The following is a 56,233-nucleotide window of genomic DNA, read 5'->3' as shown; positions in this document are numbered from 1 at the left end:
GGCGACCTCGCCGTCGACGAGCAGGGCGTGCGGCACGACGCCGTTGCGCCGGTTCATCCGGCGGCGGTTCACGTCGTCGACGACGCGGGTGCGGTCGGCGTGCGAGCGCAGCACGTTGTCGAAGTCGGGCAGGAACCGGACCGGGGCCGGCGTGTCGGCGGGCGGACGGGGCGCGTCGGGCAGGTCGAACAGCTCGCGGCCGGACTCGTCGCGGAAGACCCGCAGCTCGGGCCGCAGCTCGTCGACCACCTCGCGCAACCGGGTCAGCCCGGACCAGGTCTGCACGTCGAGCACCGACGCTGGGCCGAACGCCGCGAGGTAGCGCAGCACGAACCGCGCCGGCGCGGTCGAGCCCTCCACCGAGCGGCCCAGCCACGACTCCACCGTCGTCAGCCGGGTCTGGCCGCTGCGTCCCCAGAGCGCCCGCGGCGGCACCTGCACCAGCACCAGCAGGTTGCGCGCGGCGTGCGCCAGATGGGACGGGCCCACGTCGGGCCAGCGCGGCGCGAGCAGCCGGCCCAGCTCGGCGACCGTACGGGGTTCCTCGTCCAGGAACGAGCGCGCGGCCTCGCGCACCGCGTCGAGGTCGACGCCAACCAGCGCCTTGGCGTGCTCGGTGTTGGTGCTCAGGTCGGCGAGGTAGATCGGCTGGATCCAGGGCCGCAAGGCCAGTGCGTCGGCGGCGGTGAGCAGGTGGATGGTGCCGCGCTGTGCCGCGATGCGCACCAGTGACCGGTCGAGCAGCGGCTCGCAGAGCGCGGCGGGCACGAAGCCGCGTAGCCGGGACCAGAGCTGGTAGTACGGCGAGAACGGCTGCTGCGCCTGCAACCCGGCCAGGTGCTCGACGGTGTCGAGCACCGGCCGGTCGGCGCGGTCGAGGAGGAGCTGCCGCGCCAGGGTGGCCCGGCCCAGCTCTCGCCGCGTCAGGACGTCGGTCATGCGGCCACTCTCTCGCGGAGCACCGACAAGGTCCCGCCCCACGTCACCGCAGCTCGCGGAAGAACCCGCGCAGGTCCTCGACGAGCACGTCGGGCACCTGGTGCGCGGAGTAGTGCCCGCCGCTGCCGTAGGTGTGCCACTGGACGATGTTCGCGTGGTCGCGCTCGGCGAAGCGGCGCATCGAGATGAAGTCGTCCTTGAATCCGGCCAGGCCGAGCGGCACGGTCGTCGGCTGCGTCGGCGCCTCGTCGCGGTTGCCCTCGTAGTAGAACCGCGCGGACGACGCCGCGGTGTTCGTCAGCCAGTAGATGGTGACGTTGGTGAGGATGAAGTCGTCGCTCACGGCGCCGTCGCCGAACAGCTGCGAGCTCCAGGCGAGCTGGCCGGCGGGGGAGTCGGCGAGGGCGTGCGCGAGCGTCTGCGGCTGGCTGGCCTGCAACTGGTTGAAGGCGCCCAGCTTCTCCCAGAACCACGTCAGGTGCGCGAGCCCGGCCTGGTCCTGCTCGGACAAGCCTTCCGTCTCCGCCGGGTCACCGGAGGGGAAGGAGAAGATCTGCGTGACGTGGACGCCGGCGACGTGGTCCGGGTCGGTCCGGCCGACCTCCGGCGAGATGAGCGATCCGCCGTCGTTGCCGTGCAGGCCGTAGCGCTCGTACCCGAGCCGCCGCATCAGCTCCGCCCAGGCCCGGGCGATCCGCTGCTTGCCCCAGCCAGCCTGGGTGGTGGGCCCGGAGAACCCGAAGCCCGGGATGGACGGGATGACCAGGTGGAACGCGGCCGCCGGGTCGCCGCCGTGCGCGCGCGGGTCCGACAGCGGGCCGATGACGTCCAGGAACTCCACGATCGAGCCCGGCCAGCCGTGCGTGAGCAGCAGCGCGAAGGCGTCGGGCTCGGGGGAGCGCACGTGCAGGAAGTGGACGTTCTGGCCGTCGATCTCGGTGGTGAACTGCGGGTACGCGTTGAGCTTCTCCTCCCACTCGCGCCAGTCGTACTCGTCGCGCCAGCGTTTCACCAGCCGCTGCACGAAGCCGACGGGAACGCCGTGGTCCCAGCCGGCGCCGGGCAGCTCTTGCGTGAACCGGGTGCGGGCGAGTCGCTCGCGCAGGTCGTCGAGGTCGGCCTGCGGTACGTCGATGGTGAACGGGGTGAGGTCCGCCGTGTTCGTCATAACCGTGACGCTACGCGTCTATGCGGAAGACTTCGTTCCGCATTGCATGGCAGACTTCGGGGATGTTGGAGACCTCGGCGCGGCTGCTGCGCCTGTTGTCGTTGTTGCAGGTCCGGCGGTCGTGGACGGGGCCGGAGCTGGCCGAGCGGCTCGCCGTCAGCACCCGGACCGTCCGCAATGACATCGACAAGCTGCGCTCGCTCGGGTACCCGGTTCAGGCCGCGCCCGGCGCCACCGGCGGATACCGGCTCGGTGCCGGCGCGGAGCTCCCGCCGCTGCTGCTCGACGACGACGAAGCGGTCGCGGTCGCCGTCGGGTTGCGCGGAGCCGCCGCGGGCGCCGTCGACGGGATCGAGGAGACGTCGGTGCGTGCGCTTGCCAAGCTCGAGCAGGTGCTGCCTTCGCGCCTGCGCCGGCGGGTCGACGCGTTGCGGCTGGCCACCGTCACCGTCCCGTACGACGCGCCCGCGCCGCTCGTCGACGCCGGGCTGCTGGCGACGCTGTCGCTGGCCTGCCGCGACCGGGAGCGGGTCCGCTTCGGCTACCGCGCCCACGACGACGGCGTGAGCCTGCGGGCCGCCGAGCCGTTGCGGCTGGTGCGCTGGGGTCGCCGCTGGTACCTCGTCGCCTGGGACGTCGACCGCGTGGACTGGCGGACCTTCCGGGTCGACCGCATCTCGGACTGCACCCCGCTGGGCGCCCGGTTCGAGCCGCGCGAGCCGCCCGCGGAGGACCTGGCCGCCTACGTGTCCCGCCGGGCCTCGGCGGCGGCGTGGCGCCACCACGCCCGGGTCCGGCTGCACGCTCCGGCGGAGCGGATGGCCGCGCACCTGCCGGTGGCGGCCGGGTCGGTGGCACCCGACGGCGACGACACCTGCGTCCTGGAGACCGGTGCGGACTCCCTGGACACGCTCGCGGTGCGACTCGGCTCGACCGGCGTCGAGTTCGACGTCCTGTCGCCACCCGAGCTCGTCGACCACATCGCGGACCTGGCCAGACGATACATGCGCGCCGTCGCCGGCTCGCGCCCTGACCCACCCCGGCGTTGATCGTAAAGTAATCGCGGAATCCATCCGACATTTCGCCCGGCGACTCCGCGGAAACTCCACGATCAACCGAGCGTGGGAGAGGGCCGCCGAGGTCCTCAGGTTCGTCATGGAGAATCGACGGGGTGACGACGACCCTCTACCGCCACGGCCGCATCCACAGCCCCGCCGACCCGTTCGCCACCGCGATGCTGGTGGTCGACGACACCGTCGCCTGGGTGGGTGCCGAAGGCGCGGCGGAGGTGCACGTCGACTCCGCGGCGGAGGTCGTCGACCTCGAGGACGCGCTCGTCGCACCGGCCTTCGTCGACGCCCACGTGCACCTGACCGAGACCGGGCTGGCCCGCGACGGCCTCGACGTCGCCGGTGTGGAGAGCCTGACGGCCCTGCTGGACCGGGTCGCGGAACGGGCCAGGCAGCGTCCGGGCGAGGCGATCCTTGGCTTCGGCTGGGAGGAGGACGCCTGGCCGGAGCGACGCGCGCCGTCGCCGGCGGAGCTGGACCGGGCCGCGTCCGGAGCGGTCGTGTACCTCGCCCGCCGCGACGTCCACACTGCCGCCGTGTCTACCGCACTGCTGGCCGGCGACCCGTCCGTGAAGGCCGCCGACGGGTACGACGACGGCCTGGTGCGGCGCGACGCCCATCGCCGGGCCCGGCGGACCGCCCGGTCCGCCGTCGCCGCCGACCGGCTCCAGGCGCTGCGCGTCGACTCGCTGCGCCATGCGGCAGCGGTGGGCATCGGCGCCGTCCACGAGATGGGCACGCCGCAGATCAGCGACGCCGCGGACTTCGCGGCCGTGCGGGCGCTGGGCTCCGACCCCGGCCTGCCGGACGTCATCGGCTACTGGGGCGCGCTCGGCGCGGGGGAGGCACAGGCACTCGGCGCGGTCGGTGCTGCCGGCGACCTCAACCTCGACGGTTCGATCGGCTCCCGCAGCGCCAGGCTGACCTCACCCTATGCCGACGCGCCGGGCGAACGCGGCCGGCTCGACCTGGACGTGGACGCCGCGACCGAGCACGTGGTCGCGTGCACGCGGGCGGGCATCCAGGCCGGTTTCCACTGCATCGGCGACGAAGCCATCAAGGTCGCGGTCCAGGCGCTCTCGGCCGCGGCGGCACAGTGCGGGCTGGCGGCCGTCGTCGGCTCCCGGCACCGACTGGAGCACGTCGAGATGGTCGACGACGGTGTCATGGCCGAGCTCGCCCGGCTGGGCGTCGTCGCCAGCGTGCAGCCCGCGTTCGACCAGCTGTGGGGCGGCGACTCGGGGCTCTACGTCGACAGGCTGGGACCGGAGCGGGGCGTGTCGCTGAACCCGTTCGCGTCCATGGCGCGCGCCGGGGTGCTGCTCGCCTTCGGGTCCGACTCCCCGGTGACCCCGCTGGCCGGCTGGGAGACCGTCCGCGCCGCCGCCTACCACCGGACGCCGTCGGAGCGGCTCAGTGCTCGGGCGGCGTTCTCTGCGGCCACCCGCGGCGGCTGGCGGGCGGCGCGCGTCGAGGACGCCGGGGTGCTGGCGCCGGGGATGCGCGCGACGTTCGCGATCTGGGAGGTGCCGGGCGAGCTCGTGGTCCAGGCACCGGACGAGCGGATCGCGGCCTGGTCCACCGACCCGCGCGCCGGCGTGCCAGGGCTGCCCGATCTATCGCCGGGCGCCGGCCTGCCGCGCTGTCTCCGGACGGTCGTTCGCGGCCGGACCGTCTACACCGGGTGAGGCGCTTCAGCGCCGACCGGCCCTGCTTCTCGTAGGCTGGGAGTGTCGTGACACGTCCCCCGGACAGGGGAGGATCCATGAAGATCGACAACGAGTTCACGGTCGGGATGCCGGTCGACCGCGCCTGGACGGTCCTGACCGACCTCGAGGGCATCGCCCCGTGTATGCCCGGCGCCCAGCTCACCGGGGTCGACGGCGACGTCTACTCGGGCCGGGTCAAGGTCAAGGTCGGGCCGATCGTCGCCGAGTACGCGGGCACCGCCCGGTTCTTGTCACGGGACGAGGCCACGCACCGCGCCGTCATCAGCGCCTCTGGCCGCGACGCGCGGGGCGCCGGCACCGCGTCTGCCGAGATCCTCGCCCAGCTGCGCGAGGACGGGCCGCGCACCGTCGTGAACGTCGATACCGACCTGCGCATCAGCGGTCGGATCGCCCAGCTCGGGCACGGCATGATCAAGGAGGTCTCCACCAAACTGCTCGGCCAGTTCGTGGACTGCCTGGAAGCCAAGCTCACGACGACGGTGGCAGCCGGCGCCGCCGCGGTGGGAGCAGTGGGAGCAGTGGGAGCATCCGAGCCGGAGCCGGGCTCGCCCGGACCGCCGAGCCGGGAACCGGAGACGCCCGAGCCCGACGTCGAGCCGGGCTCGCCCGGACCGCCCAGCCGGGAACCGGAGACGCCCGAGCCCGACGTCGAGCCGGCCTCGCCCGGACCGCCCAGCCGGGAACCGGAAGCACCCGAGCCCGACGTCGAGCCGGCCTCGCCCGGACCGCCTGGACCGGCCGGAGCGGCCGGTCGGTCGGTGGGCTCGGATGAGGCGGAACCGCTTGATCTCATGGGCCTCGCCGGCGGCTCGATCGCGAAGCGGGTCATCCCGGTGGTCCTGGCGATCATCGTCGTGGTGGGCGTGGTCGCATATCTCGCCGTCGACTGACCGCGCGACGACGGCGTCCGGCATCCGGACGCACCGACCATTTCGCGCGCCGCAGACCGCCGACACGCCGGCGCGACCATCGATTTCGAGATCGACTTTCGTCGCCGTCCGCGCTCCTGACCAGCGCGGACACCGCGTTTTCGCAGGTCGACAGCGAGCTTGACACCTTGGGGACTCGTGCAGCAAAGTCGCCACAGTCCACCAGCGGACGAAACCGCTCGGGTCGACGGCCCGGGCGGGCGTTGTGAGAGGGGTCGAGGGGCGGTCTCGAGCACCATCCGAGGCCGGGCATCCTTCGTGAGCCAGGCCCTCACTCGCATGACCCGCCTGTGCGTCACCCGTTGCGGCACGGGGTGAGACGAGGTCGGGCCCGGCCCGCCCAGTAGACAACGGTCCGCGAGCCGCATCCAGCGGCGCCCGCGGCCCGGTCCGAAGGGTGGGGCCGGGCTGCGTCCTTTGTCACATTGCTGGGCGTCGTTCCACTCCCGGGCACTCTGTCCTCGGGACGCACGTTGTACCGTCGCGCGATCAGCATCACACTTGGTCAGGTGGGACCGCACCACCACCGGGCGGTCGCGAAGCGAGCTGGACGTCGGACGGAGCACGACACGTGAGTCACTTCGGGCGCTACGCGGGAGCGTTGCTCCTGGGCGGTGCGCTGATCGGCGCCTTCCCTCCGTACGACCTGTGGTTCGTGGCGATCCTGGTGCCAGCCGCGTTCGCGCTTTTGGTGCGCGGGCAGTCCATGAAGCGCTCGGCGCTGATGGGCTACCTGTTCGGCGCCGGGTTCTTCGTGCCGCTGCTGGACTGGACCGGCCTCGAGGTCGGTCCGGTGCCGTGGCTCATCCTGGCCCTGTTCGAGGCGTTGTTCTTCATCCCGCTGGCCATGGGTCTTACGCTGGTGCAGCGGCTACCCGGGTGGCCGGTCTGGACCGCGGCGATCTGGGTGGCCGACGAGGCCATGCGCGGCCGCATCCCGTACGGCGGATTCACCTGGGGCAAGTTGGCGTTCTCACAGGCGGACAGCCCGATGCTGAGCCTGGCGTCGCTCGGCGGCTCGCCGGGGCTGTCCTTCGCGGTGGCGCTGACCGGCGGCCTGCTGGCGTGGGTCGTCGTCGAACGGCGCCTGTGGTTGCGGGTCGCCGCCGTCGCCGTCGCCGTCGGCGTCGTCGTGGCGCCACTGCTCGTCCAGCCGATGGAGAGCGACGGCGACACCCTCACCGTCGCCATCGTGCAGGGGAACGTGCCGTCGGAAGGGCTGGACTACAACAACCGCGCCCGCGCCATCACCAACAACCACGTCGAGGCCACCGAGCGCCTGGCCGCCGACATCGAGGCCGGCCGGGTGGAGCGGCCCGACGTCGTGCTGTGGCCGGAGAACTCCTCCGACATCAGCCCCTACCACGACGCCGAGACCTACCGGGCCATCGACGAAGCGGTCCGGGCCGTGGGCGTGCCGGTGCTGGTCAGTGCCATCGTCCCGACCGAGGACGAGCGCAACGTGCGCAACACCTCGATCCTCTGGGACCCCGAGACCGGCCCCGGTGACACCTACGTCAAGCGCCACCCGATGCCGTTCGGTGAGTACATCCCGTTCCGGAGCATCGCCGAGCGCATCACCGAAGCGGTGGCACAGCAGCCCCGCGACCACCTGCCCGGCGAGTCCGTCGGCATCTTCCAGATCGGCGACGCGGTCATCGGCAACGTCATCTGCTTCGAGGTCGCCTTCGACGGCGTCGTGCGCGACGCCGTCCGCGAGGGCGGGCAGTTCCTCTCGGTGCAGACCAACAACGCCACGTTCGGCCGCACCGAGATGACCGAGCAGCAGCTCGCCCAGTCGCGCGTGCGGGCGTTCGAGCACGGCCGGACGGTGCTGGTCTCCGCCCTGGCCGGCGTGAGCGCCGTCGTCGCGCCGAACGGTGAGGTCCTCGACCGCGCCGAGCTCTTCACCCAGGACGTCATCGTCACCGAGGTGCCGCTGGCCGGCGGCACCACTCTCGCGACGACCCTCGGCGCCTGGCCGGAGTGGGCGCTGACGGCCATGGCCCTGGGCGTCGTCGCCTTCGTCATCGTCAGTGAGCGCCGAGCCAGCCGCCGCGGCGACGGCGCCGGCACACCCGACGAGCCGCGGCCCACGGTGGAGGCGGGTGTGTCGTGACCTCGGTGCTGGTGGTCATTCCGACGTACAACGAGGCACTCACGATCGCCAAGGCGATCGACCGCACCCGCAGCGCCGTGCCGCACGCGCACGTCCTGGTCGTCGACGACGCCTCTCCAGACGGCACTGGCGCCATCGTCGACGAGATCGCCGAGCTGGACGACCACGTGCACGTCCTGCACCGGGCCGGCAAGCAGGGCCTCGGCGCGGCGTACGTCGCCGGCTTCGGCTGGGGTCTGGGCCGCGACTACGAGCTCTTGGTCGAGATGGACGCCGACGGCTCGCACCAGCCGGAGGAGCTGCCGCGGCTGCTGCACGCCGCCGAACAGGCCGACCTCGTGCTCGGCTCGCGCTACGTGCCCGGCGGCCGGGTGGTGAACTGGCCGTGGCGGCGCGAGGCGCTGTCGCGGCTGGGCAACACCTACACCCGGCTGGCGCTGGGCACCACGTTGCGCGACGCCACGGGCGGCTTCCGGGTGTTCCGCGGCGACGCGTTGCGCCAGCTCGACGTCGACACCGTTGCGTCGCAAGGCTACTGCTTCCAGGTCGACCTCGCCTGGCGGGCGGTCCGGGCCGGGCTGCGGGTGATCGAGGTTCCCATCACGTTCGTCGAAAGGGAGCAGGGAGAGTCGAAGATGGACGGCACGATCGTGCGCGAGGCGTTCCTGCGGCTCACCCAGTGGGGAGCCGCGCACCGGGTGCGCCAGCTGCGAGCGCTCGTCGGCAGGCGTAACGGTGGACAACCATGAGGCGTTTCGGTCCGTTCGTCGTCGGCGTCGTCGAGTTCGTCGCGCTGGTCATCGTCGCCGGTTGGATCGGCCTGGGCTGGGCGCTGCTGTTGCTGCTGGCCACCAGCGTGCTGGGCCTCGCGCTGCTGCGCATCGAGGGCCTGCGCGCCTGGGCGTCGCTGCGCCAGGCCGCCGCGGACGGCCGTTTCGACGGCGACGACGACGAGGCGGCGGCCCACCGGTCGACCCGGATGGCCGACACCGGCGTGCGGGTGCTGTCCGGCGTGCTGCTGGTCATCCCCGGCTTCGTCACCGACCTGGTCGGCCTCGTCCTGCTGATCCCACCGATCCGCCGCAGCATGGGCCGGCGCCTGTCGGCGGCGGCGTTCCGCACCTTCCCCGGGCGGCGCCCCGCTACTGGTAGTCAAGCGGGGCCCGGTGGTCAGGCCGGTCCCGGCGGCGTCCAGCACGGCGTCGTCATCGAGGGCGAGATCGTCGACTCCGACGGTGTCCGCGACCGCCGCGACTCCACCTGAGCCGGGGTCGCCCGTCGGGCGGTTGCTTTCGGCGGAGCTGCGGCGCATCACCAGGATCACCCGCGCGTCACCAGGCGTGCAGGCATGGTGCGACACGAGATCTCGTGCTGAACGTGATCATTCGGGGCCGGCGGCGGTGCAAACGCGGAACCGCACCCGGCCCAGGGCGGGCCGGGTGCGGTTCCGGTGTCGTGCTGGTGGTGGCGGCGCGAGCGTCGCCGGGGTCAGGCGGTCTTCTTACGGCCGCGCGACCGCTCGGCCAGGTGGGCGGCGCCGGGGATGAGGCCGGACCGGAGCAGCTCCAGCCGCTCGTCGAGCAGCGCCTCGAGGTCCTCGATGGACCGGCGCTCGAGCAGCATGTCCCAGTGGGTGCGCGCGGGCTTGGCCGGCGCCTCATCCGGGCGGTCGGTGGCCACGCGCAGGGACTCCGCCCCGCACCGGGGGCAGTCCCACAGCGGCGGGATCTCAGCCTCGGTGGAGAACGTCATCTCGAAGCGGTGGCCGGAGGTGCAGCTGTAAGCGACCGTCTGGCGCTCGGCGAACTCGACGCCGCGCTCGTCCTCGTAGCTCGTGGCGCCTAGGCGCGAGCCGCGCAGGGTAGAACGCTCGGACATGTGTGAAACCCTTCCGGGGCGGTTGCCCCTGGGACGAGACGTCGGCTTACCTCACCGTCGTGCCGCGATCTGTCGCAACACAACGACATGATGACAACGGACGGCCGGAGAGTAATGTTCCGCGTTCCTTGTGATAATGCAATCTGGGCCACGTGATGTTACTCACCGACGCCCGATCACGGACCGCGGCACCTCGTTCCCGGCGGCGACTATCCCGGCACGCAGGTCCACCCGCGACAGCACGACCAGCCCGGCGATGAAGAACGTGACCAGGACCAACACCGACCATCTGTAGGAGTCTGTCAGCTGGAACGCCAGCCCGAACGCCAGTGTTCCGAACCAGCTCGTGCCGCGTTCGGCCGCCTGGTAGAGGCTGAAGTACTCCGCCTCCTTGCCGCGGGGGATGAGCAGGCTGAACAGCGAGCGTGAAAGCGCCTGGCTGCCGCCGAGCACGAACCCGATGGCGACGGCCAGCACGATGAACGGCAGCGCCTCGTTCTCGGGCAGGTAGAAGCTGGCCGCGACCACGACGGTCCACATCACCAGGCTGGTCATGACGATGTTCTTGGCGCCGAACCGTCCGGCGAGCCGCCCGAGCAGCAGCGCCCCACCGAAGGCGACGAACTGCACGATGAGGATCGCGACGATGAGGACGTCCTCACCCAGGCCCAGCTCGCGGTTGCCGTAGATGGAGGACGCGGAGATGACCGTCTGGACGCCGTCGTTGTAGAGCATGTACGCCACCAGGAACAGCAGCGTTTGTGGGTAGCCGCGGGCATGGCGCAGCGTCTCGCGCAGCTGCCCGAAGGCCCGCCGGGCCGGGCTGCCGCCGATGCGCTCGACCCCGGTGGGTGGCCGGTCGCGCAGGCCACGGAAGGGCACGATGGTCCAGAACGCCCACCACAGGCCGGCCGAGAGCAGGCTGATGCGCACCGTGTCCGACCGGCTCAAGCCGAACGGCTCCAACGTCACCAGCGCGAGGTTGAGGGCGAGCAGCAGGCCACCGCCGAGGTACCCGAGCGCCCAGCCGCGGCTGGACACTCGGTCGCGGTCCTCCTCGTGGGCGATCTGCACGAGGATGGCGTCGTAGACGACCATCGAACAGCCGAGGCAGATCGCGGCCACGATGAGCAGGAACACGCCCAGACCCCAGTTGGAGCCGGCGACGAAGACCATCGAGGACGCGGCGGCGGCGCCGGTCCAGGCGAAGCCGGCCATCATGTGCCGCTTGCGCGACGTCCGGTCGGCGATCGCGCCCACGATGGGCAGCACGATGGCCGAGAGGATGGTCGCGAACGTCACCGTGTACGCGGCCACCGAGCCGGCGGCGATCGGGACGCTCAGCACGGACAGGTCGCCGTGGCAGGGATCGTCGGTGGTGCCGGCCTCGCCGCAGGCGGCGGTCTCGGCGACGGCCGTCAGGTACGGGCCGAACAACACCGTCGCCGTCGTGGTCACGAACGCCGAGTTGGCCCAGTCGTAGAAGTACCACGCGCGGTGCTCCCGGGCCCGTTGCGTGGGATCGGCCAGCGGGCCGGACGGGACGAGAGCGGCGGTCACGGGCGGACGTTATCGGGTGAGGGGTGCACGTGACCAGACGACACGAGGTGGGAGACTGGCGCCTGCCGCCGGAGGGGGCGCGGCGATGAACGTGAGACGACGAAAGGACGACGGTGGCTGTTCGCGAGATCCGGCTGTACGGAGACCCGGTGCTGCGCACGGTGGCGGACCCGGTCAAGGAGTTCGGCGAGACCAGCCGCGCCCTGGCGCAGGACCTGCTGGACACGCTGGACCTGCCGGGCCGCGCCGGAGTGGCCGCGCCACAGATCGGGGTTCCGCTGCGGGCGTTCTCCTACGACCTGGAGGGCCAGCGCGGCGTGGTGTTCAACCCGGTCCTGGTGGCCACCGAGGGCGACCAGGACGGCGAGGAGGGCTGCCTGTCGGTGCCGGGCCTGTGGTACCCGACGCACCGCGCCAGCTTCGCGGCGGTGGAGGGCCAGGACGCCGACGGCGAGGCGGTGCGGGTCGAGGGCGAGGGCGAGCTGGCCCGCTGCCTGCAGCACGAGGTGGACCACCTGGAGGGCATCGTCTACATCCACCGGCTGGAGCCATCGACCCGGCGCGGAGCGATGCGGGCTATCCGCCGCAGCGCCTGGTTCGCGTCGTGACGGAGGCAGCGTCACGACGACGCGGCGGGGTGCCATTGCGACCGTGACTCCAGGACGTCGCGGAGCAGGTCCGCGCGGTCGGTGATGATGCCGTCGACGCCGAGGTCGAGCAGGCGCCGCATCTGGTCCGGGTCGTTCACCGTCCAGACGTGCACCTGACGCCCGGCCGCGTGTGCGGCGCGCAGCATTGCCGTCGTCACCACCTCGACGCCGCGGAAGCGCACCGGCACCTGCAGGCAGTCGACGCCGCGCAGCAGCGCGCGGGCGAACGCGCCCGCCCCGGGGGTCGTGGCCGCGGCACGGAACGCCGTCATGAGCGGGATGCCCGGCGACGTCGCCACCGGCGCGGCCACCCGGCGCAGCACCGCGCGGCGCCGGGCGTCGGAGAACGACGCGACGCAGACCCGGTCGTGTGCGCGGGTGCGGTCGATCGCGCGGGCCAGCGGCCCGACCGCGGACGGCGACTTCACGTCGAGGTTGACCCGCAGCCGCGGCCACGCCCCCAGCAGGTCCTCGAGCGCGGGCACCGGCTCGACCCCGCCGATCAGAGCCTGCCGTACCTGCGACCACGGCAGCGACGACACCGCGCCGGTGCGGTCGGTGACCCGGTCGAGGGTGTGGTCGTGCAGGGCGACGGCGACGCCGTCGGCCGTGGCGTGCACGTCGGTCTCGATGTAGGCGTACCCGAGTTCGACCGCCGCGGCGAAGGCGGCCATGCTGTTCTCGAGGCCGTCCGGCGAGAACCCGCGGTGCGCCAGCGCGAGCGGGCCGGGATGGTCGAGGTACGGATGCATGCTGGCCACCAGGCCAGGCTACGGGTGACGGGAGACCTGCGGTGACACAGGACGGGCGGCTGCGTGAGGTCCTGCTGCGGTGGCAGGCCGGCTGGGTGACGGTGCGCGACTACCGGTCCGCGCCCGACGGTGACACCGTCGCCGTCCGCATCGGGCTGCCCGACCGGTTCGTCGAGACCATCGTCCTGTCGACCGACCCGGAGCTGTACGCCGGGCTCGCCGACCGCGTCGCCGGGCCGAGCCGCTGGCTCACCGCCCCGACCACCGACCCCGAGCGCACCGCGGCCACCGCTACCGCCGCCGGGTTCACGGTGCACGACCCGGAGTGGCTGATGTCGCGCCCGCTGGCCGGCCATCCCGCACCCGAACCGCCCGCCGGGTACGACGTCGCGCTCAGCGGCCGTGATTCGGTCCTGGTGGCGGAGGTCGTCACCGACGACGGTGTGGCCGACGGGTTGGCGGCCAAGGGTCACCTGGCTATCAGCGGCGACGCGGGCCAGGACGCCGTCGCCGACCGCATCTTCACCCTGCCGCGGCACCGGCGCCGTGGCCTGGGCAGCGTGGTCATGGGCGCGCTGACCGCGGCGGCGGCGCAACGCGGGGCGCGGACCGGCCTGCTGGTCGCGTCGGGCGAGGGGCGCCGGCTCTACGAACGGCTGGGCTGGCGGGTCGAGACGGAGATGGTGGTGGCGCACTGGACCGGTGACGCGGACCCACTAGAGTGATGCCCGTCGCGACTGGCGCAACCGGCCCGCACACGGGCCAGGGGTGGAACCGACCACCGGGGAGCGGACGGCCGAGGCACCGCGCGCCTGGGTGTCCCGGACACACCGACACATCGAGAGGATGTGGCTCTCGCCATGACCACCACGAACGCCCGCGCCGCGCTGCACGCCGCCGACCCCGAGCTGGCCGGCCTCATCGACGCCGAGGAGCGGCGCCAGCGCGAGACGCTCAAGCTCATCCCGTCCGAGAACTACGTGTCCGCCGCGGTCCTCGAAGCCTCCGGCACGGTGCTGACCAACAAGTACTCCGAGGGCTACCCGGGCCGGCGCTACTACGAGGGCCAGCAGGTCATCGACCAGATCGAGACGCTGGCGGTGGAGCGGGCGAAGGCGCTGTTCGGCGCCGACCACGCGAACGTCCAGCCGTACTCGGGGTCGCCGGCCAACCTCGCCGTCTACCTGGCCACGGCCAGCCCGGGCGACACCGTCATGGGCATGTCGTTGCCGATGGGCGGGCACCTCACTCACGGCTGGAAGGTCTCGGCCACCGGCACCTGGTTCCGCGCCGTCCAGTACGACGTGCGCCGCGACACCGGCCGCATCGACCTCGACGAGGTCCGCGAGCTGGCGCTGGCCGAGCGGCCCAAGCTGATCTTCTGTGGCGGGACGGCGATCCCGCGCACCATCGACTTCGCCGGCTTCGCCGCGATCGCACACGAGGTCGGCGCGGTGCTCGTGGCCGACATCGCGCACATCGCCGGGCTGGTCGTCGGCGGCGCGCACCCGACCCCCGTCGGGCACGCCGACATCGTCACGACGACGACGCACAAGACGCTGCGGGGCCCGCGCGGAGCGATGATCCTCACCACCGAGGAGTACGCCAAGCCCGTCGACAAGGCCGTGTTCCCCGGCCTGCAGGGCGGCCCGCACAACCACACCACCGCAGGCATCGCCGTCGCTCTGGGCGAGGCCGCCCAGCCGGCGTTCAAGGACTACGCCCATCAGGTGGTGGCCAATGCCGCCACACTCGCCGACGAGCTGCTGGCCCGCGGTTTCGACCTGGTCTCCGGTGGCACTGACAACCACCTCATCCTCATCGACCTGACGTCGAAGGGCGTGGCGGGCAAGCCGGCGGCGAAGGCGCTGGACCGCGCCGGCGTGGAGACCAACTACAACACCGTCCCGTTCGACCCGCGCAAGCCCTTCGACCCGTCGGGTCTGCGCATCGGCACTCCGGCGCTGACCAGCCGGGGCATGGGCGATGCCGAGATGCGCGAGGTCGGCCGCTGGATGGACGAGGTCGTCACCGCGGCCGCCGGCGACGACGAGGACGCGCTGGAGGCCGTGATCGCCCGGGTCCGCGGCGAGGTGACGGAGCTGACCGGCCGGTTCGCAACGCCCGGCCTGACGCGCCCATGATCATCAACGATTTCCGGTGTGATAGCACCCGAAATCGTTGATGATCACGGCCGCGGGGCGGGATCCAGGCGGAATCCGACACCGCGGGTGGCGTGGATGTGCACCGTCGCGCCGGCGGAGCGCAGCTTCGCACGTAGCCGCTTGATCACCGACTGCAGCGCGGCCGGGCCGGCGAAGTACTTGCCCTCCCACGCCCGCTCGTGCAGCTGGCGGTAGGTCCAGACCCGGCCGGGCTGGCCTGCCAGGCAGCCCAGCACCTTGAGCTCGTACGGCGTGAGCGCGAGCGCCTGCCCGCGCCAGCTGGCTTCGTGGTGGGCGAGGTCGACCCGCAGCCCTGCGGCCCGGACGACCTCGTCGGCCGGGACGACGGCGGTTCGCACGTCCTCGGCCCGGCCGCCGGTAAGGTCGGCGTCGAGCCGGCGCAGGAAGGTGCTCGCGCTGTCGGCGTCGGGGGCGAGCACGAGGATGCCGCTGCCGTCGAACTGCCCGGCCAGCCGGGCCCGCTCGGCGGGGGAGTCGCTGATGCAGACGACGACCGGTGCGCCGGCGCCCGCGGGTGTCTCGGCCGTCATGGCGGGCCGCCCCGGCCCAGCGGCGAGGAGCGCTCCCACAGGGTCTGAAACAGGAACCCCAGCGCGCCCGCGAGCTCGCGGCTGCGCACGATGATGGCGACGACGCCGCTGACGCCCGGCGTGAACAGCGGCATGACGACGGTGTGCGAGTCGAACACGGCGAACTTCATGGGCAGCTCGCCGTCGTAGACGCGCGCCTGCTCGCCGGCCTCGACCCAGGCGTCGATGTTGCGGGCGATCGAGGCGTTGCCCATGACGGCGCGGTCGTAGACGGCGCGGGCCCGCACGCCGCGGCCCAGGGCGTCCAGCTCGGCCTGGTTGGTGCCGCCCAGTTGCACCGGCTCGCGGACCACGAAGTCGACGGTGTGCTCGGCGGCCGCGTGCAGCCGGTCGAAGCGTTCGCCGACGAGCTTGGGCGTGCGGAGGATCTCGACGATCTCCCCGTCGCTGCCGGCGTTGTCCTGGAAGAGCTTCATGAGGTCCGGCAGCGCGGTCTCGACCCGTTTTTCGCGCTCGCGCAGTTCGTCGCGGCCTCTGGCGAGCAGGCCCGCGAGGGCCCGGTCCGGCGCGGCCGGCTGGTATCGGCTGTTGTAGCCGGCGCCGGCATCGACGAGGCCCTTGTCGACCAGCGAGCGCAGGATCAGGTACACGCTGCTGCGCGAGGTGCCGGTGAGGTCGGCGATGGTGCCGGCGGCCAGCGGCGACTGCTCGAGCAGGCACAGGTAGACCCGCGCCTCGGTCTTGGACAGGCCCAGGTCTTCGAGCAGGGTCTCGGTCTGCACGTCGTCATGGTCCACGCCCGGCCCGGCCGCGTCAAACACGTCGTACAAGGTTTGGACGACATCCTCCAGTTGCCTGCGAACTGCCCCGATCCTGGTCCGGAAGTTGCCGATATCGACGCTTATGGTCACTGCCACTGTCAGCGCGACAGCCGGCGGCGATCCCGCCGGGAAGCGCCGTTGGAGGACACGCGATGGGCATGCGGGCAGGATCGGACTGGGGCAGGCGGGCGGCCGGCGGGGCAGCGGCGATCCTGCTGGCGGCGGTCGTGATGGTGACGCCGGCGACGGCGGGATCGTCGGCGCCGGCGTCCTCCCCGGTGACACAACCGGTGACGCCACCGGTGACTGAATCGGTGCCGCCGTCGGACACGCCGGAGGAGAAGATCGAGCCGTCCTTGCAGAGGACGCTCGACGCGGAGCAGACCGCGCCGCTGTGGGTGCGGTTCACCGACCAGGCGGACCTGGCCGCGGCCAGCGCGATCGACGACTGGGCCGAACGCGGCACCGCCGTCGCGGCGGCGCTCAAGGCGACCGCGGAGACCAGCCAGGCCGAGGTCCGCGCCCAGTTGGACGCCGCCGGCGTCACGTACGAGGCGTTCTGGGCGACCAACGCGATCCGGATCGAGGACGGCACGGCGGAGCTGGCGGCGCAGCTGTCCGCCCGGCCGGAGGTCGACTCCCTGCACGCGACCCAGAGCTACGAGCTGCCTGAGACCGAACCGGTGGACGCGCCGAGCACCCTGGCCGCCGGCGAGGTCGAGTGGGGCGTCGCCAACGTCCGCGCCGACGACGTGTGGGAGCAGTACGGCGTCACCGGCGAGGGGATCACCGTCGCGACCATCGACTCCGGCGCGCTGCTCGACCACCCGGCGCTGGTGGACCACTACCGCGGCGCGAACGCCGACGGCACCTTCGACCACGACCACAACTGGTTCGACGCCAGCGGCCTGTGCGCCGGTGCGCCCTGTGACGACCACGGCCACGGCAGCCACGTGACCGGCATCATCGTGGGAGCCGACGGCGATGCGGACCGGATCGGCGTGGCACCGGGCGCCACCTGGATCGCGGCCAACGGCTGCTGCACCGACGCCGGGCTGATCGCGTCGGGCCAGTGGATGCTCGAGCCCACCGACCTGAACGGGCAGAACCCCGACCCCAGCCGCCGCCCGCACGTCATCAACAACTCCTGGGGCAGCTTGGTGCCCTCGAACGACCCGTTCATGGAGGACATCAGCCTGGCCTGGGAGGCCGCGGGCATCTTCGCGACGTGGGCGAACGGCAACGAGGGCCCGCGCTGCCAGACCTCCGGATCGCCGGGCAGCCGCATCGTCAACTACTCCGTCGGCGCGTACGACGTCGACGACGTCGTCTACTCCGACTCCAGCCGCGGTGCCGGCCAGGACGGGGAGATCAAGCCGAACATCGCCGCGCCCGGCGTCGCGGTCCGCTCGGCCTGGAAGGACGGCGGCTACGAACTGCTGAGCGGCACGTCCATGGCCGCACCGCATGTCAGCGGCGCGGTGGCGCTGATGTGGTCGGCCGCGCCGGCGCTCGTCGGCGACGTCGAGGCCACGAGGGACCTGCTGGACGGGTCCGCGGTGGACACGCCGAACGACGAGTGCGGCGGTGCCGCCGGCGACCACGGCGACGACAACAACGTCTTCGGCGAGGGCCGCCTCGACGCGCTGGCCCTGCTGGACTCCGCGCCGGTCGGTGACACCGGCACCCTGGTGACGACGGTGACCGACGCGGCGAGCGGCGACCCGATCCCGGGCGCCCGCATAGCCATCGACGGCCCGGTCGACCGGGAGCGCGTCACCGGCGACGACGGCACCTACACCGTGCCGCTGCGAGTCGGGGACTACCAGGTGACGGCGACCGCGTTCGGCTATGTCGGGGGGACGGCGGAGGTGAGCGTCGCCCAGGACGAGACGGCCGAGCTCGTGGTGGCACTGGAGCGGCAGGAGACCGTGACGCTGAGCGGCCGGGTCGTCGACGGCTCCGGCCAGGGTTGGCCGTTGTACGCCCGGGTCACCGTCGACGGCATGCCCGGCGGAACCGTGTACACCGACCCCGAGGACGGCGCCTACAGCATCGAAGTCCCGGTCGGTGCCACGTACGAGCTGTCTATCGAGCCCGAGTACGACGGCTACCAGGCCGGGGCCGCGACGGTCACCGTCGGCGACGACGACCTGGCCGAGGACGTCGAGCTGGAGCGGGTCACCGACCGCTGCACCACGCCGGGCTACGGCTACAGCTACACCGGAGCCGGCACCGACTTCGACCACGGCCTGCCGGAGGGCTGGACCGTCACCGACGACAACGGCAGCGGACACACCTGGTCCTTCGACGACCCGTACGACCTGAGCAACCTCACCGGCGGCACGGAAGGCTGGGCCAGCGCGCAGAGCCCCGGTGGCGCGCTCTACATCGACACGACGCTGACCACACCGGTCTTGGACCTCAGTGACGACGACGCGCCGGTGATCGGGTTCCGGCAGGCGCTGATGCAGCTGGGCGACGTGGCTGACGTGGACCTCAGCGTCGACGGCGGCCGGACCTGGGAGACGGTGCTGAACCAGACCCGCGTGAACACCAAGGGCGCGGCCGACGTGAGCATCCCGGTGCCGCAGGCCGCCGGCCAGTCCGAGGTCGTCGTCCGGTTCCACTACCACAACGCCCGGTACAGCTCGTACTTCTGGCAGCTCGACGACGTGTACGTCGGCAGCCGCAGCTGTGACCCGGTCGAAGGCGGCCTGGTGATCGGGAACGTCACCGACGCCAACACCGGCGAACCCGTGAACGGCGCGCGGCTGGCGGCACGGGCCGCGCCCCTGGACGGTGTCGAGTCGATCGCGACGCCGGACGATCCGGGCCTTGACGACGGGTTCTACGCACTGTTCATGTCCGGTGACGGCGACCAGGAGCTCGGGTTCGAGGGGGACCGGTACGCCGCCGGCACCGCGACGCTCACCGTCGGCGACGGTGACGTCACCGGTCACGACATCGAGCTGGCGGCCGGGCGGTTGGAGGTCGACGGCGACCCGTCGGCGACGCTCGAGCTCGGCGAGTTCGCGGAGCAGACCGTGACGCTGAGCAACACCGGCACCGCACCGCTGACCGTGGACCTCACCGAGCGCCGGGGGAGCAGCGAGATCCTGCGCCCGGACGGCACCACGGCGACCCAGGAGGAGATCGCGGCCAGCGCCGGAGCGCCGGTGCGGCGGGTCGAGGGCGAGGCGTCGCCGCTGGGCTTCGACCCGGCGTCGGACACCGTCGCCGCCGACGATGTCGCGGACCAGCCGGCCGACGGGCCCTGGACAGATCTCACCGACTACCCGATCCCGGTGCAGGACAATGCCGTCGGCGAGGTCGGCGGCCGCATCTACTCCGTCGGCGGCATCGGCGGCGTGGGTCAGCTGGACTGGGTCAGTGCCGGCTGGGTGTACGACCCGGCCACCCAGGTGTGGGAGCCCATCGCGGACCTGCCCGAGGCCCGCGAAGCCGCCGTGGGCGCCGGCATCGGTGACCTGTTCTATGTCACCGGCGGCAACGCGAACGACCAGCGGACGAGGAACACCACCTGGGCCTACGACCCGCACACCGACCGGTGGACCGAGCTCACCCCGTCGCCCAGAGGGTTCTACGGAGCCGGTGCCGCGGTGCTCGACGGCCAGCTCTACGTCGTCGGCGGCTGCGACCCCCAGAACTGCGGCCGCAGCGACGCGTTCCGCTACGATCCGGCGACGGATACCTGGACGACGCTGGCGGACTACCCGATCAACACGTCCCGGCAAGCGTGCGCGGGGATCGACGGCCGGGTGGTCTGCGCGGGCGGCATGACCCGCGCCGGCACCATCACCAACCACACCTATGCCTACGACCCGGCCACCGACACCTGGACCCGGGTGGCGGACCTGCCGACAGCACGGTGGGGCAGCGCCTACACCGGCGCCTCGGGCGAGCTGATCGTCGCCGGCGGCTATGACGGCAGCGCCATCACGAACGAGAGCTTCGCCTACGATCCCGTCGCAGACGTGTGGCTGGACATGCCGGCCACGAGCAACGTGCTGTACCGCAGCGGCAGCGCGTGTGGGCTGAACCGGGTCGGCGGGTCGAACCGGACCGGATTCAACCCCGTGACCACGGTCGACCAGCTGCCCACCTACGGCGATTGCCAGCCGGCGGACGTGTCGTGGCTGTCGGTCTCGTCGCCGTCGGTCGAGCTGGATCCGGGGGAGCAGGTCGAGGTGACGGTGCGGGTCGAGGCGACCGTCGGCCAGCCGGGCACGTACCGCGGCGGCGTCTGGGTGCGCGAGGACACACCGTACGCCGTCGCCCCGGTCGAGGTCACGATGGACGTCGAGGTGCCTCGCCGCTGGGGCGCGCTCGCCGGCACCGTGACCACCGTGACCTGCGACGGTGCCGACGCCGGCGCGCTGCCGGGCGCGACGGTGCTCGTCGACGGACGCAGCCTGGAGGTCGAGCTGACCGCGGACCGCAACGGCTACGTTCAGCGCTGGGTGGATCGCGCCGAGATGCCGCTCACCGTCACCGTCTCGGCCGATGGGTACGAGACCTGGTCGCAGCGGGTCCGGCCGCCCGGCGACGGGCCGTCCGTCGTGGACGTGGCCTTGCGCCCCGACACCTGCTAAGGGCCGAACAGGGCGACGTGAAGCTTCCTTGGCCAGTCGCTGGTGGTGTCGGCCGGCGTGGCTGACACCGCCGCCAGCCACGCCGCGCCGGCCGCGCCGTCGGTCGCGTCGGACACGGCGGCGCTCGGCCAGCGCGCCGCCAGGGCGTCGCGGACCAATGTGGCCAGCGGCGTCGCCGTCGTCAGCAGCGACCCCGCCAGCACGATCGGCGTCGCATCACCGTCGGAGCGGACCTGGGCGACCGCGGCGAGCAAGTGGTCCGCCGCCGCGCGCAGGATCCGGTCGGCCTCCGGGTCGGCGCCGGCGTTGCCGGTGACCAGCGGGGCCAGCGCGGCCAACCCGACCGGCGGCTTCGCGTGCACCGCCAGGATCAGGTCGGCGACCAGCGGCCGGCCCAGCCGCGACACGTCGGCCTCGCCGCCCAGCAGTGTCTGTATGACCGCGACGCCCAGGGGTCCGGGCGCGACGTAGCGATCGAGGGTCGCCAAGGTGGACCGGACCGCCTCACGGCCGATCCAGAACCCCGAGCCCAGATCACCGAGCAGCCAGCCGTGCCCGTCGACCAGCCGCACCAGGCGGCGGTCCTCGGCGCGGCACACCAGGGCTCCGGTGCCGGACAGGACCAGCGTGCCCTCCGGCGACGGCGTGCCCGCCACGAACGCTACGAGCGCGTCGGCGACGACGGTGTACGGGCAGGTCAGCCCCGCGCGACGCCATCGCTCGGCGAAGGCCGACGCGACCGCGGGGACGACCAGGTTGCGGTCGCCCGCGGCTCCGACGACGGCGTCCCGCACGGCGGCCGGGTCCACCGTCGCGAGCGCCTGCTCCAGCGCCGCGGAGACCGCGTCGAGCGCCCGCTCCAGCGCGTGCGACGTCACGTTCGCCCCGTGGGAACGCCCGGACCCCAGCCGGCGCCCCGAGGCGTCGACGACGACGGCACGCGTGGACGTGCCTCCGATGTCGAGGCCCAGGGCGAGCGGCCCGTCGGTGTTGGTCATACCCGTCCTCTCTGCGGCCGGCAGGCCCGGCGCCGTGCAGCGCCCCGGTCTCGCGCTGGCTGCGGAAACATCACGCTTGCACAAACTCTCGGCAAACCCTTGACATCCGGCTGAGGGTAGAAAGAATTCTCACCACCGCACGCTAAGAGTTGTCAGACGAAAATTCACTACCACGACGAGCCAGGAGGTTGCGTGGCGGAAGGGACACTACCGAGTGACCCGGTGGCCGAGTCTGGGCCACCCGGCGACTCGGTGCTGATGCGGATCCGCGCCCTGCTGCCCGAACTGCCCGCCGCGCTGCAGCGGGTGGGGGAGCAGGTGCTGTCCGCGCCCGCCGTCGTGGCCCGCGCGACCATCCTCGAGACGGCCGAGCGCAGCGGCACCTCCGCGGCCACCGTCACCCGGTTCTGCCGCGCCCTGGACCTGCCCGGCTATGCCGACCTGCGGCTGGCCATGGCCGAGGAGACCGGCCGGTCCTCCGCCGTCGCCGGCTGGGAGATCGACATCGGCCGCGAGATCAAGCCGACCGACTCCCTGCAGGAGATGCTCGACCTGATCACGACGGCGGACCTGCGAGCCATCCAGGAGACGGCCGCCCAGCTCGACCTCGCCGAGGTGGAGCTGGCCGCCGACGCCATCGCCAAGGCCGGCCGGGTCGAGGTCTACGGCATCGGCGGCAGCGCGCTGGTCGCGGGGGAGATGCAGCTGTGCCTGCACCGCATCGGCATCCCCACCTGGTCGTGGAGCGACGTGCACGTGGGCCTGACCAGTGCGGCGTTGCTCGGGCCGGAGGACGTCGCCATCGCCGTCTCGCACTCCGGTGCCACCTACGAAACGGTCGAGATGCTCTCGGCGGCGGGCAGCCGCGGCGCCACCACCGTCGCGCTCACCAGCTATCGCAACTCGGCGCTGGCCGAGGTCGCCGACATCGTCCTCACCACCGCCATCCACGAGACGACGTTCCGGCCCGACGCGCTGGCCGCTCGGCACCCGCAGCTCATCGTCCTCGACCTCATCTACGTCGCCGTGGCGCAGCGCCGGTACGAGACCACCGGCGTCGCGCTCAACCTGACCGCCCAGGCCGTCAGCTCGCACCGGGCACCACGCCCGGATGCCAGTCGCACCCAGAAGAAGGAGCAGCGGTGACCGACGTCAGCGCGGCCGCGTACCTCGCCCGCATCACCGAGCTTGTCGAGCAGGTGGCCGACACCCAGGCCGAGGCCGTCGAGCGGGCCGCCGAGCTGGTGGCCCGGGCGGTGCTGGCCGGCGGTGTCGTGCAGGCGTTCGGGACGGGGCACTCGCAGGCCACCGCGATGGAGATCGCCGGGCGTGCGGGCGGCTTGATCCCGACCAACCGCATCGCGCTGTTCGACCTGGTCACCTACGGCGGCGAGGACCCGGAGTCGCTCATCGACCCGAAGACCGAGCGGGACCCGTCGCTAGCGCAGCGGCTCTACGACAACACGCCGGTCGAGCCGGCGGACGTGTTCGTCATCGCGTCGAACTCCGGCATCAACGGCAGCATCGTCGGCATGGCCCAGGTGGCGAAGAAGAACGGTCACCCCGTCATCGCCATCACCTCACTCGACCACAGCGCCCAGGTGGAGTCCAGGCACCCGTCTGGCCAGAAGCTCACCGACCTGGCCGACGTGGTCCTCGACAACGGCGGGCCATTCGGTGACGCGGTCCTGCCGCTGCCCGGCGGCGGAGCGGTGTGCGCCGTGTCCTCCATCACCGCGGCGCTGCTCGCGCAATTGCTCACGGCAGAGGTGGTCCGCCGGCTCATCGAAGCCGGCGAGACCCCGCCTGTCTATCTCTCGGCGAACGTGCCCGGGGGAGACACCCACAACGACGGCCTGCTCAGGCGGTACGCGGGCCGGATCCGGCGAGGGGGCTAGTGTCCTCGGACCGCCTGGCTGCCACCCCGGCGCCATCACCTGACGGCACACTCCAGTACGAAGGGGTTCTGCTATGACCAGCAGCATCGAACGCACCACCCCGGCGGGCAGCGACCGCCGGACCTTCCTGCAGCGGGTCGCCCTCACCGGCGTGGCGCTCGGGCCCGGTGGGGCCTTCCTGGCCTCGTGCGCGACCGGCGGCGGGGATGACGACGACGAGGCGGAGGAGGCTCCGTCCGGCGACGTCAGCGAGGACAACCCGCTCGGCATCCCGGAGGACCAGCCACTGGAGATCTACATCTTCGACGGCGGGTTCGGCGACGAGTACGCCACCGAGATCCACCAGCCGATCTTCAGCGAGCGGTGGCCGAACGTCACGATCGAGCACCATGCCGCCGTCGACATCGCCGGCGAGCTGCAAGCGCGGTTCGTCGCCGGCGACCCGCCGGACTTCGTCAACAACTCAGGCGACGGCCAGATGGACCCCGGCCAGCTCATCTCCGACGGGCTGCTCTACGACCTGAGCGAGCTGTTCGACGCGCCCAGCTGGGACGACCCGAACGTGACGGTCCGCGACACCCTGCTGCCAGGCGCCATCGAGGCCGGCACGCGCAACGGCACCCCGTACGTCCTCAACTACGCGTTCACCGTCTTCGGCATCTGGTTCAACCAGACGCTGCTCGACGAGAACGGCTGGCCGGTGCCGACCACCTGGCAGGAGATGATGGACGTCTGCGCCGACATCGCCGCCGCCGGCATCGCGCCGTGGGTCTACCAGGGTGTGACGGCGCCGCGGTACATGAACTGGCCGCTGCTGTCCATGGCCACCAAACTGGCCGGCCCGGAGATCCTGGTCGCCATCGACAACCTCGAGCCGGGCGCCTGGGGCCACGAGGCCATCAAGGAGTCGGCCGCGGCCATCCTGTCGCTGCGCGAGAACAACTACTTCCTGCCCGGTGTGGAGGCCATGGAGTTCCGCGACGCCCAGGGCCTGTGGGCCCGCGGCGAGGCGGTGTTCTGCCCGTCCGGCTCGTGGCTGGAGAACGAGGAAGCGGACGCGATCGCGGAGAACCCGACGTTCCAGCTGGCCATGATGCCCGACCCGCTGTTGTCGCCGGACTCGGTCATGCCGCTGGAGACGGTGCGGGCCACCGCCGGTGAGCCGTACGTCGTCCCCGCGGACGCGGAGAACCCGCGCGCGGCCATGGAGTACATGCGGGCGATGCTGTCGCTGGAGGGCGCCCGCGGCTTCAGCGAAGCGGTCACCAGCCTGACCTCGGTGGCAGGCGCCAGCGAGGGCGTGACCATCGAGGCGCCGGGTCTGGCATCGGCCCAGGCGGCGCTGCAGGCCGCCGGCGACAACGTCATCAACTGGTACTACCCGAGCTGGTACGGCGACATGGAGAACCCCGGCATCGACCAGGCGACCGGCGCGCTGCTGCGGGCGGAGATCACCGTCGACGAGTGGGCGGACCGGTGCGAGGCCGTCGCCACCGAGGTCCGCGAGGACGACTCCATCGACAAGCAGAACCGCGAGAGCTGAGGATCGAGCGGACATGCGGCACGGCAAGTATCCCTTCATCCTGGCCTTCCTGCTGCCCCCGGTCGGGATCTACGCGATCTACATGCTGTCGCCCTATGTCCAGGCCATCTACATCTCGCTGACCGACTGGAGCGGCCTCTCGGCCACCCAGACCTTCATCGGGTTCGACAACTACGTGGAGATGTGGAACGACGACCAGCTGCGGACCGCGCTGCGCAACAACGCGATCCTCGTGCTCGTCGTGCCCATCCTCACGCTCCTGCTCGGGTTGTTCTTCGCATCGATGCTCAACGTCGGTGGCCGCCGCCGAGGCGCGGCGGTCACCGGCGTGCGGGGATCGTCGATCTACCAGGTCGTGTACTTCTTCCCGCTGGTGGTGTCGGCGCCGATCATCGGCATCGTCTTCAGCTACGTGTTCGCGCCGGAGAACGCCGGCGGCATCCTGAACCGGCTGCTCGGCGCGGTCGGCCTGGACTCACTGCAACAGCTGTGGCTGGCCGAGCAGAACTGGCTCATCTGGATCGTCGTCATCGTCATGACGTGGTCGTTCGTCGGGTTCTACGTCGTGCTGTTCTCCGCGGCCATGCAGTCGATCCCGCGCGACATCTACGAGGCCGCCTTGCTGGACGGCTCCAGCCGGTTCACGACGTTCCGCAAGGTCACCGTCCCGCTGGTCTGGGACACCGTCCAGGTCGGCTGGGTGTACATGGCGATCCAGGCGATGGACGCCTTCGCGACGGTGCACATCATGCTGGGCATCAACGGCGGCGTCGAAGGCGCCGGCGACGTCCTCGGCGTGATGATGTACCGCGAGGCGTTCTCGAGCAACGACTTCGGCTACGCAGCCGCGATCGGCGTGCTCATGCTCGTCCTGACCATGGCGGTGGCCATGCTGTTCATGCGGGGCCTGCGGCGCGAGAGGGTGGAGCTGGCGTGATGTCGACGACGCAGACCGAACCGGCCGGCCCGTCCGCGGAGGTCCGGGCCCACGCTCGCCGCCAGCACCAGCCGGGCGTCGGTGCCGGCGAGCGCGCGCTCTCGCTCCTCAACGGCGGGTTCCTGCTGCTGTGGGGCCTGATCACGACGTTGCCGCTGGTGTGGGCGATCGTGTCGTCGTTCAAGACCAACGGCGAGTTCCGCACCGACCCGATGGGCCTGCCCGGCGGCCTGGAGTGGGACAACTTCGCCCGCGCCTGGAACGCGGCGAACATCGGCCAGTACTTCACGAACAGCGTCATCGTCGTCGCGATGTCGCTCACCATGACCATGCTGTTCGGGGCGATGGGCGCGTACGTGCTGGCCCGGTACGACTTCCCGGGGAACCGGTTCATCTACTACCTGTTCCTCGGCGGCCTGGTGCTGCCGGTTTTCCTGGCGCTGGTGCCGATGTTCTTCGTGGTGCGCAACCTCGGCTCGCTGCCGGTCGTCGGACAGTTCCTCGGCCTGAACAGCTACTTCAGCCTGGCACTGGTGTACGTGGCCTTCTCGCTGCCGTTCACGGTCTTCTTCCTGACAGCGTTCTTCCGCACCCTGCCGAACTCCGTCGCCGAGGCCGGCATCATGGACGGCTGCTCGCACTTCTCGCTGTTCTTCAGGGTCATGCTGCCGATGGCCCGGCCCGGCATGATCAGCCTGGCGCTGTTCAACTTCCTCGGCCACTGGAACCAGTACGTCCTGCCGCTGGTGATCATGCAGGAGGGCGACAAGCGGGTGCTGGCCCAGGGCCTGGGCACCCTGGCCGCCAACACCGGGTTCCGCGCGGACTACACCGCCCTGTTCGCTGGCCTGGTGATCGCGCTGCTGCCGGTGCTGATCGTGTACATCATCTTCCAGAAGCAGGTCCAGGCCGGCCTCACCGCGGGCGTCCTCAAGTAGGTCATCCGGTTCAGCCGGCGGCGGACTCGTTCTCCAGGTCGTAGGTCGCCCGGGCCTGGGTGATCGTCATGCGGTGACGCTCGGCCCAGTCGGTCAGCTGGCGAAGGGTGTCCAGGAGCTCCCGCGCGACGTCGGTGAGCTCGTACTCGACCTTGGGCGGCACCGTGGGGTAGACGGTCCGCACAAGGAGCCCGTCGCGCTCGAGCTTGCGTAGGGTGAGCGTGAGCATCCGCCGGCTGACGCCGTTCACGGCGCGCTCGAGCTCGGTGAAGCGCACCGGGCCGTGAGCCGCTGCCACGATCACGCCGACGCTCCACTTGCCGGCGACGTGATCGATCACCTCGGAGACCGGGCAGGCCTCCTGCTCGATGAGCTGGCGGGTCACATCCATGTTCCTCTGGGACATCACAGTGCCTCCTTCCCGTACCGCCGATGGTCACACATCATGGCTTCAGTAACAAGACGCTACCCAAGAGGACGATCTGGAACAGAGGTCATGATGAGCAACTCGCCGACGCGCTCCGGGCTCGTGCTGGGCCTGCTGGCGCTCGCCCACTTCATCGTCTCCGTCGACTTCAACATCGTCTACATCGCGCTGCCGGAGATCGGGCGCGAGGTCGGCTTCGGCCCCCAGTCGCTGCAGTGGGTCGTCAGCGCCTACGCGCTGGGCTTCGGCGGCTTCTTGCTGCTCGGCGGTCGGCTGGTCGACCGGGTCGGCGCCCGGCGGGTGTTCGTCGCGGGCTCCGCCTGGTTCGCGGTAGCGTCGGTGGCTGGCCTGGTCGCGACGACGCCCGGGGTGCTGGTCGCCGCCCGCGCGGGCCAGGGGATCGGCTCGGCCCTGCTGTTCCCGGCCACGCTCGCGCTGGTCAATACCCGGTTCGAGGCCGGACCCGAGCGCAACCGGGCGCTGGCCGTCTGGGGTGTCGCCGGCGCGTCCGGCGCGCTGGCCGGCGGGGGAGCGGGCGGTGTGCTCACCAGCGCTCTGGGCTGGGAGTCGGTCTTCGGTGCGATGATCCCGCTGGCGGCCGCCGCCACGCTGGCCGCGCCCCGGCTGCTCGCCCCGGACGCCGTCCGGCGCCGCGCCACCAGGGCCGCGGGCTTCGACGTCCCGGGCGCCGTCACCGTCACCGCCGCGTCGCTGCTGATCGTGTTCGGCCTGGTCAGCGGTCCGGAGGCGGGCTGGACCTCGGCGCGGGCGGGCGGTGCGGTGGCCGCGGGCATCGTGCTGCTCGGTCTGTTCGTCGCGATCGAGCGTCGCGGCAAGGCGCCGCTGATGCCGCCTCGGATGCTGGCCAACCGCAACCTCGTCGCGGCGACCGGCCTGATCTTCGTCCTCATGGGGCCGGTCGCCGCCGTCCACTACCTCTACACGACCTACCTGCAAGACGTCCTCGGCTACGACGCACTCGCCGCCGGCCTGGGCTTCCTGCCGCAGAGCGCGCTGGCGATGGCCGGGTCGTGGCTGCTCCTGCCGCCGCTGCTGCGCCGGTGGGGTGTCCGCGCGACCCTCGTGGTCGGGATGGTCGGCATCGCCGTCGCGATTGCCGCCGTCGCCGTCGGGATGCGCACGGACGGGACGTACTGGTACCTGCTGCCCGGGCTGATGATGTTCGGGCTGTTCGCCGGGACGGCGTATCCGGCCGTCTTCGCGGCGGTCGGGTCCGAGGTCCCCGGCGACGAGCAGGGTGTCGCGTCGGCGATGGGATCGACGGCCCAGCAGATCGGTGGTGCGGTCGGGCTGGCCGTCCTCGTCGCGATCGCCAACGCGGACCCCGTCGTCGAGGGACTGCGTACGGCCGGGCTGGTCGCGGCGGCGATCACCGCCGGGGCGGTGGTGCTGGCGTTCGCTCTGCGCGGAACCCGGCCTGACGCGGGCGCTTCGGCGGGCGATCGCTTGACCTCAACAATGGTTGAGGTATGAAGGTGGGGGCATGACCTCCACCGACACCGTGACGGTGCCTCCGCAGCGGGCGGGCGCCAAGGAGTGGATCGCGCTCACCGTCCTCAGCCTCCCGGCAATGCTCGTGATGATGGACCTGACGGTACTGCATCTGGCCGTGCCGCACCTCAGCGCCGAGCTGACCCCGACCAGCTCGCAACTGCTCTGGATCACCGACATCTACGGATTCCTGATCGCCGGCTTCCTCATCACCATGGGCTCGCTCGGCGACCGGATCGGCCGGCGGAAGCTGCTGCTGGCCGGCGCGACGGCGTTCGGCCTGGCGTCCGTGTTGGCGGCGTACTCGACGAGTGCGGAGATGCTCATCGGCGCCCGGGCGCTGATGGGGGTCGCCGGCGCGACGCTGATGCCGTCGACGCTGTCGCTGATCCGCAACATGTTCCACGACGACCGCCAGCGAACCACCGCGATCTCGCTGTGGATGATGAGCTTCATGGTGGGCGGCTCAATCGGGCCACTGGTCGGCGGCGCCCTGCTCGAGGCGTTCTGGTGGGGGTCGGTATTCCTCGTCGGCGTGCCGGTGATGGTGCTGTTGCTGGTCGTCGGGCCGTTGCTGTTGCCGGAGTACCGCGACCCCGGCTCCGCCCGGCTCGACCTAGTCAGCGCGTTCCTGCTGCTCGCCGCGGTGCTGCCGGTGATCTACGGGATCAAGAAGCTGGCCGAGGACGGGTTCGGCTGGCTGCTGGTCGGTGCGGTGGCGATCGGCCTGGCCTTCGCCGGGCTGTTCGTTCGCCGGCAGCGGTCGCTGGACGACCCGCTGATCGACCTGAAGCTTTTCCGCAACCGGGCGTTCGGCGCGACGCTCGGCATCATGACGACGGCCACGTTCGCGATGATGGGCCTCAACCTGTTCGTCATGCAGTACCTGCAGCTGGTGCAAGGGCTCTCGCCGTTCCGGGCCGGGCTGTGGGTGCTGCCGATGACCGGTGCGATGATGGTCGGGATGACCTTGGTCCCCGTCCTGGCGGGCCGGTTCCGGCCGGGCTACCTCATCGCCGGGGGCATGTTCGTCAGCGCCGCCGGCATCGCGATCATCACGCAGGTCGACGGGTCGTCCGGGTTCGCCGTCCTGATCACCGGTACGTGCGTCATGGCGGTCGGCTTCACCCCGGCCGCGGCGCTCGGAACCGACCTGGTGATCAGCGCGGCGCCGCCGGAACGGGCCGGCGCGGCCTCGGCGGTCTCGGAGACGAGCAACGAGTTCGGCGGCGCCCTCGGCCTCGCGATCCTCGGCAGTGTCGGTACCGCCGTCTACCGTTCAGGCATGGACTCCGACCTGCCTGCCGGGCTCGACCCGGCCGCGGCCGACGCCGCCCGCGACACGCTGGCCGGTGCCGTCGCCGTCGGCGGTGAGCTACCCTCCGGTGCTGGCACCACCCTGGTCGAGCTGGCCAGGGCGGCGTTCACCGACGGCCTGCAGGCCACGGCCGCCGTCAGCGCGTCCATCGCACTGGTCGGAGCCGTGCTCGCTGCCATCTTGCTGCGCCGGGTCCGGGCCGGGGACGACGCACCATCGAACGACGACGCACCGGCCGGCGAGGTCGCGCCGGCCACCGTCGCCATTTAGGAGGACCACCACCGATGAGCATGGAAGTCACCGCGTGGAACGCGCTGTACAACGCGATGCACACGCAGGAGGACCGGCGGCCGTTCTCCCGGGCCACGCTGCGGCGCATCCTGAGCTTCGCCCGTCCGCACCGCCCCTACCTCGTTGCGTTCGTGACGCTGAGCGTGGTGACGGCGGTCCTCGCGGTGGCCACTCCGGTGCTCGCCGGGCGGGTCGTCGACGCCATCATCCAGGGCGAGGCGCAATCCACCGTCGTCGGCCTGGCCATCGTCATCGCCGTCATCGCGCTGGCCGAGGCCGGTGTCGGGCTGGTGCAACGCTGGCTGTCGGCCAGCATCGGTGAAGGGCTGATCCTCGACCTTCGCCAGGCCGTGTTCGACCACGTCCAGCGGATGCCCATCGCGTTCTTCACCCGCACCCGCACCGGCGCCCTGGTCAGCCGCCTCAACAACGACGTCATCGGCGCACAGCGGGCGTTCAGCGACCTGCTGTCCGGTGTGGTCAGCAACCTCGTCATGCTGGTGCTGGCCCTGGCCGTGATGCTGAACATCTCCTGGCAGATCACCGTGCTCGCGCTCGTGCTGCTTCCGGTGTTCGTGCTGCCGGCGCGCCGGATGGGGCGGAAGCTGGCCCGGCTGGAGCGCGAGGCGGCCAACCACAACGCCGTCATGAGCACCCAGATGACCGAGCGCTTCTCCGCGCCGGGCGCCACCCTGGTCAAGCTGTTCAGTCAGCCGGCGCGGGAGTCCACGGAGTTCGCCGTGCGCGCCCACCGCGTCCGCGACATCGGCCTGCGCACCGCCATGGTGCAGTGGGTGTTCATCACCGCGCTCACCCTGGTCGGCGCCCTGGCCCTGGCGCTGGTCTACGGGCTGGGCGGCTTCTATGCGCTGCGCGGCCAGCTCGACGCCGGCGCCGTCGTCTCCATGGCGCTGCTGCTCACCCGGCTCTACGCGCCGCTGACGTCGCTGGCCAGCGCACGTGTCGAGGTCATGAGCGCCCTGGTCAGCTTCGCCCGGGTGTTCGAGGTGCTCGACCTGAAGCCGCTGATCCAGGAACGGCCCGGCGCCCGGCCGGTGCCCGACGGCCCGGTGTCGGTGGAGTTCGACGACGTCCACTTCAGCTACCCCTCGGCGGACAAGGTGTCGCTGGCCTCACTGGAGGAGGTCGCAACGCTCGATACCCGCGGCGGCGACCAGGTGCTGCACGGCGTCTCCTTCTCCGTCGCGCCGGGGCAGATGGTGGCGCTGGTCGGCTCGTCCGGCGCCGGCAAGTCCACCATCGCGCAGCTGCTGCCGCGGCTGTACGACGTCGACGCAGGCAGCGTCCGCCTCTCCGGTGTCGACGTTCGCGACCTCACCATGGCCTCGGTGCGCCAGGCCCTGGGCATGGTGACGCAGGACGGTCATTTGTTTCACGAGACGATCAGGGCCAACCTGCTGCTGGCACGGCCGGCCGCGACCGACGACGACCTCTGGGCGGTGCTGCGCCGGGCCCGGCTGGACGACCTGGTCGCCGGGCTTCCCGACCAGCTCGACACCGTCGTGGGAGAGCGGGGCTACCGCCTGTCCGGCGGTGAGCGGCAGCGGCTCACCATCGCCCGCCTGCTGCTGGCCCGGCCGCGGGTGGTCATCCTCGACGAGGCCACCGCGCACCTGGACTCCACCTCCGAGGCCGCGGTGCAGGAGGCGCTGACCGAGGCGCTGGAGGGCCGGACGGCGGTGGTCATCGCGCACCGGCTGTCGACCATCCGCTCCGCCGACCTCATCCTGGTCATCGAAGCCGGCCGGGTCGTCGAGCGCGGCACCCACACCGAGCTGCTGGCCGCCGGGGGGCGGTACGAGGAGCTCTACCGCACCCAGTTCGACCAGCCGACCGCCGGCGGCGGCGCGCCCGAACCCGAGCAGGTCCCGGCGTAGCCCGGTGACGCCCGCCGGATCACGGCTGAGGGAGCGCGCGCAGCTCGGCGGCGAACCGTTCCAGTCGTGAGCGCCAGCCGGTCAGCGCGGCGTCGCCGTCGCCGGCCCGGATGGCCGGGCCTGTCTCGGTGAGCACCAGCCGGGCGCCGTGCCCGGTGCCTTCGCGCAGCTCCCAGCGCACCCGCCCGTCGCCGGTCGTGGCGCCGGAGGCGTACTCCAGCACGTGTGGCGGGTCGGACTCGACGACACGGCGGCCGTCGTCGCGCGCCGCCGCCTCGATCAGCGGCCATGCCACCTCGGCAGGCCGGGTCAGCTGGCGCTCGAAGCGCACCAGCCAGCGCTCGGCGTCGATGTCGGCGACCCCGGCATCGAGGCCGAACAGCGTGACGTAGTGGTCGTGCTGCTCGGCCGACGGGTGATGGTGCGAGACGGCGACGCCGTCGGCCACCTCCTCCAGAGCATCGAGGCACGCCACCCAACCGGAGGCGAAGCTGGCGGCGCCGTAGTGGTCGGAGAACGTGTGCTCGAAGATCATCAGGCAGCCGTCGCCGTCGTCGCGCAGCTCGAACCGGAGCAGCTCGCCGGACCAGGTGAACGCCAGGATCCGGCCGTCGTCGACCTCGGTGACGTGGCCGTCGGCGCTGGGGCCCTTGCCGTCGCCCCAGTCGAAGCGGACCTCGCTGCCGACGCGGAGCTCCAGGTCCACGGAGGCGGGGAACCAGCCGCTGAGCCGGGCCGGCTCGGTGATGGCGAGCCAGACCTGGTGCCTGGGGTGGCCGAAGCGACGCTCGATGCGCAGGACGCTCCGGTCGCCCTCGGTGCGCAGGGTCTCGGTCATGATGTCTCCAGCTACTCGGATTCCAGCTGCCGCTCGAGGGCATCGAAGCGGTCGGCCCACATCCACCGGTACGGGGTGAGCCAGGCGTCGAGCTCGGTGAGCGGCTCGGCGCGCAGCTCGTACCACCGTCGCTGACCGTCACGCCGCACGGTCACCAGCCCGGCCTCGCGCAGCACCCGCAGGTGCTTGGAGGTGCCGGGCTGTGAGATGCCGAGGGCGTCGGTGAGCTCACCGACCAGGCGAGGGCGCTTCAAGAGCAGGTCGAGAATGCGCCGCCTGGCCGGCTCGGCAAGCACGCTGAACGGTTCGGGCACACCTCGAAGATAGCCGCTCAGCTATATAACTGCAAGGGCATATGCTGGCCGACGGCTCGGCCTGACGTCCTGGGCCCGGGGGACACCGCGGGGCCGGTTGGGAGAGTGAGCCACCCAGGCCCAGGACGCGTCCGGTGAAATGACCCCGCCGTCAGCGGAACTGGCCGCGGATCGCGCCGGCCGGGAACGGCTCGTTGTGGACGTTGACGTAGTAGTCGCTCGGGGTGGCAAGGATCGCCGCCAGTTCGGACTCCGACAGGGTGTCCTGGGTGTTCTGCGCGTCCGGGACGGCGGTGATGCAGTCGGCGCTGACCCGGTTGGGCGGCGTGAGGCCCACCACGATCGGGCCGGGCTCGCCGGCGGGAGCGACGTGGATGTGCGCCGCGGCCGCCGGCTCGATCCGGTTGGCCACCAGCACGTAGCAGAGTGTGTCGCCCTTGACGACGCCGGCGAACACCCCGCGGCCGTCGGTGTCGCCCGGACCCGGGGCCTCCTGAGCGCCGGTGAGCACGGTGACGAGGGGAGTGGAGCGAGAGTCGCCGCTCGAGCTCGCCGGGCCGGCGCTGAGCGCCAGAGCGGACGACGCGATCACGATCGGGATCATCGAACGGGTCAACCACCTACGCATGATGTCTCCTTCGACCGGAACCAGGGACGGGCCGGACGGACCGCCCGTTGCGTATACGACGGACGGCGCCCGCGGGATTGGGCAAACTGGCCTCCATCTGCCGACCTCACCCGCGGACCTCGTCCGTTCGGCCAGTACCCGTTACGACCGAACGGACGAAATTTGCCTCCGGCGAGCCGCGGAGCCCTCGCGACCAGGCGAAACGCCGCGTGTCGGGCGTCGTTCGCGTTGCGGGTCCGTCACCATGGGGGGATCATCGATGCCACTGGCTCTGGGCGAGCTGACCGGGATGTCGACGGGCCGCTGGGACACGCGACGAGAACTCACGGAGGATGACGATGTTGCGCCGGGACACGGAGTACGTGTTGACCTGGAACGCACAGAACCACAGTTGGCTGGTTCGGCCGATCGAGCGCGACGGCAACCAGATCCTCCAGATCGGCGGCGGCACCCAGATGGGCGACCCGGCCTGGGCCGTGGGCTCCATGAGCGGGGCCTGGGAAGACTAGGGACCGTCCGACGTCGACGCGGCCTCCCAATAGCACACCGGAGCGTAGCGGCGAACTCGTCGGCCCGTGCCTGTCCGATCGCCACGTCGCTCTCCTCGCAGCCGCTCAACTGTCATTCTCTCGACGGAATTCGACGGCGCCAGGTTGTCGGCTGGATCCGACTTTCCCGAGCGGCAGTCCAACGGCTGGCGCCGGAGGGGCGGCTCGGGTGACGATGTCTGAATGTCGATCAACGTCCCGCAGCTCGCCGCCCGGTATGACGCCGTCGTCGTGGGGGGCGGGCACAACGGCCTGACCGCCGCGGCGTACCTGGCCCGGGCCGGGCGGAGCGTGCTGGTCCTGGAGCGCCTCGGGCACGTCGGGGGAGCGGCGGTGTCGGCGCGTCTGTTCGCGGGTGTCGATGCCCGGTTGTCGCGCTACTCCTACCTGGTGTCGCTGTTGCCCCGGTTGATCGTCGACGAGCTCGGGCTGGACGTCACGCTGCGGCGGCGCCGGTACTCGTCGTACACGCCGGTGGGCGACGGCGGGCTGCTGGTCGACACCGCGGACCGGGCCCGGACGCGGGCGTCGTTCGAAACCGTCACCGGCGGCACGGCCGACCACGATGCCTGGGAGAGCTTCTACGACCTGACCGCCCGGGTGGCCCGCCGGGTGTTCCCGACCCTCACGGCTCCGCTGCTGTCACGCAACCGGATGCGCGCCGTCGTCGGTGACGACGAGGCATGGCGCGAGCTGTTCGAGGAGCCGGCCGGGCGAGCGGTGCGCGCGCGGTTCGGTGACGACGCGGTGCGCGGCGTGGTGCTCACCGACGCGCTGATCGGCACGTTCGCCGACGTCGACGACGACTCGCTGCGGCAGAACCGCTGCCTGCTCTACCACCTCATCGGCAACGGAACCGGCGACTGGGACGTCCCGGTGGGCGGCATGGGCGCGGTCACGGAGGCACTGCGCGACGCGGCGCTGGCCGCTGGGACGACCCTGGTGACGAACGCCGAGGTCACGGCGGTCGACCCAGCCGGCGAGGTGACGTTCGTCGACGACGACGGGCACGTGCGGCAGGTTGGCGCCGGGCACGTGCTGGCCGGGTGCTCGCCGTTGACGCTGGACCACCTGCTGGGTGCCGCGGCGGACACCGAGCAGGCGCCGGAGGGCGCCCAACTCAAGATCAACATGCTGCTGACCAGGCTCCCACGGCTGCGCTCTGACGTGGACCCGGCCGCCGCGTTCAGCGGGACGTTCCACGTCAACGAGGCGTTGACGCAGCTGCGGGCGGCCCATGCCCAGGCCGCGGCTGGCGAGATTCCGGAGCTGCCGCCGTGCGAGATCTACTGTCATTCGCTGACCGACCCGTCCATCCTCGGCCCGGAGCTGCGCGCGGGTGGCGCACATACCATCACGCTGTTCGGCCTGCACATGCCGGCGCGGCTGTTCCGCTACGACAACGACGGCGCCCGCGACTGCGCCGTCAAGGCCACACTCGCGTCGCTGAACTCCGTGCTCGCCGAGCCGATCGAGGACTGCCTGGCCGTCGACGCCGACGGCCAGCCGTGCCTGGAGGCGCGCACCCCGGTCGACCTGGAGATCGACGTCGGCCTGCCCGGCGGGCACATCTTCCACCGCGACCTGTCCTGGCCGTTCGCGGAGACCGATGCCGAGGTCGGGCACTGGGGTGTCGAGACCGCCCACCCGAAGGTGGTGCTGTGCGGCGCCGGGGCGCGGCGGGGCGGTGGAGTGAGCGGCATCCCCGGCCGGGCGGCCGCGATGGCCGTCCTCGAGCACGGCTGACACCTTCCTTCGGAGGTCCGGGCCGAGGTGTACCTGGACTACCGGGCGGCCGGCTGAGGCGCCGTCCCGAGCTGCTCGGCGCGGCGCATGGCGTCGCGGTAGATGGGGCCTTCACGGACCGGCAGCGCGTTGCTGACCCGGCGCAGGCTGACTACCGCGAGCGATGCCGCGAGATCCGTCGTCGGGAACCCGGGCAGGCGGTACAGCCGCCGCGCCCAGCGGGGGAGCAGGGCGAACGCCGTCGTCGCGACGCCGAGCCACGCGGTGCGGCCGATCGGGAGGATCAAACGGTTCGGGATGGGCGGCACCGTCAGGAACTTGGCGACGTCGCGGGCTTCGGCGGTCAGTGCGAGCCGCGGCCGCACGTCGTCGTAGAAGGCTGCGACGTCCGCGGCACTGGACGGCACGCTCGCGGGATCGAGACCGACCAGCTCCGCGGCACGGACCTGCTCGGCGTAGTACTGGTCGACGTCGTCGTCGGTGAGACCCAGGCGGGCGCGCCGGGCGGTCGAGACGAACGACTCGACCTCGGTGACATGCACCCAGCGCAGCAGGTCGGGGTCGTCGACGCGGAACTCCTCGCCGGTTCGCGGGTCGCGGCCGCGCAACCGGGCGTGGATGCCGCGCACCCGCCGACCGGCACGTTCGGCCTGCTCGGTGGTGCCATAGACGACGGTGCCGACGTACTCGGCGGTGCGCATCAGCCGGGCCCAGCAGTCGCGGCGGATGTCGGAGTTCTGTACGACGCCGGCAACGGCACGCGGGTGCAGCGCCTGCAGGTACAGCGCGCGCAGGCCGGCCAGCCATAGCACTGGCTCGCGGTGCACCCGCCAGCTGACGCTGTCCGGGCCGAACAGCCCGAGGTCGCCTGTCACCGCCGGAACTCCGCGCGCCAATGTTGGAACGGCGGCGTGCCGTCGTGCTGCTCGACGCTGACCGGGGTGAGGCCGCCGACGGCGAAGGCCTCGACCTCCTCGCGGGTGAGCGGCCACGGCGGGCCCTCGGTGGGGCCGGCCGGCTCGGTGGACCCGGTGCGTGCCGTGGCGACGACGAGCAGGGTGCCGTTAGGTGCGACGAAGCCGGCGACGGCCTCGGTGGCGCGCTGGTGCAGGCGCACCGGCAGCGACTGCACCGTCATGATCTCCACGACCAGGTCGAACGCCTGGCGCCACGCGCGCGGCGGGTCGAACAAGTCGGCAGCGACATAGCGGACCGTGGTGTCCGGGAAACGGCGCCGGGCGGCGGCGACGGCGCTGGCGGAGACGTCGAACGCGGTGGTGGTCCAGCCGTGGCCGGCCAGCAGCTCGGCGTCGAAGCCCGGGCCGCAGCCGACGACGACGGCGGTGCCGGCCGGTCGTGGCTGGCCGCGGGCATCGTCGGGCCGGCCGAGCCAGTCGATCAGCAGCGGGTGCGGCGCGCCGCGGTCCCAGGGCACGACGGCGGCACCGTCGTCGGCGGCGGCGTAGAGCCGCTCGAACCAGCCGGTCGGGTCGTCACCGGCCAGCGACTCCGCCGCCATCCTGCGGACGGCGACATCGGGGTCAGGCGCGCTGGTCATCACATCCAGAGTAGTCGCGATCGGTCAAGCCGGAACGGGCACGGGTACGGCGGCATGGCGGAGCATTCCGAGCAGGCGGTCCATCCGTCCGGGTGCGGGCGCGGTGAGCGCGATGCCGTCGGCGAGCGCGATCAGGTCGCAGGCTTCGAGGTCGGTTCGAACGGCGCCGCCGCCGTGTGCGCGCTCCAGCAGCTCGGCGGCGACACTCACGGTCTCCGCCCGCCAGCGCCAGTACGGCCCCGTCCCGATTGGAACGGCACCGTCGACGCTGCGTGCACTGCCGGAGTCGGTGGCCGAGGCGATCAAGGCCGGCCAGGCCGCGACGTGGCGCACGTAAGCGTGCAGCCAGCCGAACAACGCCTCCGCCGGGCTGTCCTGTGCGGCCAGGACCTCGGCGTATTCGCGCAGTGCGGTGGCCTCGTCGGCGGCGACAGCCACCTGCAGGTCGCGGCGGGTGGGGAAGTGGCGGTACAGCGTGGCGTTGCCCACGCCGGCCCGGCGGGCGACCTCGTCCAAGGGCGCGCCAACGCCCTTCTCGGCGAACAACGCCGTGGCCGCCGCCAGGATCGCGGCGCGGTTGCGCTGTCCGTCCGACCGCATCGTCAACCCCTCCAATCGGGGAGTTCCTCGGTTGTTCCGGGGAAGTCCGCGCATATGCTGCCAGACCACCGACCTCGCCCAGCATGGCATCGATGACAGCCGACCAGATGTCATCGATGCCACTCGCATGGAAACCGGACGGAAACGCCGAACGTCGCGTACCGGGGTTGCTTGCCTTACTCCAGGTAAGGAGGAGGTTGGGTCATGCCGACGTCGACCGTGACGAGCAAGCGACAGATCACCATTCCCGCGCAGGTCAGGTAAGACCTTGGCGGCGCGGGTCGCGCCCACGGTGCTCGTGATCAACAACGATCTCAGGTGTGATGGCACACCAAATCGTTGATGATCATGAGGGGGTGGGCGAGGTTAGAACGCATCGCCGATAATGCACATTATGTCAAGTAGCTGTCGGAGACGCGCCATCGTCTGTCAACCCCTGTCGACAGACGCCCCGGCGTGACCTGTCGGTCAGTCGTTCTGGACCTCGGCGCGGTCCTCGGACCAGCGGGTGTGGAAGACGCCCTCGCGGTCGACGCGACGGTAGGTGTGCGCGCCGAAGAAGTCGCGCTGGCCCTGCGTCAACGCCGCCGGGAGCCGCTCGGCCCGCAGCGCGTCGTAGTACGACAACGCGGTGGCGAAGCCCGGCGCCGGGATGCCCAGCCGGGTCGCCGTCGCGACGACCGCCCGCCAGGCCTCTTGGGCCCCGCCCACCTCGTCGGCGAACCGGTCGTCGGCCAGCAGGCTGGGCAGCTGCGGGTCCTTGGCGTAGGCGGTGGTGATGCGGTCGAGGAACGCGGCCCGGATGATGCAGCCGCCGCGCCAGATGCCGGCGATGGCGCCGAGGTCGAGGCTCCACCCGTACTCGGCGGCGGCCGCCTGCATCTGGTGGAAGCCCTGCGTGTACGAGACGACCTTCGAGGCGTACAGCGCCTGCTCGACCTGGACGGCGAACCGCTCGGCCTCGTCCGGCGCTAGCGTGGCCGGTGCCGGCCCGGCGAGGCCCTGTCCGACGGCGCGCAGCTCGGCGTGGCCGGACAACGACCGCGCGAACACCGCCTCGGCGATGCCGTTGACCGGCACCCCGAGGTCGAGCGCGAGCTGCACGGTCCAGCGGCCGGTGCCCTTCTGCTCGGCCTGGTCGGCGACGATGTCGATGAACGGCCTGCCGGTGGCGGCGTCGACATGTGCCAGGACCTCGGCGGTGATCTCGATGAGGTAGGAGTCCAGGCGCCCGGTGTTCCAGCCGCGGAACGTGTCGGCGATCTCGGCCGGCTCGAACCCGGCGGCACGGCGCAGCAGGTCGTAGGCCTCGGCGATGAGCTGCATGTCGGCGTACTCGATGCCGTTGTGCACCATCTTGACGAAGTGCCCGGCGCCGTCGGACCCGATGTGCGTGCAGCAGGGCGACCCGTCCGGTGCCTTGGCCGCGATGGCCTCCAGCATCGGGCCGAGCTGGGTGTAGGACTCCGTCGAGCCGCCGGGCATGATGCTGGGCCCGAGCAGCGCGCCCTCCTCTCCCCCGGAGATGCCGCTGCCGACGAAGTGCAGCCCGCGCTCGCGCAGCGCCGCCTCGCGCCGGCGGGTGTCGGCGAAGTGCGCGTTGCCGCCGTCGACGATGATGTCGCCGGGCTCGAGCAGCGCGGCGAACTCGTCGATGACGGCGTCGGTGGGCGCGCCCGCCTTGACCATGATGATCAGCCGGCGCGGACGCTCCAGCGCGGCGACGAACTCCTCGGCGGACTCGGCCGGCACGAACGTGCCCTCGTCGCCGAACCGCTCGACGAGCTCGCGGGTGCGGCTGGCGGTGCGGTTGTGCACCGCGACCGAGTAGCCGTTCCGGGCGAAGTTGCGCGCCAGGTTGCGGCCCATCACCGCGAGTCCGGTGACGCCGATCTGTGCCGTTCCAGCCATCTGCCGCTCCTGTCGGGGACCTGGGGGTGGGCGCCGGCTGCCGCCGACATCCCAGTATCGCCGCTCCCCCGGCGGCCGGTCAGCGCGCCCCCGTCCGGCGCTCGATGTAGGCGCCGATGCCGTCGAGCACGATCTCGAGCCCGAACGCGAAGTCCTCGCCCAGCCACGGGTCATCGGGCTCGGCGTAGCCGACGAAGCTGTCCTCGGAGACGATGCGGGCCAGCACCGGGTGGTCGTCGGGGTTGACGAACGACTGCAGCATGCGGCCGTAGGCGGCGTCCCACTCCTTCTCCGGCGCCCCGGTGCGGGCCTCGACCTGGGCCATGGTGAACGCCAGCTGGGCGTGCCCGCGGACGTAACCGCTGAGCATCACCAGGATGCCGAGCATCTCCGGCCCACTGAGGCCGGTGTCGTCGAGAGCCTCCAACAGGTGCTCCATGCGGCGGATCTGGCTCGGCCCCATCGGTGGGGCGTTCAGCGGGACGTCGAGGGTCCACGGCCGCCGTCGGTAGGCGTCGACGATGCCCTGCGACTGCCAGCGCAGCTTGTCGCGCCAGCCGGTGAGCTCCGGTGGCGACGGCTGGGTCCGGCTGGCCGCTTCGACCATCAGCTCGAGCAGGTCGGTCTTGCTCGGCACGTACCGGTACAGCGACATCGTGGTGACGCCGAGCTCATCGGCGATCCGGCGCATGGACACCGCCGCCAGCCCCTCGGCGTCGGCGACCTCGATGCCCGTACCGACGATCCGCTGCACGCTCAGCCCTGGCTTCGGGCCACGGGTCGGCTGCGGCTGGGCACCCCAGAGCAGGTCGAGTGTGCGATTCGGATCGGCCCGCTGGTTCTCCGTCGGCATCTACTCCCCTAGCTCTCCGCTTGACGCTCATCCTAGAACTGTGTACAACGTATAGCGAAGTATACGCCGTACACACTTTTGATGGGAGACGGTCGTGACCTCCACCGATCCGGCCATCGTCGCCGAGGGACTGCGCAAGCGGTACGGCGACAACCACGCCCTCGACGGGCTCGACCTGACCGTGCCGCGCGGGATCGTCTACGGGCTGCTCGGCCCGAACGGCGCCGGCAAGACCACGGCCGTGCGCAGCCTCGCCACCCTGCTCCGGTTCGACTCCGGCAGCGCCCGGGTCGCCGGGTACGACGTGGTCCGCGATGCGGGCGAGGTGCGCGCCCGCATCGGGCTGACCGGTCAGTACGCCGCCGTCGACGAGACGCTGTCCGGGCGGCAGAACCTCGTCATGTTCGGCCGCCTCTACCATCTCGGCGCCCGGGCCGCCCGGCAGCGGGCCGAGGAGCTGCTGGAGCGGTTCGCGCTCACCGACGCCGCCGACCGCTCCGCCGGCGCCTACTCCGGCGGCATGCGCCGCCGGCTCGACCTCGCCGCCAGCCTCGTCCTCGCCCCGGAGGTGCTGTTCCTCGACGAGCCCACCACCGGTCTTGACCCGCGAAGCCGCAACGGCGTGTGGGAAGCCGTGCGCGCGCTGGTCGAGGGCGGCACGACCGTGCTGCTGACCACCCAGTACCTGGAGGAGGCGGACCAGCTGGCCGCGCGCATCTCCGTCATCGACGCCGGCCGGGCCGTTGCCGAGGGGACGCCCGACCAGCTCAAGGCGGCCATCGGTGGCGACCGCATCGAGGTCGTCGTGCGCGACGCCGAGCAGCTGGCCGTCGCGGCCGCGGTCGTCGGCCGGGCAGCGTCGGCGCAGCCGGAGGTCGACCGCGACACCAGGCGGGTCAGCGCACCGGTCGCCGACCGGATGGCCGCGCTCACCGCCGTCGTCGGCGAGCTGCAGCGCGCCGGCATCGACGCGGAGGACGTCGGCCTGCGCCGGCCGACCCTCGACGAGGCGTTCCTCCAGCTCACCGGCCACCGCCCCGCCGAGACCACCGACACCGCCGACACCGAGGAGAGTGCCGCATGAGCGCCACCCTGACCGCACCGCCCAGCGCCGTCCCGCCCGCACCCGCCCGCACCACACTGGCGCGGCTGCGGTGGGCCGCCGCCGACGGCTGGGTGATGACCCGCCGCTACATGGCGCACGTGGTGCGGGCGCCGGAAGAGGTCATCATCTACTTCACGCTCCCGATCATGATGGTGCTGGTCTTCGGGTACGTGTTCGGCAGCGGCATGGCCGTTCCCGACGGCGGCAGCTACCGCGAGTTCCTGCTGCCGGGGGTGTTCGTCATGACCATGATCTACGGGCTGGGCGCCACGGCGACGGCGGTCGCCTTCGACGTCGATCGCGGAGTCATCGACCGGTTCCGTTCGATGCCGGTGGCCCGCTCCGCGCTGGTCGTCGGGCGCAGCACAGCCGACCTGATGCGCGCACTGCTGGAGATGGCGACACTGATCGTCTGCGGGCTGCTGGTCGGCTGGCAGTGGCGTGAGGGCGTCGGTGGAGCCGTCGCGGCCATCGCGCTCATCCTGCTGCTCCGGTTCGCCATCACCTGGATCGGCATCTACCTGGGGCTGATCGTGAAGAACGCCGACCTCGTGGGCGTCATCGTCTTTCCGGCGGCGTTCCCGCTGACCGCGCTGTCCAACGTGTTCGTCGCGCCGGACCTGATGCCGGACTGGATGGGCGCCGTGGCGCAGTGGAACCCGCTGTCGTCGACAGTGGCCGCCGCGCGTGACCTGTTCGGCAACCCCGGGCTCGGCGGCGACTCCTGGATCGTCGAGCACAGCCTGTTGATGGCCGTGATCTGGCCGCTGGTGCTGCTGGCGATCTTCGTGCCGCTGTCAGTGCGGCGCTATCAGCGGCTGAGCCGGTGAGTCCGATGCATCGCCTGTGACACGCGGGGCAGGGGTCTACCAGAGTCGGATTGCTCCCGGTTAGTCTGCAATCCCCTGACCTGCCCGGAGCTGCCCACGATGACAGGACGCCACGCCTCGTCGCGGACGACGACGCCGTCCCCTTGGTTGCGCAGGCTGGGCCTGTCCGTCGCGGCCGTGGCCGTCCTCGGCGCCGCCGGCCTGGGCACCGCCTCGGTGCTGGACCCCGCCGGCGGCGAGTGCTCCGGCTCGCTGCCGGTCGCCGTGGCGGCCGACCCCGGCATCGCGCCCGTGCTCACCGAGCTGGCCGACCAGTACGCGCACACCGAGCCAGCGGCCGGCGACCGATGCGTCGAGATCGACGTCACCGCTGCGCCGGCCGCGACGGTGGCGGCCACGGTCGGCGCCGCCGAGGCCCCGCACCTGTGGATACCCAAGAGCCTCGCCTACGGCCCGGCCGTCGACGCGGCACAGGTCCACGAGCTGGCCAACGTCGCACTATCACCACTGGTCGTGGTACTGCCGCGGCAGGCGGCGCAGGCCGCGGGCGGTGCGGAGGCAGAGGTGTCATGGGCGGCCGTGGTGCAGGGCGATGCGACCGCCGTGCTGGCCGACCCCGCCGTCAACGACGAAGGCCTGGCCAGCCTGCTCGCCGTGCGCGCGGCCCTCGACGAGACGCTCGAGCAGAGCGAGCTCGTGGCATTGATGACCGAGGTGTCGCGGGCGGCCGTCGCGACCGTCGACGACGCGTTCGCGACGCTCGCGGGCGCTACCCCGGCGGCGTTCACCGCGACCGAGCAGTCCGTCGTCGCCTTCAACCGCACCGCCCCCGAGGTGCCCGCCAACGCGCTGTACCCGTCCGAGGGCACGTTCGCGTTCGACTACCCCGCGCTCGCGGTCCAGGGCGTCGAGGATGACCCGGACGCGGCCTCCGCCGCCGCGGACTTCGTCACCTACCTCGGCTCGATCGACGCGCAGGAGGCGATCCGCGCCGCCGGGTTCCGCTCCCCCGACGGCACCGCGGACGACGATGCCGGTGTCGTCGACGGCATTCGCCCGGCCATGCCCGAGCTGCTGCCCGACCCCGACCCGGCGGCCGTCACCGAGCTGACCCGGCAGTGGGCCGCGCTATCGCTCGAAATGCGGATGCTCGCCGTCATCGATGTCTCCGGCTCGATGAACGAACAGGTCGAGGGAGGCGCCACCCGCATCGAGCTCACGCGTGACGCGGCACTGGAAGCCCTGGGGCTGTTCCCGCCGAGCTCGTCGATCGGGCTCTGGGCCTTCTCGATCCTGCAGGACCCGCCGAACGACCACGTCGAGCTGGTGGACATCGGTCCGATGGACGAGGAAGCCGGCGACGGCACCCGGCTCGACGCGCTGGTCGGCGCGCTGGAGTCGCTGCCGTCCCGCGCCGAGGGCGGCACCGGCCTCTACGACACCGTCCTCGCCGCGTTCCAAGAGGTCCGCGGCAGCTACCAGGCCGGCAGCGTCAACTCGGTGGTGCTGCTGACCGACGGGCGCAACGAGGACGACCCCGAGGGCATCGACCTGGAGACCCTGCTCACCACGCTGACCGCGCAGTTCGACCCGGCCAACCCGGTCCCCGTCATCACCATCGGGATGGGCCCCGAGGCCGACATGGACGCGCTGCAACAGATCTCCGCCGCGACCGGCACCCAGGCGTACCAGGCCGAGGATCCGCGCGACATCCAAAGCGTGTTCGTGCAGGCCATGATCGAGCGGCAATGCCGCCCGAACTGCTGACCACGCGGCATACAGTTCGGGCGCGCCTGTCCGATTCCGGACCCGGTTCATATGATCATGGGTCCGTTAGCGCGGGCAGGAGGTAGCGATGAACCAGCTGTCGTGGCCCGCGACCATCCTGCTGGGAATCCTGCTGGGACTGGCCGCGGTCGGTGCCGAACGGTCGGCCGACGACGAGGGCGCGGCGGCTGCGGGCGGAGCGACGGCCTCTCCCACGGCGTCGAGTGACGGCGGCGACGGTCCGGACTCCGGCTCCGGCTCCGGCGAATCCTCCGGTGACTCATCCGCCGATTCCGACGGTGAGACCAGCCCGGACACCGGCGGCGAGCCGTTGGACTACTCCGTCACGCTGACCTTCGACGACGGCCCTCACCCCGTCTACACTCCGCAGGTGCTGGAGCTGCTGGACCAGTACGACGCGACCGCCGTCTTCTGCGTCGTCGGTCAGCGCCTGCGCGAGCACCCGGAGGTGGTGCGGCAAATCGTCGACGCCGGCCACGCGCTGTGCAACCACACCGACACCCACGACGACCAGCTCTCCGAACGCGACCGCGACGAGATCGAGCAGCAGATCGCCGAAGCCGACGAGGCCATCGACACGGCTGTGGGCGACGACGTCGCGGTCCGGTACTTCCGGCAGCCCAACACCGCGGTCCAGCCGGAGGTCGAGGAGGTGCTCGACGAGTTCGGGCTGGAGCCGCTGGACTGGACGGTCGACCCCCGCGACTGGTCACGACCCGGGACGATGTCTATTGTTCAGGACGTGCTCGGCCAGATCCGTCCCGGTGCGGTCATACTGCTGCACGACGGCGGTGGTGACCGGTCCCAGACCGTTGCGGCGCTCGAGCAGATCCTCGCCGGGCTCGACGCGGCCGGCTATCGCACCGTTCTGCCGGGAGACTCATGACCCCCCGTCCTGTCGCCGTCGTCGACCTCGACGGCGTACTCGCCGACGTCGACCACCGACTCCACCACCTGCAGGGCCGTCCGAAGAACTGGGCTGCCTTCTTCGCCGGCATGGGCGACGACCCGCCCTACCCGGAGGGCTTCGCGCTGGCCGGCAAGCTGGCCGAGGAGCACGACATCATCTACCTCAGCGGCCGCCCGGAGCGTACGCGCGCGGTCACCCAGTCGTGGCTGGCCGCGCACGACGCCCCGACCGGCCGGGTGATGCTCCGCCCCGACGACGACCGCCGGCCGGCCCGGCTGTTCAAGATCGGCGTGTTGAAGCGGCTGTCCGCGCATCGGAAGGTCGCGATCCTCGTCGACGACGACCCCGCCGTGTGTGCCGCCGCGCGCGCCGCCGGCTTCGCCGTCTACGAGGTCGAGTGGAGCCGGCCCGACCAGACACTGTTCGCCGCCCAGGAGCGCGACGGCCGCACCTGACACCGTCGGGCGCCCGTCACGGTGACGCCGGCGGCTCGGCCCGGTAGGCCTGGTGCAGGAGCTCGACGAACGCCGGCGCACGATGCCCATCGTGATGCCGCGCAGCACGTCCGCGCGCGGCCACACGACCGCGGCGCCGTCCCAGAACGCGAGGTTCCAGATGGTCGCCTCGCCGAGCCGGCCTCGGCGGTCCACGAACGCCGCGTCGTCGTGCCCCTCGGCGGCGGCTCGGCGCAGGTACAGGGTCTTGGCGACCTCGCCGACGTGCTTCACCGCCGGCAGGACCCGCTCGTACTCGACGGTCGCCATCGACAGCGGCCCGGCCGGGCCCGACGCCGGCGGGGCGGTTCGCACCAGCACGTCGAGCTCCGCGCCGTCCCCGGTGCTGGTGAATGAGGCGGGTCATATGCTGATCGGGAGCTGTCCCGGCGCACCGGCGTCAGCCGGCGGCTGCTGCGCTACTACGAAGAGCAAGGGCTGATAGAGGCGCGTCGCGGCAAGAACGGCTACCGCGAGTACGACGACGACACGGTGCTCACGGTGCGGCAGGTGCGTGCGCTGCTCGACGCCGGACTCTCGACGGCGGTGATCCGCGACGTCCTGGCCGCGGAACCCTCGCCGGCTACCTGACCGGAGGCTGAGGAGCTGTCAGGTCAGCAGGACGGCGAGCAGGGCGCCGATGAGCATCGGCGGGCCGAAGGGCAGGCTCGTGCGGCGCCCGGCGCGGCCGGCCGTCATCAGGACGATACCGATCACGCCTCCGACGAGGAAGCCGAGGAAGACGCCCAGGACGAGCGTGGACCAGCCGGCCCAGCCCAGCAGCAGCCCCACGACCGCTGCCAGCTTGACGTCGCCGAGGCCGAGATCGGCCGGGCGGAGCAGGGCCAGGAACAGGTAGAACGCCAGACACGCTGCGGCACCGGCCCAGGCCCGGCCGTACGCGCCCCACTCCTGCGTCGCGACGGCGGCGACGGTGAGCAGGGCCGCTCCGGCGGCCAGGGCGGAGTACGTGAGCCAGTCCGGCAGCAGGTGCTCGCGCAGGTCGACGTAGGCCATGGCGACGCCTAGAGCGCCAACGGTGAGGTAGGCCGGCAGGTCGGCCGCGGAGTCCCTCCGTGCCACCGCGAGCAGCGCCCACACCGCTGCGGTCGCCAGCGCCAGCCACAGCGCCAGCCGGGGCGCGGCGGCGAGCACCCGGTACGGGGTGGGCGGGTCGTCGTCGGCCGGTTCCTCCACCGGCGGCCGGTCCGGGATGCGGGCGATCGCCTGCGGCAGCGCGCCGCCCGCCAGCATTCCGGCCAGCGCCAGCACGAGGACGACGGTCACGCGCGCGACCCCGTCGCCGCGTGCGCGGCGGAACGCAGCACCGACACCGGCACGTCTGCGCCGGTCATCAGCCGCACCTGACCGACGGCCTGGTGAACCAGGAGGTCGAGGCCGCTCGCCACCGCTCCCCCGGCCTCGAGCCACGCGGCGGCCAGCGGCGTCGGCCACGGGTCGTAGACGACATCGAACAAAACCCGTGCCGCGGCGGGACCGCGGGTGAGCGAGCTGGCCAGCGGATCGACCGCGCCTTTGGGTGCCGTCGACACCACCAGCCCGGCCTCGGCGCACGCGGGCAGCACGGCCCACTCCACCACCTTGGCCGGGTGTCCGAGCGCCGCGGCCACGGCCAGCGCGGCGTGCGCGCGCGTCGCGGAGCGGGCATGGACGTGCACGGGGCCGCTGCCGCGGAAGGCCAGCGCCGCGAGGACGCTGGCCGCGGTCGCGCCGCCGCCCCAGAGACAGACCGGCGCGGTGTCCTCGGCGCCGGCCTCGGCCAGGGTGGCGACCACGCCGGGCACGTCGGTGTTGTCCGCTGCCCAGCCCGCGGCCGAGCCGTCGTCGTCGAGCCGGACCAGGGTGTTGGCCGCACCCACGGTCCGGGCGACGTCGGACGCAGTCGTCGACAGGTCGAGCGCCACCCGCTTGAGTGGCATCGTCAGTGACAGCCCGCGCCACGTCGCGTCCAGCGACGCGAGGAATCCCACCAGCCCGGCCTCGTCGACCTCGTGCGCGGTGTATTCCCAGTTCAGGCCCAGGTGCCGGTAGGCGGCACGGTGAATGACCGGCGAGAGGGAGTGGGCGATGGGCTTGCCGAGGACGGCGCAGTGCTGGTTCAGCAACGGTCGCTCTCCCGGCAGTACTCCTCCAGCCGCGCCTCGTTGGCGGCGTGGTCGTCGGAGGTGACCGCGAACGCCGTCTCGCCGGTCTCGAGGTCGACCGCGACGAAGTAGCAGTTGCCCTCCCTGGTCGGGTTGAGCGCGGCGCTCAGCGCGGCCTCACCGGGCGAGGCGATCGGCCCCGGCGGCAGCCCGGACACGACGTAGGTGTTGTACGGCGAGTCGACCTGGCGCATCTCCGGCGTGGTGTAGACACTGGAGTAGTCGTCGACGGCGTAGTGGACGGTGGAGTCCATCTGCAGCCGCTGCTCGGGTACGCCGTTTGCCTCGCACGCCCCGGAGAGCCGGTTGTAGATGACCTCGGCCACCCGAGGCATGTCCTCCTCGCGGCTGACCTCGCGCTGGATGATGCTGGCGACGGTGACCACTTGGCGCGCGGTCAGGTCGAGCGCGGCGGCGCCATCGGAAAGGCTCACCTGTTGCGCGGTCTGGTCGAAGCGCTCGAGCATTGAGGCGACCAGTGACTCCGGCGTCGTCTCGCCGCCGAGCTCGTACGTGGCGGGGAACAGGAACCCTTCCGGGTCGCCCTCGGCGTACTCGGGCAGGGTCGCCGCGTCGAGCGCGGCCTGGAGGTCCGCCTCGGCGAATCCGGACTCCTCGGCCAGCCGGGCGAGCACCTGGCGCACCCGGTAGCCCTCCGGCAGCGACACCCGTTGTCCGCCTTCGCCGCTGACCAGGGCCGCGACGGCGTCGGACGCGCGCATCTCGAGGGCGAGCACGTAGTTGCCCGGCTGGATGGAGGTGGCCTGCGGGTTGTCGTCCGCGGCCTCGATGAAGGCGTCCTCGCTGGCCACGACGCCGGCCTCGAACAGGGTGGCACCCATCGCGCGGATGGTGGCGCCTTCCTCGATGGTGACCGAGACCTCGCCAGAACCAGGGCCGGGATAGTCCTCGGCCTCGCCGAACACATCGTTGATGCTGTTCAGCAGGGCGCTGCCGCCGTAATAGATTCCTGCGAGCAGGCTGCCGACGACGGCGAGGGAGAGCACGACCGCGACGAACGATCCGAACCGGCTTCGGCGCCGCCGGCGCCGCCGATGCCGTCGGGGGCGCACGAGCTCCTCCGACGTGTCGAGGTCAGTCATCGGTTACCGTCAGCACCTCTCCAGGCGGCTCGCCGCCACTACGCTCGGCGTCCAGCGCGTCTTGCAAGATGACCATCGCCGCGGCCTGGTCGATGGCCGGCCGTGCCGCTCGGGACGAGACACCGCTGGCTCGCATCCCGCGCGTCGCGACGGCGGTGGTCAACCGCTCGTCGATCAGCCGCACCGGGCATGGTGCCACAAATCGGACCAATTCCGCACCAAACGCCCGGACGTGCTGGGCCGCCGCATGTTCCTTCCCATCGAGACTACGCGGCAAACCCACGACCACCTCGATGGGTTCGCGCTCGGCGACCAGCTCGGCGAGTCGCCGCAGGTCACCGGGGCCACGCCGGACCGTCTCGACGGGTGTCGCGATCAGTCCGTCGGAGTCGCAGGAGGCGACCCCGATGCGGACGGAGCCGACATCGACGCCCAGTCTGACGCCTCGGCGCACCGTCACGAACCGCGGGTGACGGTCTCGCCGATGGCGTGCTCGACCCGGGTGAGAGCGTCGGCGATCTTGGTCGCGTCGGCGCCGCCGCCCTGGGCGACGTCGTCCTTGCCGCCACCGCCGCCACCGAGCGTCTGGGCGGCCAGCCGGACCAGCGAGCCGGCCTTGACGCCCCACTCGCGACCCGCCTCGTTGACCGTGACGACGACGCTGGGCCGGCCGGAGTCGCCGGCAGCGGCGGCGGCGACGACCACCGGGCGCTCGTTGCCGAGCCGGCCACGCACGTCGAGCGCGAGCGAGCGGAGGTCGTCGGCGGACGTGCCGGCAGGGGCTTCGTGGCCGACGAACGACACGCCGTACACGTCGCGGGCGGAGTCGGCCAGCTCGCCCGCGCGGGCGCCCAGCGCCGACGCCCGGGCCCGGGCCAGCTCCTTCTCGGCGTCGCGCACCTGGACGACCAGCCGCTCGACCCGCTCGGGCACCTGCTCCGGCTGCACCTTCAACAGGTCGGCGAGCCGGCTGACCAGCGCACGCTCCTTCGCCAGGTGCCGGAAGCCCTCGATGCCGACGAACGCCTCGACCCGGCGGCTGCCGGCGCCGACGGAGCTCTCCCCGGTCAGCGTGACGAGGCCGACCTGGGACGAGTGCGCCACGTGGGTGCCACCGCACAGCTCGCGCGACCAGGATCCGGCCATCTCGACGACGCGAACCTCCTCGTCGTACGTCTCGCCGAACAGCGCCAGCGCGCCGATCTCGCGGGCCCGTTCCAGCGGCATGTAGGTGGCGCTGACCGCGTGATCGCGGCGGATCGCCAGGTTGGCGACTTCCTCGACCTCGCTGCGGGTCGCAGCGCCCAGCGCCTGCCCCCACGCGAAGTCCAGCCGCAGGTAGCCGGGCTTGTTGTAGGAACCGCTCTGCAGCGCCTGCGGCCCCAGCACCTGGCGCAGCGCCGCGTGCACGATGTGGGTGCCCGAGTGCGCCTGGCAGGCACCGATGCGCCACTCGCGGTCGACCTTCGCCGCGACGTCCTGACCGCTGATGACCTCGCCCTTGAGCACCCGGACCTTGTGCACGACCAGGCCCTTGACCGGGCGCTGGACGTCGAGGACCTCCAGCTCGAAACCGTCGCCGCTGATGACGCCGGCGTCGCTGTCCTGGCCGCCGGACTCGGCGTAGAACGGAGTCCGGTCGAGGACAACCTCGAGCGTCTCGCCCTCGCTGGCACCTGGCACGGCGATGCCGTCGAGCAGCAGCCCGCGGATGCGGCTGTCGGTCTCCAGCTCCTCGTAGCCGGTGAACGGCGTCGGGCCGACCTCGCGCAGCTGCCGGTAGGCACCGAGGCCAGCGGAAATCGTGTGCCCGCCCTTTCTGCTTTTCGCGTCGGCCTTGGCGCGTTCCCGCTGCTCGGCCATGAGCCGGCGAAACCCGTCCTCGTCGACGGTCAGGCCCTGCTCGCCCGCCATCTCCAGGGTCAGGTCGATCGGGAACCCGTAGGTGTCGTGCAACTTGAACGCGGTGTCGCCGGACAGCACCTTCGCGGCCTCGCCGGACTTCACGTCCTCGGCGGCCAGATCGAAGATCTGCGTGCCGGTCTGCAGCGTCCTGCGGAACGCGTCCTCCTCCGCGTACGCGACCGACGAGATGCGCGCGAAGTCGGACTCGAGCTCCGGGTACGCGGCCTTCATGCTGTCCTTGGCGACCGGCAGCAGCTCCGGCATGGTGCGATCGTCGACGCCGAGCAGCCGCATCGCGCGGACGCTGCGGCGCAGCAGGCGGCGCAGCACGTAGCCGCGGCCCTCGTTGGACGGGGTGACGCCGTCGCCGATGAGCATCAGCGAGCTCCGGACGTGGTCGGCCACGACGCGCATGCGGACGTCGTCGCCGTGGTCGGCGCCGTAGCGCCGCCCGGACAGGTCGGCCGCGCGCTGCAGCGTCGGCCGCACCTGGTCGATCTCGTACAGGTTGTCGACGCCCTGCAGCAGGTACGCGACCCGCTCCAGGCCCATGCCGGTGTCGATGTTCTTCGATGGCAGGTCGCCGACGACGACGAACTGGTCCTTCGCCGTGACGTCGGTGATCTGCTCCTGCATGAAGACGAGGTTCCAGATCTCCAGGAAGCGGTCCTCGTCGACGACGGGGCCACCGTCCGGGCCGTGCTTGGAGCCACGGTCGACGTAGATCTCGCTGGACGGACCGCCGGGGCCGGGCTGGCCGGTGTGCCAGTAGTTGTCCTTGAGCCCGCGCCGCTGGATGCGCTCCTCCGGCAGCCCGGCGACCTTCTTCCACAGCCCGGCGGCCTCGTCGTCATCGTGGTAGACGGTGACCCAGATCTTCTCCGGGTCGAAGCCGTAGCCGCCCTGGGCCTGCGGGTTGGTAATGAGCTCCCAGGCGTAGGCGATGGCGCCTTCCTTGAAGTAGTCGCCGAAGGAGAAGTTGCCGTTCATCTGGAAGAACGTGCCGTGCCGGGTGGTCTTGCCGACCTCTTCGATGTCGCCGGTCCGGATGCACTTCTGCACGCTGGTGGCTCGCTGCCAGGGCGCGGCCTGCTGCCCGGTCAGGTACGGGATGAACGGCACCATGCCGGCGACGGTGAACAGCAGCGACGGATCCGGGGAGATCAGCGAGGCGCTGGGGACGACGGTGTGACCGTTCTTCTCGAAGTGGTCGAGGAACCGACGCCGGATCTCGGCGGTCTCCATGGTCAGTACGTGCCTCTCGGGTTGGTGCGGGGATGACGTGACACCGGGCCTGCGGCCGACGGCGCATCGAGGAGGTCGTCGACGGCGGCCAGGTCGGGCTCGCCGCGCTGGGCCGTGCCGGCGCCGTCCGGTGCGATGCCCAGCGCGTGCCGCAGCTCGGCGTCGCGCACGGCCATGCCGGCGCGGACCTCGTCGGCGAAGTCGCGAATGGCCGCGCCGACGTCGCGCACCCCGCTGGCGACGCGGTCGGCCGCGCCCTCCGGGGTGAGGCTGTCGGCCGCCTTGGTGAGCTTGCGCACCACCATGACACCGGCGGTGGCGCCCAGCGCCACCCAGAACAGCCGCCTCATGCCCGGCTCCCCCGGCGGCCGTGGCGACCGTCTCCGTCGCGGCGGGCGGCCAGTGCCCGGCGCACGCCGTAGGTGAACGCGGCCGTGCGCACCAGCGGGCCGCCCAGGGTGGCGGCGAACAGCGACGACATGGCCGCGACGTTGGTGGTGACGGTCTGCGCGTTCGAGGTGATGGCATCGATCCGCTGCAGCTGCGCGTTCGTGGAGGCCAGCAGCTCGTTGGTTTCGTCGACGGTGGTGGAGGTCTTGGCGACGTGCTCGGCGCGGATGTCCTGGACGACGCGGGTGAACTCGTCCACCGTCCGGCCCAGCTTCAGGATCGGCACGGCGAGGAAACCGACCAGTGCCACGAAGGCAGCGGCGGCCAGCAGCCCTGCGATCTCGCCTACGGACATGGGTGGAGCAGCCTCTCTACGGGTGCGGTGGTCTCAAGCGTCTGACCCTACCGCGCCGGCCGTGCAGCGCGTGCCTCGATTATGGTCCTGTCGAGCCGCCGCCACGCAGTGCCGCCACCGCCTGCGCCACCCGAGTGGCCCGGGCCGCCGGTGTGCGGGCCTTCAGCACTGGCAGCATGACCGCGTACCGGTCGGTTCGGCCCAATGCCTCGAACGCCGCCGCGGCGGCCGGGTCGGCGGCCAGCGCCGCGGCCAGGTCCGATGGGACGGTGGCCTCGCGCTGGGGGGCGTACGCGGCTTCCCAGCGGCCGTCGGCGCGGGCCGCCTCGACCTGGGCGAGCCCGGTCGGACGCATCCGGCCGGCGGCGGTCAGCGCCTGAACCATCTCGACGTTGACCCGCGACCACGCGCTGCCCCGCCGGCGCGGCGAGTACCGCTGCAGGTAGTGGTGCTCGTCGAGCGAGCGCCGGACGCTGTCGATCCAGCCGAAGCACAGCGCCGCCTCCAGTGCCTCCCGGATGGTCAACGACGGCTCCGGCGCGCCCTTCTTGGCGATCCGCACGAAGACGCCGGTGCTGGTGGCATGGTGCTCGGCCAGCCAGTGCTCCCAACCGGCGGCGTCGACCACGAGGAAGTCGGGCGTGGTCATGCGGCCGCCTCGCCGTCGGCCATCGCCTTCCGGTGCGGGTCGTACATGAGCCCGAGGACGTTGCCGAACGGGGCGACGACTGAGGCGTTGGCGTAGTACAGGGCGCAGAAGCCCCGCAGCTCGATCGTCATCGTTCCGGTCCCTTCTCCGTGGTGCGCCGTGTTCGTGCTGATGAGAACGACGCTATCGAGGGTTGTGGAACGTACGGTTCCTCAATTGCTGGCAGACTCGGGAGAATGTTGGAGACGTCGGTGCGCCTGCTGAGGCTGCTGTCGCTGTTGCAGGTCAGACGGGAGTGGTCGGGAGCGGAGCTGGCCGACCGGCTCGAGGTCAGCACCCGCACGGTCCGCAACGACATCGAGCGGTTGCGCATCATGGGCTACGAGGTCGACTCCGCGACGGGACCGGCCGGCGGCTACCGGCTCGGTGCCGGCTCCACGTTGCCGCCGCTGCTTCTCGACGACGACGAGGCGGTCGCCGTCGTCCTCGGACTGCGGGCCGCCGCAGCAGGCTCGGTCACCGGTATCGAGGAGACGTCGCTGCGTGCGCTGGCGAAGCTGGAACGGACGCTCCCGTCACGGCTGCGGCACCGGGTCGACGCGCTGCGATCTGCGACGGCGTCCGCCGCGAGCGTCGGTGCCCGGGTGGACGCCTCGACGCTGACGGAGGTCGCCGCCGCGGCGCACCGTCACGAGCAGTTGCGCTTCGACTACGCCGGCCACGACGGCGCGTCGTCGGTCCGCACGGTGGAGCCGCATCAGCTCGTCTACACGGGCCGCCGGTGGTACCTGCTGGCCTGGGACGTCGACCGCGGCGACTGGCGCACGTTCCGCGCGGACCGCATCCGCCCCCGGATCCCGACCGGGCCGCGCTTCGCCCCGCGCGAGCCGCCCGGCGGGGACGCCGTCGCCCACGTGCTGCGCGGCGTCGGCTCGCAGGCCTACCGCCACCAGGCCCGGGTCCGGCTGGACGCGCCGATCGATGCCGTCACCGACAAGATCACCGCGATGGGCGGGCTGGTCACCGTCCTCGACGACGGCAGCTGCCTGCTGCAAACCGGCGGCGACTCCTGGCACGACCTCGCCGGCTACCTGGGCAGCCTGGGCGTCGGCTTCGAGGTCCTCGACCCGCCGGAGCTGCGCACCCACCTGCGCGACCTGTCCGAGCGCTACGCCGCCGCGGCAGCGCACGCATCCGGTGACGCCGAGGCGGGATGAGGGTGTGCCGAGGCGGCTGCTCGGGCGGCTGCTCGGTGCGAGATCGACGTTGTCGGTGGGGTCGGGTAGAGTCGTTCACATGTTCGAAGAAGCCGTCTTGGATGCTGGTCCGCTGGTCGCTCGTGACCCGCGGACCGGCGCGTGGGTCAGCTATGACCCGTGGGAGCTTCCCGACGGCGAGGTGAGCGCCTGCGGGGTCCTGCCCGACGGCCTGCTCGACATCGCCGGCGCGCCGGCCGACGCGCTGGCGCCCGAGCCGGCCTCGGTCGCGGCGACACCTCTCGCGGCGGTGCCGACGGGCCCGTGGCTTGCAGCCGCGCTCGCCACGTTCGAGACCGCGGCGGCGGGCGGCTACCACCTCGTCGAGGCGGCC

Annotated in this window: 53 protein-coding genes and 2 pseudogenes (1 of these 55 cut by a window edge); 28 read left to right on the top strand and 27 right to left on the bottom strand. The window is 71.9% G+C overall.

Features of this window, described 5'->3' with window-relative positions; all coding sequences use genetic code 11:
* Both E1269_RS14240 and E1269_RS14235 read right to left on the bottom strand, forming a co-directional pair.
* A protein-coding gene (locus E1269_RS14240) for a winged helix DNA-binding domain-containing protein (protein ID WP_131895556.1) crosses the window boundary here: on the bottom strand, positions 1–939 show its 5' portion. 174 nt of this gene lie to the left of the window's left edge; 939 of the gene's 1,113 nt are visible here — the first part of the coding sequence; the start codon lies at positions 937–939; its stop codon lies off the left edge, out of view.
* A gap of 43 nt (positions 940–982) precedes the next feature.
* The gene (locus E1269_RS14235) at positions 983–2,107 is read right to left on the bottom strand and encodes an epoxide hydrolase family protein (protein ID WP_131895555.1); all 1,125 of its coding nucleotides are present in this window, start codon (positions 2,105–2,107) and stop codon (positions 983–985) included.
* Positions 2,108–2,169: 62 nt separating this feature from the next.
* On the opposite strand from E1269_RS14235, the gene E1269_RS14230 reads away from it, so the two are divergent.
* The 6 genes from E1269_RS14230 (at position 2,170) to E1269_RS14205 (ending at position 9,219) form a co-directional block, all read left to right on the top strand.
* Positions 2,170–3,156 carry a helix-turn-helix transcriptional regulator gene (locus E1269_RS14230; protein WP_131895553.1) on the top strand — a complete coding sequence of 329 codons (987 nt, stop codon included), beginning with the start codon at positions 2,170–2,172 and terminating at the stop codon, positions 3,154–3,156.
* A gap of 185 nt (positions 3,157–3,341) precedes the next feature.
* Positions 3,342–4,865: an amidohydrolase gene (locus E1269_RS14225; RefSeq protein ID WP_131895681.1), complete on the top strand. Its 1,524-nt coding sequence runs from the start codon at positions 3,342–3,344 to the stop codon at positions 4,863–4,865.
* A gap of 77 nt (positions 4,866–4,942) precedes the next feature.
* Positions 4,943–5,797 (top strand): SRPBCC family protein, encoded by an 855-nt coding sequence (locus E1269_RS14220; protein WP_131895551.1) that lies wholly within the window; start codon positions 4,943–4,945, stop codon positions 5,795–5,797.
* Positions 5,798–6,407: 610 nt separating this feature from the next.
* Positions 6,408–7,955 (top strand): apolipoprotein N-acyltransferase, encoded by a 1,548-nt coding sequence (gene lnt / locus E1269_RS14215; protein ID WP_203433561.1) that lies wholly within the window; start codon positions 6,408–6,410, stop codon positions 7,953–7,955.
* A 5-nt stretch (positions 7,956–7,960) separates the two neighbouring features.
* On the top strand, positions 7,961–8,704 hold the full coding sequence (locus E1269_RS14210) for a polyprenol monophosphomannose synthase (protein WP_131895677.1): 744 nt from the start codon (positions 7,961–7,963) through the stop codon (positions 8,702–8,704).
* Complete coding sequence (locus E1269_RS14205) at positions 8,701–9,219, top strand: FxsA family protein (protein WP_131895549.1); 519 nt, start codon at positions 8,701–8,703, stop codon at positions 9,217–9,219. Before E1269_RS14210 ends, E1269_RS14205 begins: the two co-directional genes overlap by 4 nt.
* A 224-nt stretch (positions 9,220–9,443) precedes the next feature.
* Here the strand turns inward: E1269_RS14205 and E1269_RS14200 are convergent, their stop codons facing one another.
* Positions 9,444–9,833: an RNA polymerase-binding protein RbpA gene (locus tag E1269_RS14200; RefSeq protein ID WP_131895547.1), complete on the bottom strand. Its 390-nt coding sequence runs from the start codon at positions 9,831–9,833 to the stop codon at positions 9,444–9,446.
* Positions 9,834–9,995: 162 nt separating this feature from the next.
* Positions 9,996–11,393 (bottom strand): MFS transporter, encoded by a 1,398-nt coding sequence (locus E1269_RS14195; protein WP_203433557.1) that lies wholly within the window; start codon positions 11,391–11,393, stop codon positions 9,996–9,998.
* Between the two features lie 113 nt (positions 11,394–11,506).
* Here E1269_RS14195 and E1269_RS14190 point away from each other — a divergent pair, with 113 nt between their 5' ends.
* Complete coding sequence (locus tag E1269_RS14190) at positions 11,507–12,001, top strand: peptide deformylase (protein ID WP_131895545.1); 495 nt, start codon at positions 11,507–11,509, stop codon at positions 11,999–12,001.
* A gap of 11 nt (positions 12,002–12,012) precedes the next feature.
* On the opposite strand, the gene E1269_RS14185 is transcribed toward E1269_RS14190, so the two are convergent.
* On the bottom strand, positions 12,013–12,795 hold the full coding sequence (locus E1269_RS14185; RefSeq protein ID WP_131895673.1) for a glycerophosphodiester phosphodiesterase family protein: 783 nt from the start codon (positions 12,793–12,795) through the stop codon (positions 12,013–12,015).
* A 41-nt stretch (positions 12,796–12,836) separates the two neighbouring features.
* Here E1269_RS14185 and E1269_RS32890 point away from each other — a divergent pair, with 41 nt between their 5' ends.
* Positions 12,837–13,520, top strand: coding sequence for a GNAT family N-acetyltransferase (locus E1269_RS32890; protein ID WP_203433553.1), 684 nt, complete (start codon positions 12,837–12,839; stop codon positions 13,518–13,520).
* 135 nt (positions 13,521–13,655) lie between these two features.
* On the top strand, positions 13,656–14,939 hold the full coding sequence (locus E1269_RS14175; RefSeq protein WP_131895543.1) for a serine hydroxymethyltransferase: 1,284 nt from the start codon (positions 13,656–13,658) through the stop codon (positions 14,937–14,939).
* A 44-nt stretch (positions 14,940–14,983) separates the two neighbouring features.
* Here the strand turns inward: E1269_RS14175 and E1269_RS14170 are convergent, their stop codons facing one another.
* Both E1269_RS14170 and E1269_RS14165 read right to left on the bottom strand, forming a co-directional pair.
* Positions 14,984–15,511: a winged helix-turn-helix domain-containing protein gene (locus E1269_RS14170; protein ID WP_131895541.1), complete on the bottom strand. Its 528-nt coding sequence runs from the start codon at positions 15,509–15,511 to the stop codon at positions 14,984–14,986.
* Positions 15,508–16,293 carry a TrmB family transcriptional regulator gene (locus E1269_RS14165; protein WP_162606415.1) on the bottom strand — a complete coding sequence of 262 codons (786 nt, stop codon included), beginning with the start codon at positions 16,291–16,293 and terminating at the stop codon, positions 15,508–15,510. Before E1269_RS14165 ends, E1269_RS14170 begins: the two co-directional genes overlap by 4 nt.
* Before the next feature lie 197 nt (positions 16,294–16,490).
* Between E1269_RS14165 and E1269_RS14160 the strand changes: the two genes are divergently transcribed.
* Positions 16,491–20,948 carry a S8 family serine peptidase gene (locus E1269_RS14160; protein ID WP_203433551.1) on the top strand — a complete coding sequence of 1,486 codons (4,458 nt, stop codon included), beginning with the start codon at positions 16,491–16,493 and terminating at the stop codon, positions 20,946–20,948.
* On the opposite strand, the gene E1269_RS14155 is transcribed toward E1269_RS14160, so the two are convergent.
* Entirely contained in the window at positions 20,945–21,946 is a 1,002-nt protein-coding gene (locus tag E1269_RS14155) for an N-acetylglucosamine kinase (protein WP_131895535.1), read from the bottom strand. The genes E1269_RS14160 and E1269_RS14155 overlap by 4 nt on opposite strands.
* Positions 21,947–22,168: 222 nt before the next feature.
* On the opposite strand from E1269_RS14155, the gene E1269_RS14150 reads away from it, so the two are divergent.
* From E1269_RS14150 to E1269_RS14130, 5 genes are all read left to right on the top strand, one after another.
* Positions 22,169–23,092, top strand: coding sequence for a MurR/RpiR family transcriptional regulator (locus tag E1269_RS14150; protein WP_203433549.1), 924 nt, complete (start codon positions 22,169–22,171; stop codon positions 23,090–23,092).
* On the top strand, positions 23,089–23,844 hold the full coding sequence (locus E1269_RS14145) for a sugar isomerase domain-containing protein (protein WP_131895533.1): 756 nt from the start codon (positions 23,089–23,091) through the stop codon (positions 23,842–23,844). The genes E1269_RS14150 and E1269_RS14145 overlap by 4 nt, the downstream gene beginning before the upstream one ends.
* Before the next feature lie 73 nt (positions 23,845–23,917).
* Positions 23,918–25,387 (top strand): N-acetylglucosamine/diacetylchitobiose ABC transporter substrate-binding protein, encoded by a 1,470-nt coding sequence (gene ngcE, locus E1269_RS14140; protein ID WP_131895531.1) that lies wholly within the window; start codon positions 23,918–23,920, stop codon positions 25,385–25,387.
* 13 nt (positions 25,388–25,400) lie between these two features.
* Complete coding sequence (locus tag E1269_RS14135) at positions 25,401–26,324, top strand: carbohydrate ABC transporter permease (protein WP_131895529.1); 924 nt, start codon at positions 25,401–25,403, stop codon at positions 26,322–26,324.
* Positions 26,324–27,262, top strand: a complete 939-nt coding sequence (locus E1269_RS14130) for a carbohydrate ABC transporter permease (RefSeq protein ID WP_131895527.1) — start codon at positions 26,324–26,326, stop codon at positions 27,260–27,262. Before E1269_RS14135 ends, E1269_RS14130 begins: the two co-directional genes overlap by 1 nt.
* A gap of 10 nt (positions 27,263–27,272) precedes the next feature.
* Here E1269_RS14130 and E1269_RS14125 read toward each other — a convergent pair whose 3' ends face one another.
* Positions 27,273–27,668 carry a winged helix-turn-helix transcriptional regulator gene (locus tag E1269_RS14125; RefSeq protein WP_131895525.1) on the bottom strand — a complete coding sequence of 132 codons (396 nt, stop codon included), beginning with the start codon at positions 27,666–27,668 and terminating at the stop codon, positions 27,273–27,275.
* A gap of 93 nt (positions 27,669–27,761) precedes the next feature.
* On the opposite strand from E1269_RS14125, the gene E1269_RS14120 reads away from it, so the two are divergent.
* From E1269_RS14120 to E1269_RS14110, 3 genes are read left to right on the top strand one after another with little or no spacing between them, the layout of a single operon-like run.
* Positions 27,762–29,183: an MFS transporter gene (locus tag E1269_RS14120; RefSeq protein WP_131895523.1), complete on the top strand. Its 1,422-nt coding sequence runs from the start codon at positions 27,762–27,764 to the stop codon at positions 29,181–29,183.
* 10 nt (positions 29,184–29,193) lie between these two features.
* Positions 29,194–30,789 carry an MFS transporter gene (locus E1269_RS14115; RefSeq protein ID WP_131895521.1) on the top strand — a complete coding sequence of 532 codons (1,596 nt, stop codon included), beginning with the start codon at positions 29,194–29,196 and terminating at the stop codon, positions 30,787–30,789.
* A gap of 14 nt (positions 30,790–30,803) precedes the next feature.
* The gene (locus tag E1269_RS14110) at positions 30,804–32,708 is read left to right on the top strand and encodes an ABC transporter ATP-binding protein (protein WP_131895519.1); all 1,905 of its coding nucleotides are present in this window, start codon (positions 30,804–30,806) and stop codon (positions 32,706–32,708) included.
* Between the two features lie 19 nt (positions 32,709–32,727).
* Here E1269_RS14110 and E1269_RS14105 read toward each other — a convergent pair whose 3' ends face one another.
* The 3 genes from E1269_RS14105 to E1269_RS14095 form a co-directional block, all read right to left on the bottom strand.
* Positions 32,728–33,546, bottom strand: a complete 819-nt coding sequence (locus tag E1269_RS14105; RefSeq protein WP_131895517.1) for an SRPBCC family protein — start codon at positions 33,544–33,546, stop codon at positions 32,728–32,730.
* A gap of 11 nt (positions 33,547–33,557) precedes the next feature.
* Entirely contained in the window at positions 33,558–33,860 is a 303-nt protein-coding gene (locus E1269_RS14100; protein WP_131895515.1) for an ArsR/SmtB family transcription factor, read from the bottom strand.
* A 151-nt stretch (positions 33,861–34,011) separates the two neighbouring features.
* On the bottom strand, positions 34,012–34,488 hold the full coding sequence (locus tag E1269_RS14095) for a CHRD domain-containing protein (RefSeq protein WP_131895513.1): 477 nt from the start codon (positions 34,486–34,488) through the stop codon (positions 34,012–34,014).
* Positions 34,489–34,826: 338 nt separating this feature from the next.
* Between E1269_RS14095 and E1269_RS32250 the strand changes: the two genes are divergently transcribed.
* Together E1269_RS32250 and E1269_RS14090 are read left to right on the top strand one after the other, a co-directional pair.
* Positions 34,827–34,997 carry a hypothetical protein gene (locus E1269_RS32250; RefSeq protein WP_162606414.1) on the top strand — a complete coding sequence of 57 codons (171 nt, stop codon included), beginning with the start codon at positions 34,827–34,829 and terminating at the stop codon, positions 34,995–34,997.
* 222 nt (positions 34,998–35,219) lie between these two features.
* Entirely contained in the window at positions 35,220–36,782 is a 1,563-nt protein-coding gene (locus E1269_RS14090) for a phytoene desaturase family protein (RefSeq protein WP_131895511.1), read from the top strand.
* A 38-nt stretch (positions 36,783–36,820) separates the two neighbouring features.
* On the opposite strand, the gene E1269_RS14085 is transcribed toward E1269_RS14090, so the two are convergent.
* The 5 genes from E1269_RS14085 to E1269_RS14065 form a co-directional block, all read right to left on the bottom strand.
* Complete coding sequence (locus E1269_RS14085; protein WP_131895509.1) at positions 36,821–37,657, bottom strand: oxygenase MpaB family protein; 837 nt, start codon at positions 37,655–37,657, stop codon at positions 36,821–36,823.
* Positions 37,654–38,340 carry a class I SAM-dependent methyltransferase gene (locus tag E1269_RS14080; RefSeq protein ID WP_131895507.1) on the bottom strand — a complete coding sequence of 229 codons (687 nt, stop codon included), beginning with the start codon at positions 38,338–38,340 and terminating at the stop codon, positions 37,654–37,656. Before E1269_RS14080 ends, E1269_RS14085 begins: the two co-directional genes overlap by 4 nt.
* Positions 38,341–38,364: 24 nt before the next feature.
* Positions 38,365–38,940, bottom strand: a complete 576-nt coding sequence (locus E1269_RS14075) for a TetR/AcrR family transcriptional regulator (RefSeq protein WP_162606413.1) — start codon at positions 38,938–38,940, stop codon at positions 38,365–38,367.
* Between the two features lie 468 nt (positions 38,941–39,408).
* Positions 39,409–40,851, bottom strand: a complete 1,443-nt coding sequence (gene gndA, locus E1269_RS14070; RefSeq protein WP_131895504.1) for an NADP-dependent phosphogluconate dehydrogenase — start codon at positions 40,849–40,851, stop codon at positions 39,409–39,411.
* 79 nt (positions 40,852–40,930) lie between these two features.
* Positions 40,931–41,704 carry a TetR/AcrR family transcriptional regulator gene (locus E1269_RS14065; RefSeq protein WP_131895502.1) on the bottom strand — a complete coding sequence of 258 codons (774 nt, stop codon included), beginning with the start codon at positions 41,702–41,704 and terminating at the stop codon, positions 40,931–40,933.
* Between the two features lie 94 nt (positions 41,705–41,798).
* On the opposite strand from E1269_RS14065, the gene E1269_RS14060 reads away from it, so the two are divergent.
* The 5 genes from E1269_RS14060 (at position 41,799) to E1269_RS33410 (ending at position 46,792) form a co-directional block, all read left to right on the top strand.
* Positions 41,799–42,788, top strand: a complete 990-nt coding sequence (locus E1269_RS14060; protein WP_131895500.1) for an ATP-binding cassette domain-containing protein — start codon at positions 41,799–41,801, stop codon at positions 42,786–42,788.
* On the top strand, positions 42,785–43,639 hold the full coding sequence (locus E1269_RS14055; RefSeq protein ID WP_131895498.1) for an ABC transporter permease: 855 nt from the start codon (positions 42,785–42,787) through the stop codon (positions 43,637–43,639). The genes E1269_RS14060 and E1269_RS14055 overlap by 4 nt, the downstream gene beginning before the upstream one ends.
* 99 nt (positions 43,640–43,738) lie before the next feature.
* Complete coding sequence (locus tag E1269_RS14050; RefSeq protein WP_131895496.1) at positions 43,739–45,406, top strand: substrate-binding domain-containing protein; 1,668 nt, start codon at positions 43,739–43,741, stop codon at positions 45,404–45,406.
* An 88-nt stretch (positions 45,407–45,494) separates the two neighbouring features.
* Positions 45,495–46,313, top strand: coding sequence for a polysaccharide deacetylase family protein (locus E1269_RS14045; protein WP_131895494.1), 819 nt, complete (start codon positions 45,495–45,497; stop codon positions 46,311–46,313).
* Positions 46,310–46,792, top strand: coding sequence for a phosphatase domain-containing protein (locus E1269_RS33410; protein WP_131895492.1), 483 nt, complete (start codon positions 46,310–46,312; stop codon positions 46,790–46,792). Before E1269_RS14045 ends, E1269_RS33410 begins: the two co-directional genes overlap by 4 nt.
* Before the next feature lie 69 nt (positions 46,793–46,861).
* Here E1269_RS33410 and E1269_RS34255 read toward each other — a convergent pair.
* Positions 46,862–47,164: pseudogene (locus tag E1269_RS34255) on the bottom strand (aminotransferase class IV); the annotation flags it as partial.
* 48 nt (positions 47,165–47,212) lie between these two features.
* Between E1269_RS34255 and E1269_RS14030 the strand changes: the two are divergent.
* Positions 47,213–47,395: pseudogene (locus tag E1269_RS14030) on the top strand (MerR family transcriptional regulator); the annotation flags it as partial.
* Between the two features lie 45 nt (positions 47,396–47,440).
* Here the strand turns inward: E1269_RS14030 and E1269_RS14025 are convergent.
* The 9 genes from E1269_RS14025 to E1269_RS33830 form a co-directional block, all read right to left on the bottom strand.
* Positions 47,441–48,118: a prepilin peptidase gene (locus E1269_RS14025; protein WP_131895488.1), complete on the bottom strand. Its 678-nt coding sequence runs from the start codon at positions 48,116–48,118 to the stop codon at positions 47,441–47,443.
* Positions 48,115–48,957 carry a shikimate dehydrogenase gene (locus tag E1269_RS14020; protein WP_131895486.1) on the bottom strand — a complete coding sequence of 281 codons (843 nt, stop codon included), beginning with the start codon at positions 48,955–48,957 and terminating at the stop codon, positions 48,115–48,117. The genes E1269_RS14025 and E1269_RS14020 overlap by 4 nt, the downstream gene beginning before the upstream one ends.
* Positions 48,951–50,099 carry an endolytic transglycosylase MltG gene (gene mltG, locus E1269_RS14015; RefSeq protein WP_131895484.1) on the bottom strand — a complete coding sequence of 383 codons (1,149 nt, stop codon included), beginning with the start codon at positions 50,097–50,099 and terminating at the stop codon, positions 48,951–48,953. Before mltG ends, E1269_RS14020 begins: the two co-directional genes overlap by 7 nt.
* Positions 50,092–50,559, bottom strand: a complete 468-nt coding sequence (gene ruvX, locus E1269_RS14010) for a Holliday junction resolvase RuvX (RefSeq protein WP_162606412.1) — start codon at positions 50,557–50,559, stop codon at positions 50,092–50,094. The genes mltG and ruvX overlap by 8 nt, the downstream gene beginning before the upstream one ends.
* Positions 50,556–53,249 (bottom strand): alanine--tRNA ligase, encoded by a 2,694-nt coding sequence (alaS, locus tag E1269_RS14005; protein WP_131895482.1) that lies wholly within the window; start codon positions 53,247–53,249, stop codon positions 50,556–50,558. The genes ruvX and alaS overlap by 4 nt, the downstream gene beginning before the upstream one ends.
* Before the next feature lie 2 nt (positions 53,250–53,251).
* Positions 53,252–53,599 carry a DUF6167 family protein gene (locus E1269_RS14000; RefSeq protein WP_203433545.1) on the bottom strand — a complete coding sequence of 116 codons (348 nt, stop codon included), beginning with the start codon at positions 53,597–53,599 and terminating at the stop codon, positions 53,252–53,254.
* On the bottom strand, positions 53,596–53,994 hold the full coding sequence (locus tag E1269_RS13995) for a DUF948 domain-containing protein (RefSeq protein ID WP_131895480.1): 399 nt from the start codon (positions 53,992–53,994) through the stop codon (positions 53,596–53,598). The genes E1269_RS14000 and E1269_RS13995 overlap by 4 nt, the downstream gene beginning before the upstream one ends.
* Before the next feature lie 79 nt (positions 53,995–54,073).
* The gene (locus tag E1269_RS13990; RefSeq protein WP_131895478.1) at positions 54,074–54,643 is read right to left on the bottom strand and encodes a YdeI/OmpD-associated family protein; all 570 of its coding nucleotides are present in this window, start codon (positions 54,641–54,643) and stop codon (positions 54,074–54,076) included.
* Positions 54,640–54,774, bottom strand: coding sequence for a hypothetical protein (locus tag E1269_RS33830; RefSeq protein ID WP_275264570.1), 135 nt, complete (start codon positions 54,772–54,774; stop codon positions 54,640–54,642). The genes E1269_RS13990 and E1269_RS33830 overlap by 4 nt, the downstream gene beginning before the upstream one ends.
* A gap of 105 nt (positions 54,775–54,879) precedes the next feature.
* Here E1269_RS33830 and E1269_RS13985 point away from each other — a divergent pair, with 105 nt between their 5' ends.
* Together E1269_RS13985 and E1269_RS13980 are read left to right on the top strand one after the other, a co-directional pair.
* Complete coding sequence (locus E1269_RS13985) at positions 54,880–55,860, top strand: helix-turn-helix transcriptional regulator (protein ID WP_131895476.1); 981 nt, start codon at positions 54,880–54,882, stop codon at positions 55,858–55,860.
* 79 nt (positions 55,861–55,939) lie between these two features.
* Positions 55,940–56,233 (top strand): hypothetical protein (locus E1269_RS13980; protein WP_131895474.1); only part of this gene is annotated, 294 nt, incomplete at its 3' end.

The sequence above is a fragment of the Jiangella asiatica genome, from assembly GCF_004349065.1.
GTDB classification, from domain to species: domain Bacteria; phylum Actinomycetota; class Actinomycetes; order Jiangellales; family Jiangellaceae; genus Jiangella; species Jiangella asiatica.
Note: the sequence above shows the minus strand (reverse complement) of the source record. Positions and strands in the feature narration are given on the sequence as shown.

Excerpts from the sequence above, each read along its gene's own strand:
- E1269_RS14235 (WP_131895555.1), bottom strand. The coding sequence starts at position 2,107 with ATGACGAACACGGCGGACCTCACCCCGTTCACCATCGACGTACCGCAG.
- E1269_RS14230 (WP_131895553.1), top strand. The coding sequence starts at position 2,170 with ATGTTGGAGACCTCGGCGCGGCTGCTGCGCCTGTTGTCGTTGTTGCAG.
- E1269_RS14225 (WP_131895681.1), top strand. The coding sequence starts at position 3,342 with ATGCTGGTGGTCGACGACACCGTCGCCTGGGTGGGTGCCGAAGGCGCG.
- E1269_RS14220 (WP_131895551.1), top strand. The coding sequence starts at position 4,943 with ATGAAGATCGACAACGAGTTCACGGTCGGGATGCCGGTCGACCGCGCC.
- E1269_RS14205 (WP_131895549.1), top strand. The coding sequence starts at position 8,701 with ATGAGGCGTTTCGGTCCGTTCGTCGTCGGCGTCGTCGAGTTCGTCGCG.
- E1269_RS14200 (WP_131895547.1), bottom strand. The coding sequence starts at position 9,833 with ATGTCCGAGCGTTCTACCCTGCGCGGCTCGCGCCTAGGCGCCACGAGC.
- E1269_RS14185 (WP_131895673.1), bottom strand. The coding sequence starts at position 12,795 with ATGCATCCGTACCTCGACCATCCCGGCCCGCTCGCGCTGGCGCACCGC.
- E1269_RS14175 (WP_131895543.1), top strand. The coding sequence starts at position 13,656 with ATGACCACCACGAACGCCCGCGCCGCGCTGCACGCCGCCGACCCCGAG.
- E1269_RS14170 (WP_131895541.1), bottom strand. The coding sequence starts at position 15,511 with ATGACGGCCGAGACACCCGCGGGCGCCGGCGCACCGGTCGTCGTCTGC.
- E1269_RS14160 (WP_203433551.1), top strand. The coding sequence starts at position 16,491 with ATGCGGGCAGGATCGGACTGGGGCAGGCGGGCGGCCGGCGGGGCAGCG.
- E1269_RS14155 (WP_131895535.1), bottom strand. The coding sequence starts at position 21,946 with ATGACCAACACCGACGGGCCGCTCGCCCTGGGCCTCGACATCGGAGGC.
- ngcE (WP_131895531.1), top strand. The coding sequence starts at position 23,918 with ATGACCAGCAGCATCGAACGCACCACCCCGGCGGGCAGCGACCGCCGG.
- E1269_RS14135 (WP_131895529.1), top strand. The coding sequence starts at position 25,401 with ATGCGGCACGGCAAGTATCCCTTCATCCTGGCCTTCCTGCTGCCCCCG.
- E1269_RS14130 (WP_131895527.1), top strand. The coding sequence starts at position 26,324 with ATGTCGACGACGCAGACCGAACCGGCCGGCCCGTCCGCGGAGGTCCGG.
- E1269_RS14125 (WP_131895525.1), bottom strand. The coding sequence starts at position 27,668 with ATGTCCCAGAGGAACATGGATGTGACCCGCCAGCTCATCGAGCAGGAG.
- E1269_RS14120 (WP_131895523.1), top strand. The coding sequence starts at position 27,762 with ATGAGCAACTCGCCGACGCGCTCCGGGCTCGTGCTGGGCCTGCTGGCG.
- E1269_RS14115 (WP_131895521.1), top strand. The coding sequence starts at position 29,194 with ATGACCTCCACCGACACCGTGACGGTGCCTCCGCAGCGGGCGGGCGCC.
- E1269_RS14110 (WP_131895519.1), top strand. The coding sequence starts at position 30,804 with ATGAGCATGGAAGTCACCGCGTGGAACGCGCTGTACAACGCGATGCAC.
- E1269_RS14105 (WP_131895517.1), bottom strand. The coding sequence starts at position 33,546 with ATGACCGAGACCCTGCGCACCGAGGGCGACCGGAGCGTCCTGCGCATC.
- E1269_RS14095 (WP_131895513.1), bottom strand. The coding sequence starts at position 34,488 with ATGCGTAGGTGGTTGACCCGTTCGATGATCCCGATCGTGATCGCGTCG.
- E1269_RS32250 (WP_162606414.1), top strand. The coding sequence starts at position 34,827 with ATGTTGCGCCGGGACACGGAGTACGTGTTGACCTGGAACGCACAGAAC.
- E1269_RS14090 (WP_131895511.1), top strand. The coding sequence starts at position 35,220 with ATGTCGATCAACGTCCCGCAGCTCGCCGCCCGGTATGACGCCGTCGTC.
- E1269_RS14080 (WP_131895507.1), bottom strand. The coding sequence starts at position 38,340 with ATGACCAGCGCGCCTGACCCCGATGTCGCCGTCCGCAGGATGGCGGCG.
- E1269_RS14075 (WP_162606413.1), bottom strand. The coding sequence starts at position 38,940 with ATGCGGTCGGACGGACAGCGCAACCGCGCCGCGATCCTGGCGGCGGCC.
- gndA (WP_131895504.1), bottom strand. The coding sequence starts at position 40,851 with ATGGCTGGAACGGCACAGATCGGCGTCACCGGACTCGCGGTGATGGGC.
- E1269_RS14065 (WP_131895502.1), bottom strand. The coding sequence starts at position 41,704 with ATGCCGACGGAGAACCAGCGGGCCGATCCGAATCGCACACTCGACCTG.
- E1269_RS14055 (WP_131895498.1), top strand. The coding sequence starts at position 42,785 with ATGAGCGCCACCCTGACCGCACCGCCCAGCGCCGTCCCGCCCGCACCC.
- E1269_RS14050 (WP_131895496.1), top strand. The coding sequence starts at position 43,739 with ATGACAGGACGCCACGCCTCGTCGCGGACGACGACGCCGTCCCCTTGG.
- E1269_RS14045 (WP_131895494.1), top strand. The coding sequence starts at position 45,495 with ATGAACCAGCTGTCGTGGCCCGCGACCATCCTGCTGGGAATCCTGCTG.
- E1269_RS33410 (WP_131895492.1), top strand. The coding sequence starts at position 46,310 with ATGACCCCCCGTCCTGTCGCCGTCGTCGACCTCGACGGCGTACTCGCC.
- mltG (WP_131895484.1), bottom strand. The coding sequence starts at position 50,099 with ATGACTGACCTCGACACGTCGGAGGAGCTCGTGCGCCCCCGACGGCAT.
- alaS (WP_131895482.1), bottom strand. The coding sequence starts at position 53,249 with ATGGAGACCGCCGAGATCCGGCGTCGGTTCCTCGACCACTTCGAGAAG.
- E1269_RS14000 (WP_203433545.1), bottom strand. The coding sequence starts at position 53,599 with ATGAGGCGGCTGTTCTGGGTGGCGCTGGGCGCCACCGCCGGTGTCATG.
- E1269_RS13995 (WP_131895480.1), bottom strand. The coding sequence starts at position 53,994 with ATGTCCGTAGGCGAGATCGCAGGGCTGCTGGCCGCCGCTGCCTTCGTG.
- E1269_RS13990 (WP_131895478.1), bottom strand. The coding sequence starts at position 54,643 with ATGACCACGCCCGACTTCCTCGTGGTCGACGCCGCCGGTTGGGAGCAC.
- E1269_RS33830 (WP_275264570.1), bottom strand. The coding sequence starts at position 54,774 with ATGACGATCGAGCTGCGGGGCTTCTGCGCCCTGTACTACGCCAACGCC.
- E1269_RS13985 (WP_131895476.1), top strand. The coding sequence starts at position 54,880 with ATGTTGGAGACGTCGGTGCGCCTGCTGAGGCTGCTGTCGCTGTTGCAG.